Below are 42,116 nucleotides of genomic sequence, written 5' to 3'. Positions count from 1 at the left end.
CCACCACGACGGCCAGCGTGTCGGCCGCCGACCCGCCGCTCACCGCGTCGGCGGCGTCGGAGAACAGGTGACCGAACAAGCTGGCAACGGTGGTGCCCGTGGGGTTGGCGGTGTCCTCCGCGATGGTCGGCAGGGTGGTCGCCGTGCCCGTCGTCACGGGAGCGTCGTTGACCGCGCTGACCGTGGTGGTCAGGGCGGCGGTACCGGCGCTGTAGCGGCTGTCGCCGCCCACGCTCGTCAGGGCGACCCGGCCACCGCTGGTCACGGCCCCTTGCGAATCGTCGACCAGCCGGACGGTCAGGGCCGGCGTTGGGCCGTTCCAGTTGGCGGCGGGAACGAAGCGCAACGCCGTGTTGGCGGACAGCAGCAGGGCGTTGCCGTCCGAGGCCGCCCCCACGGCCGCCCAGGCCGTGCCGGTCCAGTATTGCCAGACACCTTGCGTGGTCGCCGCGTTGCCGACGATGGCGATCCCGGCGAAGCCGTTGGCGGCGGAGCCGCCGCTCACGGCGTCCGTCGCGTCGGAGAACAGATGGCCGAACAGGTTGGTGACCGTGGCGCCCGCCGGATTGGCGGTGTCCTCCGGGATCGCCGGCAGGACGGTGGTCGTTCCGGTGGCGACCGGCGCGTTATTGACCGGGGTGACGGTTCCGGTCAGGGCGATGGTCCCGGCGCTGTAGGCGGTGCTGCCGCCGACGCCGGCCGTCAGGTCCACGCGGGCTCCGGCGACCAGCGGCGCGCCGCCATCCTCGACCAGCCGGACGGTCAGGGCCGGGGTGATGCCGTTCCAGTTGGCGGCGGGAACGAAGCGCAACGCCGTGTTGGCGCTCAGCAGCAGGCCATTGGCGTCGCTCGCCGTGCCGATGTCGGCCCAGGCGGTGCCGGTCCAGTACTGCCACGCGCCTTGCGCCGCGGTGGCGGCGTTGCCGACCACCACCACGCCGGCAAAGCCATTGCCGGCGGCGCCGAAAAGCGCGTCGGTCGGGTCGGAGAACAGCCCGCCGAACAGCGAGGCCACGCTGGCGCCCGCCGGGTCGGCGCTGTCTTCCGCGATGGCGGCCAGGACCGCCTGCGTGCCGGTCGCCACCGGGGCGCCGTTCACCGGGGTCACCTCCAGCGTCAACGGAGCGACGTCCCCCGACAGCGGGGTTGTGCCGCCGACTCCGGTCAGCGTGAACAACCGGTGCTCGGCACCGCTGAAGCCCTCGGCCCACTCGCTGTTCACCGCCCGCAGCCCGCGCGACGGCGCGACGCCGTTCCAGTTGGCGGCCGGCAGGAAGCGCAGCAGGGCGCTGCCCGGAAGCACGAGGGCCGCCCCATCGCCGACCACGCCCACCGCCAGCCACGCACCGCCGTCCACGCTGTATTGCCAGACGCCGAACGGGGTTTCCGGATTCGCCACCACGGCGATGCCGATCACGCGGCCGCCGGCCTCGCCGGGCCGGAACATCGCCTCGATCAGGTGGAAGACGGCGAAACCGGCCGGGGCCGCGGTGCCCTCGGCGATCGCCAGGGCCTTCGCGAAGGCCGCCGCGTCGAAGCTGGCCGCGAGGGTGGGGGCTGCCACCGCCGGCACCGTCGCGGGCAGGGTGGTTGCGGCCGCCTCGACGGCGCGGGCCACCTGCTGCTGGATTTGCGCGGCGACGGCGAAGGGGTCGCTGGTCAGCGCCTTGGTGACCGGTGGGACAGCGGGCGTGAGGCTGGTGGAAGGCGCGGGGGCCGTGGCGCTCGGCACGGCGGTGTCGGCGCTCTTGGCGGTCCCTGCCGCGGCGAAGCTGATCGGCTTGAGCGCGGGGTCGCCTGCCATGCTGGATTTGGCCGGGGCCGGAGACGCCTCGCCCTCCGCCGGGGAGGCGGCGGCCGCTTCCCCCCTTTCGTCCTTCTTGGCCCCGTCCTCCTTGGCGTCTTCTTCTTTGGCGCCCTCCTTCTCGCCGCCCTCCTCCTTGCCGCCCTCCTTGCCCTCGGCTGGGGCTTCGGCGACCTGTTCGGCGGCCTTCTCCCCGCCGCTCTTCTCACCGTCTCCTTTGGCGCCGTCCTTGGCCGACTCCCCCGCGGGCGGCGGGTTGGCGAGATCGGCCAGCGCCTTGTTCTCGGCGGAAACGGGAACCTCGCTGCCCTGGGCGTTCTGCTGCACCGTCTCCGCCGTCTGGCGGGCGGCGGCGAGCGCCTGTCCGGGCGCCCGCCCGTCCGCCAGCGCCTGACCGAGGGCGGCGTTGAAGGCGGCCCCGGACCCGCCGAGCGCCTGCACCGCCTGCTGCACGTTCTGCCCGCTGGCGAGCGCCGCGATCAGGCCGTCGCTCTTGACGCCCTTCGTCGTTTCCGCCGACAGGGCCATGGCGGTGGACACGGTCTGCTGCGCCGACCCCAGCGCGCCGGCCATCTCCTGCCCGCCGGACAGGGCCCGCCCCAGAGCGTCGCCGAAGCCGCCGGCCGCCGCGCCGTCGAGCCCGGCGGCGGCGGCGAAGGTCTTGACGGTGGCCGCCACATTCTGGCCGGATGACAGCGAGGCGACCAGCGCGTCCGCCGGCTTCGCCGGCACGGCGGCGGCTTCCTGGCGGGCGGCCATGTCCGTCTGCGCCCGTGCCGAGGCGCCGAGCGCCGCGTCGGGCTGCGCGCCCTGCGCCAGCGCGTCGTTCAGGACGCTGGCAAAGGCTGGGTTGTCGCCAGCACTGTCCGTCTTTCCGGCGGCCAGGGCGCCGAGCAGGCGCGCGCCGTCGGTCTGCTCGACCGCGACAGCATTGGTCTGGACTGCGCCGGCGGCGCTCAACGCCTGCGCCTCGGCAATGGCGCCGGCGGCGTCGGCGCCGCTGGACAGGGCCTGTTCCAGCGCTTCGGCAAAATGACCGGCCTGACCGGGGCCGAGCGCCGTCACCGCGTCCTGCACCCCCACGCCGGAGGCGAGCGCAGCGGCGAGCTTGTCGGACGGCGAGACGGGAACGGCGTCCACTGCCGCCGGGGCGGTGGGGGGAGCGGTCAGGGCCTGCGACAGGGCGGCGATCGGGTCGGTGGCGCCCGCCGGGCGGGCCGCCGGGTCCATCACCCCGCTGAACAACGCCGCCGACAGGTCGGCGGCCGTCCTGGAATCGCCGGCACTGACCGGCCCGATTCCTTGTCCCTGGGCCAGGGCGACGGCCAGGCGCTGCTCCCCGGTCAGCGCTGCGGTTTCCTGGGAGGCTTCCGCCATGCGCGCCGCTGTGCCGGCGGCGATCCGGCTCGCCTGCGCAATGGCGTCGTCGGGCGTGGCGCTGGCGCCGACCCCCGCTGCGACGTCGCGCATCCAGCCGTCCGCCACGCTGCCCGCAGCGCCTTCCGGCAGACCCTGTCCGGTCAGCGCCGCCGCCAGCTTCTCCTGCACGGCCTTCAACGCGCCGGGATCGCCGCCCAGCAGCACCGCCGCCGCTTCGGACGCCAGGGCATCGGGGATGGTCAGGAGCGGGGCGGTGGCGTCCAGGGTGTCCGGCATAGTGGCCCTCTCGCCATCGCGGCGGTCGCGTATCGGGAAGGCCAATAACAAAGTGATTTATTAAAGAAATTCTGAACGCTGCCGGTTTTTCGGCTGATTGGAAGTTGATTCGACTGGAATTGGTGGTCACGCAACAACGGAATTTCCGCAGAATGGAGATGGTTACTGCATGAATTTTGGCTTATGCCGAGACAAATTGTCAATTATCGACGCATTTGAGGCTCTGGTTGCAAAAGGAGCGGGGTCGGGGTTCTGAAAAGTGGTGTTCGGGAACGGCGCCGTCCCCACGGATGGGTCAGGAGGCCGTCCGGATGATGCCGATGCGTCCGCCCGCCTGGAAATCCGCCGCGGCCCTGGGCTGGCTCGCGGTCCTGCTCATCGTGATGCGGCATCCGGAATTGGGACCACGGCGATCGCTTCGTTTCTGAAGCCCTCATCCATCGGATCATCCCGCCTCTTCGGTCCTCGCCTGCAAAATTCCCCCAGAGAAATCACGGACATGAAGATGCGAACGATCACCGGGACGGTGACGTTGCCCCCTTGCGCAATCCGTCGCCCGATGCTTAGAATGAAAATCATTCGCATTCACGCGATCAGCGCAGATGTTCGGCTTTTTGTGAAACGGACAGGGTGCCGGTCGCCACCGCTACGCCACATATACACCTTTTGGTAGAGGAAGTTTATCAATGTCTCAATCTTGCGGCAAGGACGCTCCGCGCCTGACCGTCCGCCGCCGCGGCGCCGCGCACGATGTCCTTGCGCCGGGCCTGCGCCCGGTGGCCATGGCCGTTTGCTTTGCCAGCGCCGTCCTCGCGGGCGGCCTCTCCTTCGCCCCGGCCGCGCAGGCCCAGACGGCGGCGGCGCGCACCGTCGACGCCAATGTGCCGCCGGGGCCGCTGGACGCCGCGCTGCGCAGCTTCGCCGCCCAGGCCGGGGTGAGCGTCGCCGTGGACCCGGCGCAGATCCGGGGCAAGACCACGCCAGGGCTGCGCGGAACGACGACGGTCGAGGACGGCTTCCGCCGCCTGCTGGACGGCAGCGGTTATCAGCTCGCGGGCACGTCCTCGGGATATAGCCTCGTCGCGCAAGGGTCCACGCCGGTCGTGAACGCCCCGGCCGGGGCGACGGTTCTGCCCTCCGTCCAGGTGTCGGCCAGCGCCGGCGCGCTGCCGGGCGAACCGCCGCCGCCCTACGCCGGCGGTCAGGTGGCGCGCGGCGGCTCGCTGGGCCTGCTGGGCACCCGGAACACGCTGGACACACCCTTCAGCACGACCAACTACACCGCCGAACTGATCGAGAACCAGCAGGCGCGCACCGCGGCCGACACGCTGATCAACGATTCGTCGGTGCGCACGACCACCGGCGGCAACGGCTTCGACGACACCTTCCAGATCCGCGGCTTCGCCGTTCCATCGGGCGACGTCGGCTTCAACGGCATGTACGGGCTGGTGTCCTCCAACCGCGTGCCCTCGCAGATCATCGAGCGGATCGAACTGCTGAAGGGGCCGGGCGCGCTGATGAACGGCATCGCCCCCGGCGGCAGCATCGGCGGCGGTATCAACATCCTCAGCAAGCGCGCCGGCGACCAGCCGCTGACCCGCGTGACCGGGCTCTACCAGAGCGACGCCAATTTCGGCGTCCATGTCGACACCGGGCGCCGCTTCGGCGAGAACAACGCCTGGGGCGTGCGCTTCAACGGCCTGCTGCGCGGCGGCGAGGCCTCGATCGAGGACGGCGACGTGAAGACCGGCCTCGGCTCGCTGGCGGTGGATTACCGGGGCGAGCGGCTGCGCTGGTCGCTCGACGGCATCATCCAGCGCGACGACACCGACAATTTCCGCCCGCAGATCAGCATCCTTCCCACGACGACGGCGATCCCGTCGCCGCCCGACGCGCGCAGCAACTGGTACCCGAACACCAAGCTGGTCCAGAAGGACAAGACCATCGCCTCGAACATCGAGTTCGACGTGACGGACTGGCTGACCGCCTACGCCGGCATCGGCTACCGCGACGGCACCAACGATCAGGTGTTCCCGCAGTCCAACCCCGCCGTGAACGCGCTCGGCAATTTCACGGTCCGCAACTCCTACTACGACTCCTACAGCGAGACGGTCAGCGGCACGGCCGGCGCGCGCCTGCGCTTCGAGACGGGTCCCGTCCGCCACCAGGTCAACATCGGCTACACCGGCTTCCAGCGGGAGGAGGGCAACGCCTACATCCAGGCCGCCGGCTCGGCCCCGTCGAACATCTACAACCCGGCGCCGCTGCCCGTCATCACCGCGCCGCGCACCGACCCGCGCAAGTCGGCGGAGACGACGCTGAGCAGCATCGCCATCGCCGACACGCTCTCCTTCGTCAACGACCGCGTCCTGCTGACGCTGGGCGTGCGCGACCAGACGGTGAAGGTGAAGGGCTTCAGCACGACGACCGGCGCGCAGACCAGCAGCTACGACGCCAGCGCCACGACGCCGCTCGCCGGTCTGGTCGTCAAGCCGCTGGAGAATGTCGCGGTCTACGGCAACTACGCCGAGGGCCTGTCGCGCGGCACCATCGTCGGCGCCGGCTACGCCAACACCGGCGCGGTGCTCGAACCCTACAAGTCGAAGCAGCTCGAGGGCGGCGTCAAGGTCGATTGGGGCACCATCACGACCACCGCCGCGGTGTTCCAGATCACCCGCCCCAGCTCGATCCGCACCGCGTCCAACGAGCTGGCCTATGACGGCGAGCAGCGCAACCGCGGCCTGGAGCTGTCCGCCTACGGCGAGATCCTGCCCGGCCTGCGCGCCATGGCCAGCGCGACCTTCCTGAAGCCGGAGCTGACCAAGACCGCCGTCGCCTCGGAGGAGGGCAACGACGCCGCCGGCGTGCCGGACAAGAGCTTCTCCGCCAGCCTGGACTGGGACACCCCGTGGGTCGAGGGTCTCGCCCTCAACGGGCGCGTGATCCACACCTCCGGCTCCTACCTGACCAACGCCAACACGCTGCGTTTCGACGGCTGGACCCGCTTCGACATCGGCGCCCGCTACACCACCGACGTGTCGGGCAAGCCCGTCGTGCTGCGCGCCAGCGTCGAGAACCTCTTCGACAAGGAGTACTGGCTGACCACCGGCACCTACGTGACCGTCGGGTCGCCGCGGACCGTGCTGCTGTCCGCCACCGTCGATTTCTAAATCCGCCAAGCCATTCCTTTGGATGACGTCATGAACAAACTGTCGCTCGCTCTCATCGCCGCGCTGGGCTTCGCCATGCCCGCTCAGGCCCACCAGATCTGGATCGAGCAGCCCGAGCAGGGCAACGCCACGATCCGCTTCGGGGAGTTCGGCGAGAACCTGCGCGAGGTCTCGCCCGGCCTGCTCGACAAGTTCGGCAAGCCGGCCGGCACCCTTCTCTCCGCCAAGGGCGAGCGGAAGGCCGAGGCCGCCAAGACCGCGGACGGCTTCGCGCTGCCCTTCAAGGCCGCCAGCGGCGAGAGCATCGTCGCCGAGGACACGCTCTACCCGCTCTACACCTGGAAGCAGGGCGACAAGGAGACCACCAACTGGTTCCACCCCGCCGCGCGCCTGATCACCGGCTTCGCCGAGCAGGCGCCGAAGCTGGCGCTGGATCTGGTGCCCACCGGCAAGCCCGGCCAGTTCAAGCTGGTCTTCCAGGGCCAGCCCAAGGCCAAGACCAAGGTGATGCTGGTCACCCAGTCCGGCTGGGCCAAGGAGGCGCACAGCGACGAGCAGGGTCTGGTCACCTTCGACCTGCCGTGGAAGGGCACCTACGTGGCCGAGGTCAGCCTGAACGAGCGCACCCCCGGCGAGCGCCAGGGCGCCAACGGTGTCGAGAAGTATGACGGCGTCAGCTACGTCACCACGGTGACCTACGTCCACCCCGAGGGTCTGGCGCCGGTCCCCGCCGGCCCGGCGGCGACGCCCAACAAATGACCTCCGTGGCCGGACGGGTCCGATCTGTCGGCCCGCTCGTCTCGCGCATAGCCGCCGCCCTGTTCGGCGGCTATGCGCTGGCGGCACTCGCCAGCGTGGCGGTGCTGGCGCTTCCCATGAGCCCGCCGCAGGCGGTGCTCACCGGCGAGATGGCGAGTTTCCTCGTCTACGCCGCCGCCGTGATCTGGGTCTTCGCGGTCCGCAGCGCGCTGCGCGCCTGGGCGGGCCTTCTTGTCGTGGCCGCGCCGCTGTTGCTGGCGGCGTGGTCGGTCTGGTGATGGGGAACCGAGCGTGACGACGGACCAGCAAGCGCGCCCCGACGGCCGCGGCCTCCGCCAGAGCATGTCCGACCTGCACACGTGGGTCGGGCTGCTTCTCGGCTGGGTGCTCTACGCGATGTTCCTCACCGGGACGGTGTCCTATTTCAAGGACGAGCTGTCGCAATGGATGCGTCCCGAACTGCCGGCGCAGAGCGGGGTTCCGGATCAGGCCGTGGTGGCCCAGCGGGTGGCCGACGAACTCGTCGCCCTGGTGCCGGGCAGCCCGCAATGGAGCCTGCGCCTGACGGACGCCCGCAACAACAGCGTCTACGCCTTCTGGCGCACCGCCGGAGCGGCTCCCGGCCAGCGCGCCTTCGGCGAGGGCAATTTCGACCCGGCGACCGGCCGGACGGTGTCGTCGCGCGCGACGCTGGGCGGCGACTTCTTCTACCGCTTCCATTTCCAGTTCCATTACATGCCGGTGGTGTGGGGGCGCTGGATCGCCGGCATCGCGGCCATGTTCATGCTGGTGGCCATTGTCAGCGGGGTCATCACCCACAAGAAGATCTTCGTCGATTTCTTCACCTTCCGTTGGGGCAAGGGGCAGCGCTCCTGGCTCGACGCGCACAACGCGCTGTCGGTGTTCGGTCTGCCGTTCCACGCCATGATCACCTACACCGGGCTGGTGACGCTGATGGCGCTCTACATGCCCTGGGGCCAGCAGGCGGGGATCAAGACCGCGGCGGAGCGCCAGCAGCTCAACGCCGAACTCAGCGCCTTCATCCAGCCGGGCAAGCCCAGCGGCGAGGCGGCACCCCTCGCCTCGATCGAGGACATGGTGCGGCAAGCCCAGGAGCGCTGGGGCCGCGACGGCGTCGGCCGGGTCACCGCCACGCATCCGGGCGACGCGGCGGCGCGGGTGGCGGTGGCGCGCGGCGACGGCGGGCGCGTGTCGATGAGCCCGCAATATCTGGAGTTCGAAGGGACCACCGGCAAACTGCTGGCCGTCCATGAAGGGGTGGGGCCGGCGGCGGAGACCCGCGGCGTGCTCTACGCCCTGCATCTGGGGCGCTTCAGCGATACGGTGACGCGCTGGCTCTATTTCCTCGTCAGCCTCGCCGGCACCGCCATGGTAGGCACCGGTCTGGTGATGTGGACGGTGAAGCGCCGGCAGAAGCTGCCCGATCCGGCCCGGCCGCACGTCGGCTTCCACGTCGTGGAGCGGCTGAACATCGCCAGCATCGCCGGCCTGTCGGTCGCCATGGCGGCCTTCCTGTGGGCGAACCGCCTGCTGCCGGAGACCCTGGCGGACCGCGCCAACTGGGAGATCCACAGCTTCTTCATCGTCTGGGCGCTGACGCTGCTGCATGGCGTGCTGCGCCCGGCGAAAAAGGCCTGGGTCGAGCAGTTGTGGCTGGCCGCGGCGCTGCTGGCGCTGCTGCCCGTGCTCAACGCCGCGACCACGCAGCGGCCTTTCTGGCGCAGCCTGGCCGAAAGCGATTGGGTGTTCGTCGGCATGGACCTGATGTGCTGGGCACTGGCGGCGCTCCACGCCGTCCTGGCGGTCCGCACGCTCCGCCACCAGCCCAAGACGCGGGCCGCCCGCAAACCCGTCAACAACCCCGCCGGCGGCGCCGTGTTGCGCGAGGGATGAGCATGATCCACCTGTCGTCCTTCATCCTGTGCCTGACGGGGTTCGCCGCGCTGGCCGTCGCGATGGACCGCCCGCAGCATGACCTGTTCGGACGGGCGCTGCCAGCGCCCGCGACGGTCGCCCTGCGCGTCGGTGGGGCGGCTTCCCTTCTGGGGGCTTTGGGCCTGCTTGTGGCGTGGCAGGGTTGGGGACTCGGCCTCGTCATGTTCAGCGGCCACACCAGCTTGGGCGCCGGTGTCGTCCATGGCGCTCTCATCGTTCGACAACGGCGGGCTGCCCGCTCAAATTGAGGGTACGCCTTATTTTTGACCCATTTTGTCGCGACCGGCGAGTTTGCTCTTCCCGTTCGGGCGTGATGAGAGGATGATTCTCCATCGTATTCATCAGGTTCATCGTGCTTTTCGACGATTGCGAATCGTTTGGGAGGAGTACGCATGCCCCGCATCCTCAATCACGCACCGTGGCTGGTCCTCGCCGTGCTGGGCGCCTTCGCGCTCGGCACCGTGGCCCTGGCGCGCGGCGAGACCATCAACGCCCTCTGGCTGGTCGTGGCCGCCGTCTGTACTTATCTGGTGTCCTACCGCTACTACAGCCTGTTCATCGCCACCCGCGTCATGCGGCTGGACCCGGCGCGCCCGACTCCGGCGATGCGCCACAACGACGGGTTGGATTACGTCCCGACCAACCAGTACGTCCTGTTCGGCCACCATTTCGCGGCCATCGCCGGCGCCGGCCCGCTGGTCGGCCCGGTGCTGGCGGCCCAGATGGGCTACCTGCCGGGCATGCTGTGGATTCTCGCCGGCGTGGTGATCGCCGGGGCGGTCCAGGACTTCATGATCCTGTTCGTCTCGATGCGCCGCGACGGTCGCTCGCTGGGTGAGCTGATCAAGGCCGAGCTGGGGGACATCCCCGGCGTCATCGCGCTGTTCGGCACCTTCATGATCATGGTCATCATCCTGGCGGTGCTGGCCCTGGTCGTGGTCAAGGCGCTGACCAACAGCCCGTGGGGCTTCTTCACGGTCGCCGCGACCGTGCCGATCGCCCTGTTCATGGGCGTCTACATGCGCTTCCTGCGCCCCGGCCGGATCGGCGAGATCTCGGTGGTCGGCTTCTTCCTGCTGATCGCCGCCATCCTGCTCGGCGGGCAGGTCGCGCAGAGCGAGACGTGGGCGCCGGTCTTCACGCTGACCGGCATCCAGATCACCTGGATCCTGATCGGCTACGGCTTCGTGGCGTCGGTGCTGCCGGTGTGGCTGCTGCTGGCGCCGCGCGACTATCTGTCAACCTTCCTCAAGGTCGGCACCATCGTGATGCTGGCGCTGTGCATCCTGCTGGTGGCGCCGCCGATGAAGATGCCCAGCGTCACCCGCTTCATCGACGGCACCGGCCCGGTGTGGTCGGGCAGCCTGTTCCCGTTCCTGTTCATCACCATCGCCTGCGGCGCGGTGTCGGGCTTCCATGCCCTGATCTCCTCCGGCACCACGCCGAAGATGGTCGAGAACGAGGTCCACACCCGTTTCATCGGCTACGGCGGCATGCTGACCGAGTCCTTCGTCGCCGTCATGGCGCTGGTCGCCGCCTCCTGCATCGAGCCGGGCATCTACTTCGCCATGAACAGCCCGCCCGCGCTGCTCGGCACCACGGCGGAGTCGGCGGCCCAGGTCATCAACAACTGGGGCTTCGTCATCACGCCGGAGATGATCACCCAGACGGCGCAGGACGTCGGCGAGGTGAGCATCCTGTCGCGGGCCGGCGGCGCGCCGACCCTGGCGGTCGGCATGGCGCAGATCTTCTCCGAGCTGTTCGGCGGCAAGGGCATGATGGCCTTCTGGTACCATTTCGCCATCCTGTTCGAGGCGCTGTTCATCCTGACCGCCGTCGACGCCGGCACCCGCGCCGGGCGGTTCATGCTGCAGGACCTGCTGGGCGTCTTCTTCAAGCCGCTGCAGCGCACCGCGTCCTGGGCCGGCAACCTGATCGCCACCGGCCTGTGCGTCGCCGCCTGGGGCTACATCCTCTACCAGGGGGTGGTCGATCCGCTGGGCGGCATCAACACCTTCTGGCCGCTGTTCGGCATCTCCAACCAGATGCTGGCGGGGATCGCCCTGATCCTGGCGACGGTGGTGCTGTTCCGCATGAAGCGGGAGCGCTACGCCTGGGTGACCATGGTGCCGGCGGCGTGGCTGCTGATCTGCACCCTGACCGCGGGCGTGCAGAAGGTCTTCCACACAAACCCGGCGATCGGCTTCCTCGCCCACGCCGAGCGTTTCAGCACCGCCGCCAACGAGGGCCGGCTGCTCGCCCCGGCGACCTCGATGGAGCAGATGCGGCAGGTGATCTTCAACGATTACCTGGACGCGGCGCTGGCCTCGCTGTTCGTGCTGGTCGTGCTGGCGGTGCTGGTCTTCGGCATCCAGTCCTGCCTGAAGGCGCTGCGCAGCGACCGTCCGACCACCCGGGAAATCCCGACCGGCGGCGCCACCGCGCGGGCCGGGGATTGAGTAGTGACGCACCGTTCCCTCACTCCTTCGGGAGTGAGGGAACGGTCTATTGGAAAAGGACGACCGATGAGCGGCTTGAAAAGCAATCTCAGCCGGTTCCGCGGTTACTTCGAGCAGACGGCCAAGCTCATGATCGGGGTGCCGGATTACGACACCTATCTGGAGCACATGCGGACCCGGCACCCCGACCAGCCGGCGATGACCTACACCGAGTTTCTCGACAACCGTCTGCAGGCCCGTTACGGGGCCGGCAAGGCCGGCTGTTGCTGATGGGGGCGTTGTCCCCTCTCCCCCCTGGGGAGAGGGTTATTAATGCTAAACCTCCGCGGGTTCGAAACGCAGGATGTCCGGGGTCCGCATGTCGGCGGGGATCGGGGCGTCCTTGGCAGCACCACGCATGGCGGCGGGCGGGCGCGGCAGGCCGCTGCGGTCGCTGTAGTCGCGGGGCGGCGTCCAGGCCGTCGCCTCCTCGCGGTGCAGCATCGCCGTGCACAGCACGTCGAGCGCCGTCACCGCCGCCACCGCGCCCAGCGCCGTGGCGACGTTTTCCCGGCGCGGGTTGCCGTCGTGATGCGCCGATGCCAGCGTGGCGAGGTCCAGCGCGTCCCCGGCGACCCGTCCCCACATCCAGGGACGGGCATCGCCCATCGCCAGCAGGCCGACGCCGGTCGCCACCTCGCGCGCGCCATAGGTCCGGATCAGCCCGGCCTGCTCCTCCATCCCCATCCAGCGGGCGATTCGGCGCCCGGCCACCAGTTCGGCCACGCCCAGCCCGATGCTGAACCAGCCCAGGCCGCGCGCCATCCGGTCGGCGGACGAATTCCTGCGGTAATACGCCATGGTGCGCCTCCCTGTTACGGCTTGAGCACGACCTTGATGCAGCCGTCCCGCTTGTCGCGGAAGGTCTGGTACATATCCGGCCCGTCGGCCAGCCCCACGCTGTGGGTGATGACGAAGGACGGGTCGATCTGACCCTCCTGGATGCGGCGCAGCAGGTCGTCGGTCCAGCGGTTGACGTGAGTCTGGCCCATGCGCCAGGTCAGGCCCTTGTTCATCGACATGCCGAAGGGGACCTTGTCGATCAGCCCGCCGTAGACGCCGGGGATCGACAGCGTGCCGGCGGGGCGGCAGACATACATCATCTCGCGCAGCACATGGGCGCGGTCGGATTCCAGGGCCAGCGCCTGCTTGGCGCGATCGTACATGGAATCGAGCGTGGCGGTGGCGTGCGCCTCCATGCCGACGGCGTCGATGCACTTTTCCGGACCCTTGCCGCCGGTCAGCTCGTTCAGCCGTTCGACGACGCTTTCCTCCTCGAAATTGATGGTGATGGCGCCGCCGGCCTTGGCCATGGACAGGCGCTCGGGCACGCGGTCGATGGCGATGACCTGCTTGGCGCCCAGCAGGATGGCGCTGCGGATCGTCATCTGCCCGACCGGGCCGCAGCCCCAGATCGCCACCGTGTCGGTCGGCTGGATGTCGCACTGCGCCGCCGCCTGCCAGCCGGTGGGGAAGATGTCGCCGAGGAACAGCACCTGCTCGTCGGTCAGCCCGTCCGGGATCTTCACATGGGTGCGGTCGGCGAAGGGGACGCGCACATACTCCGCCTGCCCGCCCGCATAGCCGCCGGTCAGGTGGGTGTAGCCGAACAGCCCGGCGGTGGTGTGGCCGAACAGCTTGTCGGCCATCGCCTTGTTGCGGTTGGAGCGCTCGCAGACCGAATAGTTGCCGCGGCGGCACTGGTCGCACTCGCCGCACCAGATGGTGAAGGGAACGACGACGCGGTCGCCGACCTTCAAGGCGCTCTTGGCCTCGGCCCCGACGTCGACGACTTCGCCCATGAACTCGTGGCCCAGGATGTCGCCCTTCTCCATGCCGGGCATGAAGTGGTCGTAGAGGTGCAGATCCGAACCGCAGATGGCGCAGGACGTGACCTTGACGATGGCGTCGCGGGGCTGCTCGATCTCCGGGTCGGGAACGGTGTCGTAACGGACGTCGGCGGTGCCGTGCCAGACCAGGGCTTTCATGGGGATGCTCCGCAGTAAGAAATGGGGCATTGGGAATGGGGCGGCGGGCCGGCACGTTCCGGCGATGCCGCCGGCAGGCCCGAACCGTGCCTGTCGCCGCCGTTTTCCGAAGAGGTGGGGTATCCCGAGTCCAACTGGATTCGACGCCCGAAGGTTCCGCCGTCGGGGGGGCACCATCCCGGACGCTGCCCCGGCAGCGCCGCGCTGCGGTGCCGCAATTTCGTGCATAAGGTTTAATCAAATCGGAGCGCTGCCCGTTCCTTGAGCAATGCTGGATCGGCCGCCCAGCGTTTCCGCGCTGTTCCGGTTGGCACGCCGCTTGCTCAACAGTCTTGTATACAAGATTGGTGCGGCAGCCTGATGACCCAGCTTCCCGACAGCATCGAAGACAGCGTGATCTCGGCCATCCTGGGCGGCCGGCTGCGGCCCGGCACCCGGCTGGGCGAGGCGAAGCTGGCCGAGGTCTACGGTGTGTCCCGCACCCGCGTGCGCGAGGCGATGATGCGGCTGGAGACGCGCGGCATCGTCCATGTCAGCGCCCGGCGCGGCTGGTTCGTCGTCGAGCCTTCGGCGACGGAGGCGCGGGCCGCCTTCCAGGCGCGGCGGGTGATCGAGACCGGGATGCTGCGCGATCTGCACACGCTTCCGGGGGACGCCGTCGCCCACCTGCGCGCCCATGTCGAGGAGGAGCGCGAGGCGCTGCACACCGGCCATGTCGGGTCGCGCACCTGCCTGCTCGGCGACTTCCACATCCACCTCGCCCACGCCTTCGGCAACCCCTTCCTGACCGATATCCTGCGCGACCTGACCGCGCGCACGACGCTGGTCTCGATGCTCTACCAGTCCGACCAGGACGCCGCGGCGTCCAGTGACGACCACGCCGGCATCGTGACGCTGCTGGCCGACGGCGACTACGCCGGGGCGGCGCGGCTGATGGACGAGCACATCCGGCGCGTCGAGGACGGCCTCGACCTCGCCGCCGCCCCCGATCCCCTGGCCGGCCTGCGCGAGATCCTCTCGCCCGGCGCCCCCGCCTGACCCCTTTCACACAACCCATTCCATCCAGAACCGGCCCATCCAGCCAAAAAGGAGTTAGAGACATGAAGCGCAGGACCCTGCTCGCCCTGGCCGTCGCCGCCGTCGCCGGCCTGTCCATCGCCCAGGCCCCCGCGGCGCGGGCCGACGCCCTTCAGGACATCACCAAGCGCGGCACGCTGCGCGTCGCCGTTCCGCAGGACTTCCCGCCCTTCGGCTCGGTCGGCCCGGACATGACCCCGCTCGGCTACGACATCGACGTGGCGAAGCTGATCGGCGCCAAGATGGGCGTGAAGGTGGAGCTGGTGCCGGTGACCAGCGCCAACCGCATCCCCTTCCTGCAGACCAACAAGGTCGATCTGGTCATCTCCAGCCTCGGCAAGAACGCCGAGCGCGAGAAGGTCATCGACTTCACCGACGCCTACGCGCCCTTCTTCAACGGCGTCTTCGCCCCGGCCGGCGTGACCGCCGCGAAGCCGGAGGATCTGGCCGGCAAGACCGTCGGCGTGACCCGCGGCGCCATCGAGGATCTGGAGCTGACCAAGATCGCCCCGGCCGATGCGGTCATCAAGCGCTACGAGGACAACAACGGCACCATCTCCGCCTTCCTGTCCGGTCAGGTCGAGGTGGTGGCGACCGGCAACGTCGTGGCGGCGGCAATCCTCGCCCGCAACCCGCCGAAGCGGCCGGAGCTGAAGTTCCTCATCAAGAACTCCCCCTGCTTCATCGGCCTGAGCAAGGAGCAGCCGGCCCTGCTGGAGAAGCTGAACGGCATCCTGGCGGCGGCCAAGGCCGACGGCTCGCTGAACGCCATCGCGCAGAAGTGGCTGTCCGCCGACCTGCCGAAGGACCTCTGACGACTATGGGGCCGGGGCGCCGCGGGTGGCTTCGGCCCCCACGGCGGCCCGGCGCACGGGGGGCTGACCGGAGGGCCGCATGACCTACCGCTTCGATTATTCATGGATCGCCGAATACTGGCCCTTCATCCTGAAGGGGCTGGTGACGACGGTCGAACTGACCCTGATCGGCACGCTGTTCGGGGTGGCGCTGGGCATCGCCTGCGCCTGGACGCGGTCGCTTGGGCCGCGCTGGCTGCGCCCGCCGGTCGTCGCCTACGTCGAGCTGATCCGCAACACGCCCTTCCTGATCCAGCTCTTCTTCATCTTCTTCGGCCTGCCGTCGCTCGGCGTGCAGATGACCGAGTTCCAGGCGGCGGTCCTGGCGATGGTCATCAACCTCGGCGCCTACAGCGGCGAGATCATCCGCGCCGGCATCGAGGCGACCCCGCGCGGCCAGTTCGAGGCCGGGGCCAGCCTCGCCATGACGCGGTTCGAGACCTTCCGCCACGTCGTCCTGATCCCGGCGCTGCAACGGATCTGGCCGGCGCTGTCGTCGCAGATCGTCATCGTCATGCTCGGCTCGTCGGTGGTGTCGCAGATCGCGGCGGAGGACATCACCTTCGCCGCCAACTTCATCCAGTCGCGGACCTTCCGCGCCTTCGAGAGCTATTTCCTGACCACCGGCCTCTATCTGCTGCTGGCGCTGGCGCTGCGGCAGGCGCTGCGCGGCGTCGGGCGGATGCTGTTCCCGCGGAGGGCCGCGCGATGATGACCTTCACCCTGTGGGACATCCTGCGCAACCTGCTGCTGGCGGCGCGCTGGACGGTGGTCCTCTCGCTCGTCTCCTTCGTCGGCGGCGGGCTTTTGGGGATGGCGCTGCTCTACCTGCGCATCGGCAAGGCGCGGGCCGGGCAAATCGTCGTCCAGGGCTATGTCGAGCTGTTCCAGGGCACGCCGCTGCTGATGCAGCTCTTCCTCGCCTTCTTCGGGCTGGGGTTGTTCGGCATCGACGTTCCGGCCTGGCTGGCCGCCGGGCTGGCGCTGGTCCTGTGGACGGCGGCCTTCCTGGTGGAGATCTGGCGCGGCTGCGTGGAATCGGTCGCCCGCGGCCAGTGGGAGGCATCGGCCAGCCTCGGCATGGGCTACGTCCAGCAGATGCGCTACGTGATCCTGCCCCAGGCGGTGCGGGTCGCCGTCCCGCCCACCGTCGGCTTCTCCGTGCAGGTGGTGAAGGGCACGGCGCTGACCTCGATCATCGGCTTCGTGGAGCTGTCCAAGGCCGGCACGGTCGTCACCAACGCGACCTTCGAACCCTTCACCGTCTACGGGCTGGTCGCCCTGATCTACTTCGCGCTGTGCTGGCCCCTGTCCAAGAGCAGCCAGATTCTGGAAAGGAAGCTCAATGTCGCTCATCGCAATCACTGAGGTGAAGAAGCGCTTCGGCGACGTCGAAGTCCTGAAGGGGATCAACCTGGACGTCGAGCGCGGCGAGGTCGTCGCCATCATCGGCAAGAGCGGTTCGGGCAAGAGCACGCTTCTGCGCTGCGTCAACGGGCTGGAGATGATCGACGACGGCTCGATCATGGTGGCCGGCGCCCAGCTCATCAACGACGACCTCCACCTGAAGGCGCTGCGGCTGAAGGTCGGCATGATCTTCCAGCAGTTCAACCTGTTCCCGCACCTGTCGGCGGGCCGCAACGTCATGCTGTCGCAGATGGTCGTCAAGAAGACGCCGGCGGGCGAGGCCGAGGCGATGGCCCGCCGCATGCTGGAGCGGGTCGGGCTGGGCCACAAGTTCGACGCCTACCCCGACCAGCTCTCCGGCGGGCAGCAGCAGCGCGTGGCCATCGCGCGGGCGCTGTCGATGCAGCCGATGGCCCTGCTGTGCGACGAGATCACCTCGGCCCTCGACCCGGAGCTGGTGAACGAGGTGCTGGCCGTGGTGAAGGAACTGGCCGCCGACGGCATGACGCTGATGATGGTGACCCACGAGATGCGCTTCGCCCGCGAGGTCTGCGACCGGGTCGTCTTCATGCACCAGGGCCGCGTGCACGAGATCGGCCCGCCCGAGGAGGTCTTCGGCAACCCCCGCACCCCGGAACTCCGGCAGTTCCTGGGGGCGCAACTGGTCGCCTGACAGCAAAAGGGCGCCGGTGGCATGACCACCGGCGCCCTTTCCTGGGAGCGGATGATGCGGACTCAGCGCGCCGCGGTCTTCTCGCCGACCACCCGCGGGGTGTCGATCATGTCGGCGACGAACTCCGCCAGACAGCGGTAGCTGAGGTCCTTCAGGTGCAGGCCGTCGGTGCTCAGCACCTGATCGGCGGCGAAGTGCCGGCTCTCCAGCCACCACGCCATGATGCGGTAGCGGTCGAGCACCGGCACGTCGAGTTCGCGGCCCAGCGCGACCACGGTGGACGCGTAGGCGGGGTAGGACTCGACCTTGGCCTCGCCGGGGAAGGACTGCGGGTTCATCAGGATGACATCGGCGCCGGTCTTGCGGATGCGGGCGATGCCGTCGCGCAGGGTGGCGGCGAAGGCGTCGAGCGGCACCTTCTGGAAGCTGTCGTTGGTCCCGACCTGCCAGACCACGAGGTCCGGCTTGGCGGCCAGCACGTCCTTGTCGAAGCGGACGAGGTTCGCCCCCGCCGTCTCGCCGCCGATGCCCTTGTTCAGGACCTGGATGGCCGAGGCGGCGTGACGCTGCTCCAGGATGGCGTCGAGCTGGGCGGGGTAGGTGGCGGTGATGGTGGTGGCCCCGACGCCCTCCGTGCTGGACGACCCCATCGCGACGACCGTCAGCGGCTGCCCGGCGGCCAGCGCGGCCCGGCTGTGGGCCAGTCCGGCGGCGGTCGGATCGGCACCGGGCGGGACCGGGCACAGCGCCGACGCGGCGGCGGCACCGCTCCACAACACCCAAGCGGCCAACACTCCGCCAAGCACCCGTCCCGTCATGAGCCACGCTCCCCTGGTTCGCCTCGTCGAGGCACGCTGTCCGAGGGGCATGGTCCGGCGATCATGGTTAATGCATCGCTAAGCGAGGCGGCGGCTAACCCCTTCGCGCTCCTCGTCAAAAGGGATGCCGCGACGGGGCGAACCGGGGCCGGGAGCGGCCCCCGCTCGACAACGTAACCGCGAAACCAAGCCGTCGCCGTGCTGTTCAACAGGGTGGATGTGGTTGCTTGAGGTGACTTAGGCCCTCTCCCCTCTGGGGAGTGGGGATGTCGATAGCCCCCGCTCCATCCCGTCGCTTCGCGTGGTTGAAGGCATGCATCTGGCTGATCTGTTCGTTGCGCTGCGTCACCAACTGGATCGGGACACGAAGGAGACCGAACGCTCCGCACAGCGCCAGGAGTCCGCACCCGACGACGCGGGTGGTGTGTTGCGCCGGCTGATGGCGCTGTTGGAGGCTGACGACGGTGCCGATGCGCTCAAGTCTTGGGTGGACACCGCCGACGAGGGAACGCCGCTGGACCGGTGTGTGCTGGCGGCCCAGGCCATCGACCAGTGGTTCACGCCTCTGGCCTCGCGTCTCCTGTCGCGACGCGCGCTGTCCGATGGTCATCTGCGGGCGCGGCAATGGTACAAGCGGCACGGGCGCCTCAACGGCGACGCCGCCGACGGCCAGCTCATCCTGCGGCCCGGCCTGTTCGACCGCTCGGTGAACATGCGGGAGGTCACGCCCCTGCGCGAGTCCTTCGACGTGGCCGACCTGTTCCAAACGCTGCTTCTGCTGCCGCCGACCCTCGCGGCGGAGTGCCCCCACGGCGAGGAGGGCGAGCGGCCCGTTTCGTTGACTTTCCGTCGCATCGCCGAGGTCGCCGACCAGTGCCCCAGCGATCCCGAATGGACACCGGTCGTTGGCGTCGTCCCGCTCGCGCTGGCCGAGGACGACCTCGCCCTGCGGACCTTTGCCAAGGATGGCGCGGACTGGTACGCCGCCGTTCCCGGCGACCTCGGCGCCCGTGCTGCGGCGGCCATCGACGCTCTGGCCGCCGAAGGGGTGACCATCGTCGTGTTTCCCGAAGTGACCGCCGATCCCACGACGCTCGGCGCCATCCAAGCGGCGGTGCAGCGGCAGGCCGTGGACGGGCCGATCCGCTACGTTCTCGTCGGCGTCCGTCAGGACGGGGAGGGCGATGCCAAGCCGCGCAGCATGGCGGTCCTGCTCGACCGGACGGGAGCCGAGATTTTCCGCCAGACCAAGCTGCATTGCTGGGACCTCGACGCCGACCAGTGCCGCTCCTACGACGTGCGCGGGCCGGATGGGCGGCGGCTCGACGCGGCGAAGGAGTTCATCGCGCCGGGGGACGGCGTCACCATCGTCGAACTGCCCAACATGGGCCGGCTGGCGGTGATGATCTGCGAGGATCTCGGGCGCGAGCAGCCGGCGGCGTGGCTGTGCCGGGCCAAGCTGCTGGACTGGATCGTCACCCCGGTGATGGACGCCGGCCTGACGGAGGAGCGGTGGCAGGCCCAGGCCGGCGACGAGTCCTCGCGCGCCGGGTCGTGCCGGGTGGTGGTGGCGAACAGCATGGCCGTCTCGCACCGCTTCAACCGCGTCTGCGACGCCGATGGGGAGGAGGACAAGCGCATCACCGACTGCGGGGTGGCGCTGTTCTTCCAGCCGCGCGTCGACCCGGCGCATAGTTCGCGCATCCGGCGGCTGTCGCTTCCCATCGACGCGCCGGAGCCCGGCTGCGTCGCGGCGCGCTGGGAGCCACAACGTTGGCCGGAGCTGAACACGGAGGGCTGTCCATGAGTGAGGAGGCGTATCGGGCTCTGGCCGACGATATCCGGGACGCCGTCGCGGCCGGCCGCTGGGACGAGGCCGACGCGGACCTGGATACGCTGGCGGAGGAGGCGGCGCTGTGCCTCGTGCAGGATCGCGCCACCGATCTTGCCGCCCTGGCGCGGGAGGTTGCCCGCTGCCACACGGCGCTGGCCCTGCGCGAGGACCGCAGCCCGGAAGCGATGCATCGGCTGGGGCAACTCCGCGCCATCGCCGCGCTGGTCGCCGCCGGCCGGGCAAACCGGCCCGCCCGCCGCGAGGACGCGCTCACCCGGGACGGGACGCCGACCGCGGCGGTGCTGCGCGCTTTGGAGGACGGGGCGAAATCGGGGCCGGCGCTGGTCGAAGCGACGGGCCTGTCGCACGATGCGGTGGCCCGCGCCCTGCCGGAACTGCGCGCCGCCGGGCTGGTCCGCTCCTGGCCGGCCGGGCGGCTGGTGATGAACGAACGGACCGGCGAGGCGGGGTAGGGCGGTTTACTCCTTGGGCACCTCGCGCTCCAGCTCCTCCAGCCAGATGCGGGCGTTGCCGTCGGACGGGGCGCGCCAGTCGCCGCGCGGCGACAGGGAGCCGCCCGCCGTCACCTTCGGCCCGTTGGGCATGGCCGAGCGCTTGAACTGGCTGAAGCCGAAGAAGCGCTGGATGAAGACACGCAGCCAGGAATGGATTTCGGCCAGCGTGTAGGCGCTGCGCTTCTCCACCGGATAGCCCGCCGGCCAGTCGCCGCGCGCCGGGTCCGACCAGGCGTGCAGGGCGAGGAAGGCGATCTTTGACGGGCGCAGCCCGTAGCGCAGCGTGTGGAACAGGTGGAAATCCTGAAGCTCGTAGGGGCCGACGACGGCCTCCGAACTCTGCAGGGCGCGGTCGCTGCCGGCGGGGACCAGCTCCGGCGAAATCTCGGTCGCCAGGATGTCGCCCAACGTGTCCAGCACCTCGTCCGGAAACTGGCGGGAGCCGATGACCCAGCGGATGAGATGCTGGATCAACGACTTCGGGACGCCCGAATTGACGTTGTAATGGGCCATCTGGTCGCCGACGCCGTAGGTGCACCAGCCCAGCGCCAGCTCCGACAGGTCGCCGGTGCCCAGAACGATGCCGCCCCGCTGGTTGGCGAGGCGGAACAGGTAGTCGGTGCGCAGCCCCGCCTGGACGTTCTCGAAAGTCACGTCGTACACCGCCTCGCCGCGGGCGAAGGGGTGGTCCATGTCCTTGAGCATCTGGTTGGCGGCGGGGCGGATGTCGAGTTCGTGGTGCGACACGCCGAGCGCGCTCATCAGGCGGAGCGCGTTGCCCTTGGTCTTGTCGCTGGTGCCGAAGCCCGGCATCGTGAAGGCGAGGATGTCGGTGCGCGGCCGGTCGAGCAGGTCCATGGCGCGGGCGGCGACGATCAGGGCGTGGGTGGAATCCAGCCCGCCCGACACGCCGATCACGATGCGCGGCATGCCCGTGGCCCGCAGCCGTTGGACCAGCCCGGCGACCTGGATGTTGTAGGCCTCGTAGCAGTCGAGCTCCAGCCGCTCCCGCGCCGCCGGGACGAAGGGGAAGCGGGGGACGTTGCGGCGCAGCCCGACGTCCCCGCCGGGCGGATCGACGCGGAAGGCGACCCGCCGGAAGGCCGTTCCGTGCAGGCGGCGGTTGTCGTCGAAGGTGCCCATGCGCAGCCGTTCCTGGCGCAGCACGTCGAGGTCGACGTCGGCGACGGCCATCTGCGCGCCCTTGGGAAAGCGCTCGGTCTCGACCAGCGTCTCGCCGTTCTCGAAGATCGACGCCTGCCCGTCCCAGGCCAGATCGGTGGTGGATTCCCCGGCCCCGGCGGAGGAGTAGAGATAGGCGGCGATGCAGCGCGCCGATTGCGACTGGCAGAGCAGGCGGCGGGTTTCCGCCTTGCCGATGGTGATGTTGCTGGCCGACAGGTTCGCCAGCACCGTCGCCCCGGCCAGCGCCGCCCCGGAGCTGGGCGGGACGGCGACCCAAAGATCCTCGCAGACCTCGGCATGGACCACCAGCCCGTCGAGGTCCTCCGCCTGGAACAGCAGGTCGGGGCCGAAGGGGGCGTTGAGGGCGCCGTCTTGGGCGCCGTCTTGGGCACCGTTTTGGGCGCCGATGCGGATCGTGCCGCCCTCGGTGCCGGCTCCGGAGGCGAAATGGCGGCGCTCGTAGAATTCCCGGTAGTTGGGAAGATGGACCTTCGGCACCACGCCCAGCAACCGGCCGCGATGCACGGCGACCGCCGTGTTGTAGACGCGGCCGGCGTGGCGCAGCGGCGCGCCGACGAGGATCAGCGGCATCAGGTCGCGCGACCGCTCCACCAGATGGACGACGGCCTTCTCAACGGCGTCGAGCAGGCAGTCCTGGAGGAACAGATCGTCGATGGCGTAGCCGGACAGCGCCAGTTCGGGGAACAGCGCGACGGCGACCGCCTGTTCGTCGCACTCCCGCACGCTGTCCAGCACCGCCGCGGCGTTCGCCATGGGGTCGGCGATGGTGCAGGGAGTCGTGCAGGCGGCGACCCGGGCCATCCCATGGCGATAGAGTGATCCAAAGCTCATGGTCCGAGCCGCGCCGTCAACCGTCATCGTGTTCCTCTCCCAACCGGTCCTGCGGTAAAGCCCACAGGACGGAAACCGGCGGAGGCCGCCGGTCGTCTCGCCCGCCGCATTCTGGCGGTTGCCGGCGCGCCGCTCAACCCATTGATCAGGGCCGATTGGTTATGGCCGATGGATTGGGGGAGGGATCAGGCGGTCTTCACCTCGGCGATGAAGGCGTCGACGCTGCCCTTGAGGGCCACGGCGCGGCCGGCCACCTCGCGGGCGGATTGCAGGACCTGCGCCGATCCGGCGGCCGTCGATTCCGAGGCAACGCGCAGCGTGCCGATGGTCCCGGTCACCTCCGCCGTGCCCTGCGCCGCCTGAACGGCGTTGCGGCCGATCTCGGCGGTGGCGGCCCCCTGCTGCTCGACGGCGGCGGCGACGGCGGTCGCCATCTCGTTCAGGCGGTAGATGACCGTGGCGATCGTCTGGATGGCCGACACCGCGCCGCCGATGGTCTCCTGCATCGCGCCGACCTGACCGCGGATCTCGTCGGTCGCCTGCGCCGTCTGGTTGGCGAGCTGCTTGACCTCGCTCGCCACCACGGCGAAGCCCTTGCCGGCCTCCCCGGCGCGGGCGGCCTCGATGGTGGCGTTCAGCGCCAGCAGGTTGGTCTGGCTGGCGATGCCCTGGATGAGGTCGATCACCTCGTTGATGCGCTGGCCGGACTCGGTCAGGGCGCCGACCCGCTCCTGGGCCTGCTGGGCCTGCCGCGTCGCCTCGTCGGCGAAGCCGCGCGCCTCGTTCATCTGGCGCGACACCTCCTGCACGGTGGAGGTCATCTCCTCCGTCGCGGCGGCGACCGTCTGGACGTTGGCGGCGGTCTGCTCGGCGGCGGCGCCGACGACGGTCATGCGCTCCGACGCCTGCTCCGCCCCGGCGGACAGGGAGTTGGCGGTGGCCTCCAGCGCGGCGGCGGCGTCCTTCATGACGTGCAGGGCCTCACCGACCTCGCGGTCGAAGCGCAGGATCGTCGCGCCGACCGCCTCGGCGCGGTCGAGCTTGTGCCGGGCCTCGGCCTCCTGCTCCGCCTGGATGCGCTGGCGGTCGAGCGCGTTGTCCTTGAAGACGGCAAGCGCCCGCGCGATGTCGCCGACCTCGTCGCGGCGGTCGGCGCCGGTGATGACCACCGTCAGGTCGCCACCCGACAGGCGGCGCAGGCAGGACACCGCCTCCACGATGGGGGTGACGATGCCGTGCGCGGACAGCCAGCGCCCGATCAGCCCGCTGGCGAGGATGCCGAGCAGGGCGACCGCGGCGATCAGCCATGTGGTCCGGTCGGCCAGCGCTTCCGCCTCCTCGGAGATTCGCGCCGTCTTGGCGACGGTGAGGCCGTTGTAGTCCTGGACGGCGCGGATCAGCGCCTCCACCTGCTCCTGGCTGCCGGAGACGTTGTTCAGCACCTCGCGCCGGGCGTAGGTGATGCCCATGTCGGCGTGCTTCTTCGCCGCCGCCACCGTGTCGTCCAGGCTGCTGACATAGGCGGCGTATTGCGTCTCGATGCCGTCCAGCAGGGGGCGCTGCTGCGCGTCGGCGGCGGAGCGGGCGTGCTCCAGATGGGCGCGGACCTCCGCCTTGCGGTCGGCGACGACGGCTTCGATGGTGGCGACGCTGGCCGGGTTGGCGCCCATCTGGTACTCGGCGCGGCTCAGTTCGACCAGATAGCGGTTCAGCCGGGCGCCCTGCGTCGCCTCGCGCCCCGCCTCCTCGACCCGGTTCAGCTCCCCGCCGAGCGTGGCGAGGCCGTAGCCGCTGACCAGGGCGGTGGACACCGATACGGTGCCCAGCACCACGACGATGCCGAGAATCTTCCCGGCGATTCGCACATTTTTCAACTGCATGTCGGCCTCGGTCGCGCCCTCTTGCGGGTCAGCGCGCTAAATCGATGCGGTGGATGGGTAAGCCGGCGTCGCCGGCGGCGATGGCAGCATCGGCGGCGCGGACGGCCCAGGCGGCGATCGCCAGATCCTGGATGCCCATGCCCGTGCAATCGAAGACGGTGATCTCGTCCGCGCCGGCGCGGCGGGGCGCCTTGCCTTCCAGCACGTCGCACAGCGTGCCGCGGATGGACTCGCGGGTCAGGCCGTGCGCCAGCGCGTGCTGGCATTCGCCGAGCGCGGAAGCCTGCGCCCAGTCGTCCACCCAGACGGCGGCGCCGAGCAGGATCGCCGGGTCCAGCTCCTGCTTGCCGGCGGTGTCGGCGCCCATGGCGCAGATGTGCGTGCCGGGGCGGACCCAGCCGGCCTGGACCACCGGCGCGCGCGCCGTGGTCAGGGTGATGAGCACGTCGGCGTTGCGCGCCGCGGTTTCGGCGTCCACGACCTCGACGGGGACCGGCCCGGCGAAGGAGGCCGCCAGCTCCTCGGCCCGCGCGCGGTCGCGGTTGGCCACCAGGATACGGTCGAAGGGGCGCACCAGCAGCGCCGCCTCCAGATGGTGCGCCGCCTGTCCGCCGGTGCCGATCAGGGCGAGCACCCGCGCGTCGGGCCGGGCCAGCTCGCGGATGCCGATGGCGCAGGCGGCGGCGGTGCGCAGCCCGGTCAGGTGGTTGGAGCTGACCAGCGCCGTCGGGCAGCCGGTCTCCGGGTCGGTGAGCACGGTGGTGGATTGGTGGTTGGTCAGGCCGCGGGCGCGGTTGCCCGTCCAGTAGCCGCCGATCTTCAGCCCGAGCAGCCCGATGGCGAGGTCGCCGCCGGCCTTGATGCCGTAGACGTCCGGCCCCGGCAGCAGCCGTTCGCGGACCACGGGGAAGTTGCGCGCCTGCCCGCGGGAGACCTCGCGGAAGGCCATGTCCATGGCGTCGATGGCGTCGGCGGGGGACACCAGACGGCGGGCGGCGGTTTCATCGATGACGATCATTCTTTTGCTCCGGCCGCATCCAGCACCAGCCGCGACAGCGCGTCGTCCGGCCTTTCCATCCGTGCCATGATCGAGAAGTGATCCTCCCCGGCCAGCGTGTGATAGGAGCAGCGCGAGCCGCGGCCCCGGCACAGCGTGGCGAAGTCGCGCGACTGGGCGATCCAGGCGGGCGTCTCCGCCGAGCCGACGACGACTGTCAGGGCCGTGGCGGTCGAGGGCGGGTGGCGCATCGGGCTGACCCCGTCGACCATCTCCGGGCGCAGCCCGATGGTCTCGTTGACGGTGATGCCCAGCACCGGCTCCAGCTCGTAGATGCCGCTGATCAGGATGGCGGCCTTGACGGCGCCGTCCTCCAGCCGGTCCGCCCCGGCGTCGTCGGCCAGCGCCAGGGCGATCAGATGCGCCCCGGCGGAATGGCCCGACACGGTGAGGCGGTCGGGGTCGCCGCCCAGCGCGGCCGCGTTGCGGTGAATCCAGCGCAGCCCCTCGCGGGTGCGCCGGGCGATCTCCGGCAGGGTCGCGGCCGGGCACAGGTCGTAGTTCATGACCACGGTCGTCACCCCGCGCGGCACCAGCGCGTCGGCGACGTAGCTGTAATCGGCCTTGTCGCGCCCGCGCCAGTAGCCGCCGTGCAGGAAGACGTGCAGCGGGGCGCCGGGCGTTGCCGCCGGAAACACGTCGAGCGTGGACAACGGGCTGTCGCCGTAGGCGATGTCGTAGCGCGCGGCGTTCCGTTCCCGCGCGGCGCGGCTCAGTTCGGCGGCGCGCTCGGCGTGGCGCGCGAAGTCGGGGACGGAATGGCGGGGGTTGTACTGCCACTCGTGATCGTCAGGGGTGACCGACACGATGGGACCTCCTGGGTTCCGGAGAAGGGGGGCGCTCAGACCAGATCCATGAGCTGGGTCCACAGCTGGTGCCGCTTGGCGACGTATTCCGGCGTGTCGCGCAGCGCCTCGCCCAGGCTGGCGCGCGGGCGCGGGATGTCGATGGGCACGATCTCGCGGATGCGGCCGGGGCGGGGCGACATGACCACCACCCGGTCGGCGAGGCAGACGGCCTCGTCCACGCTGTGGGTGACGAAGAGGATCGTCTTGCCCATGCGCTCGGTCAGGCCGAGCATCTCGTTCTGCAAAATCTCGCGGGTCAGCGCGTCGAGCGCGCCGAACGGCTCGTCCAGCAGCATGATCTCCGGCTCGATCGCCAGGGCGCGGGCGATGCCGACGCGCTGCTGCATGCCGCCGGACAGCTGGTGCGGGAAGCGGTCGCCGAAGCCCTTCAGCCCGACGGTGGCGAGCACGCGCTCCGTCGTCTCGCCCTGGCGGGCGGCGGGGATGCCCTTGGCCTCCAGCGCGAAGCCGATGTTCTGGGCGGCGGTCAGCCAGGGCAGCAGGCCGTATTGCTGGAAGACGAAGCCGCGGTCGTGGCCGGGGCCGGTGACCGGCTTGCCGTCGATGCGGATCTCGCCGCTGGTCGCCGTCTCCAGCCCCTGGATGATGCGCAGCAGCGTGGTCTTGCCGCAGCCGCTGGGCCCGACGAAGGCGATGAACTCACCCTCCTCCACGTCCAGGTCGACGCCGTCGAGCGCCGTCATCGACGGCCCCCCGGACACCGGGAAGCGCTTGGTCAGGTTGCGGACGGACAGCTTGGGCATGGGACGGCACCGGGTCTTGAAGCGGGACGGCGGGCGGAATGGGGCAAAGCGGGAAAGGGGGCCGGCGGGTGCGCCGCCGGCCCCGAGGGGATTACGGCTGCTTGTAGGTGCCGATCTCCGCCAGCACCTCCTGGACGATGCTGGTGTCCAGCACCTTCTCGGCCGGGTGGACGGCCTTCTGCAGGCCGCCTTCGACGTTCAGCTCCTGCATGTACTTGGCCTGATCGGCGGTGACGGTGCCGTTCGGGTTCCAGATGCCGCCGACCTTGTAGAACTCGTAGAACTCGGCGAGCTGCTCGTCGTTGTAGTCGAAGTGCTTCTTCGCGACGTCCAGCGCGCCCTTCTCGTTGTCGAAGATCCAGCGGGTCGCCTCCAGCTCCGCCTTGACGAAGCGCTTCAGCACGTCGCGCTTCTTGGCGATGGTCGCGTCGTTGACGTCCCAGGGGGTCATCACGTAGTTCGGCAGCTTCTTGGAGACGACGAACAGCACCTTGGCGTTCTTGTCGTGCGCGGCCTTCGGGTCGTAGTTGGAGACGGTCGCGTCGATGGTGCCGGTCAGGATGCCGTTGATGCGGGCCGAGGAGCCCTTCAGCGAGACCCACTGGACCGACTTGATCTGCTCCTCGCTCATGCCGGCCTGACGCATCAGGGCGGTGATGACGACGTGCGGCAGCGAGCCGGGGGAGGAGATGCCGACCTTCTTGCCCGGCAGGTCGGTGACGTCCTTCACGCCCGACGCGGCGTTGGCGTAGAAGGCGTAGTGCAGGCCGGTGTGGACGCCGCCGATGGTCTTCAGCGTGCCGCCCTTGTCGGCCGCCGCCAGCGTCTCCGACATGCCGGCCTGGCTGACGTCCAGCTCCCCGGCGATCAGCGAGCGCACGGGGATGGAGCTGTCGGCGATGTGCACCAGCTCCACGGTCAGGCCGTTCTTCTCGTAGAAGCCCTGGTCCTGCGCGACGAACTCGACGAGGTTCAGGAACATCTTGGCCGGCATGCCGATCTTCAGCGCGTCGGCGGCGAGCGCGGCGGTGCTCATCGCCACGGAGAAAGCACCCGCCAGCAGGGCGGCCTTCAGCGAACGGGACATCATGCTCATGATCCCTCTTCCTTCCTCAATCCGGTGTGGTGTGGGGCGCGTGTGGTGCGGGGGAGGCGGGCCGGTCAGCGGCGGCGCCAGCGGCCGAAGCGCTCTTCGACCTTTTGAACGAGAATCGTCAGCGCGTTGGCGAGCAGGGCCACCACCAGGACCGGGGCGAAGGCCTTGGCCGTCTCGAACGCGTTGGTGTAGTTGATGATCAGGCCGCCGAGGCCGGAGATGGAGGTCAGGAATTCCGCCACGATCATCGCGATGATGCCGCGGCCGAGCGCGATGCGCAGGCCGCTCGCCACGTAGGGCAGGGCGTAGGGCGCGATGATCTGGCGGTAGACCATGAACCGCGAGGCCATGAAGGCCTTGCCGATGTCCAGATAGTGGCGGTCCACGTTCTTCACGCCGGTGACCGTGTTGATGATCACCGGGAAGACCGCGAACAGGATGATGATCGTGATCTTGGCGAGGAAGCCGATGCCCACCCACAGCATCAGGATGGGGATCAGCGCCACCAGCGGCATGGCGTAGAGCGCGTTGATGTAGGGATCGAGGATCACCTCCACCGTGCGGTTCGTGCCCATCGCGAAGCCGACCACGATGCCGATGACCGAGGCGATGACGAAGCCCAGGACGAAGGTCGACATGCTGTCCAGCGTCGCCGAGAGCAGCTCGCCGTTCAGCAGCAGCTCCCAGGTCGCCACGGCGATGTCGCTGGGCACCGCGACCAGCAGCTTGTTGGCGTCGCGCGCCGCGAATTCCCAGACGGCGAGCAGCAGGACCAGCGTGCCGATTTGAAGCAGCCGCTCGCGGCGCCTCTGCCGGTTGGGGTCGGACGCCGCCTCAGGCTCGCCGGCGCTTTTTGAAACGGCGCTCGCTTGTGCACTCCGCTGCACGCCTGCCTCCTGTGTGCGAGGTGATGGTATGGTGGGGTGGGTGTGGCGTTCGCCGCTGTGGGCCGCCTTGGACCGCCGTTGATACGTATGCTAATCGAAGGTGGTAATGTGGTGCAAGCAGTTCGTCATACTGTCTGACAAGAAGAGAAATTTTATGTCAAATTTGTCGATAAATATTGTTCGCGTCGCCGCTCCCCTGCGCCAGCAGGTGATCGACCTGTTGCGCGCGGCCATCGCCGAGGGGCGCTATTCCCCCGGCGACCGGCTGGTCGAGCGCGAGCTGTGCGAGACGTTGCAGGTCAGCCGCCCGATCCTGCGGGAGGCCCTGCGCCAGCTGGAGGCGGAGGGGCTGGTCCACAACGTGCCCCAGCGCGGGCTGGAGGTGGTGACCCTGACGGTGGAGGATGTCCGGCAGATTTATCAGGTGCGCGGGGCGCTGGAGAGCCTGGCGGCCGCGGAGTTCGTCACGCGGGCCAGCCCGGAGCAGTGGGCGGTCCTCGCAGACGCCATGGCGGCCTTCGAGGCGGCGGCGGCGGAAGGCGTGCCGTCGCGCATCCGCACGGCGAAGACGATGTTCTACGACACGCTGATCGCCGGCTGCGGCAACCCGACGATGGCGCAGATCCTCAAGGCGCTGCACAACCGCATCCAGCTTCTGCGCGGGGTGTCGCTGGCCGAGCCGGGGCGGCTGCCCAACACGATCCGCGAAATCCGCGAGATCTTCGAGGCGATGACCGCCCGCGACACCGCCCGCACGCGCCAGCTCTACGACGAGCACATCGCCAGCGCCGCCCGCGTGACCATGCAGGCTTTGGCCGCCGGACGATAAGGTCTGGGGTGGGGGATAAGGGTTGATCAGGCGCCGCCGATGCCCTCGGTGAAGGTCTCGCCGGTCCTGGGGTCGATGTCCTCGCCGGTTCCCGGCGTGCCGGGCGCGGCCTCGTCACGGTCGCTGGCCGGCTTTTGGCTGTCAGGATCGTAGCTGCGCGGGGGATGGATGCCGGTGTCGTCCGGCTTCTTCGGGTCGCTCATGCGCCACCTCTGCGAAAGGATTGCAACCTTCCGATCAACAGGGGCGGGGGCGTATCCTCACGCGCACCGGCAAGGCACCGACAGGGAAAGGACACGCCATGACGACCGCCAAGAACATGATCTGCCTCTGGTACGACAAGGACGCGGAGGCCGCGGCCCGATTCTACGCCACGGTCTTTCCCGACAGTTCGGTGGGCGCCGTTCATCGGGCGCCCGGCGACTACCCGTCCGGCAAGGCGGGCGACGTGCTGACGGTTCAGTTCACGGTTGCCGGCATTCCCTGCCTCGGCCTCAACGGCGGGCCGACGTTCCAGCACAACGAAGCCTTCTCGTTCCAGATCGCCACGGACGACCAGGAGGAGACCGACCGCTACTGGAACGCCATCGTCGGCAACGGCGGGCAGGAAAGCGCCTGCGGCTGGTGCAAGGACCGCTGGGGCGTCTCCTGGCAGATCACGCCGCGCGTGCTGACCGAGGCGCTGGCGGCCGGCGGCGAGGAAGCCAAGCGCGCCTTCGAAGCAATGATGGGCATGACGAAGATCGACGTCGCCGCGATCGAGGCCGCGCGGCGCGGCTGACGATCCCCGTCGGGCCGGGCTCACCGGCCCGAAACCGGCGCTTCCACGGCTTCCACCGCCTCCGCCGCGCCGCTCGCGGGAACGCGGAGCAGGCTGGCCAGGCCGCCCGCCAGGGTGAGGGCGGCGGCCAGGCCGAGGCCGAGGCGCGGCGCCGCCTCCGGGCCGGTCAGCAGCGAGAAAAGCACCGTCATGAGCACCGCGCCGGCCGTCTGCCCGACCAGACGCGCGGTGCCCTGCATCCCGCCGGCGGCGCCGCTGCGCGCCTTGGGCACGGTCAGCAGCATGTTGCGGTTGTTGGGCGTCTGGAACAGCCCGAAGCCGAAACCGCACATCACCATGAAGGCCAGCAGCGGCCGCGGGTCCTGCTCCAGCGGCCAGACCGCCGCCAGGGCTAAGCCGGCGGCGAGCAGCAGGCCGCCCAGCGCGCAGAGCCAGCCCGTGCCCACGCGGTCGGACAGCCGGCCCGCGATGGGTGCGGCGACGGCGGTCGCCAGCGGCCACGGCACCAGGAACAGCCCCGCCGTGACGATGTCCTGGCCGAGCCCGTGCTGCAGGTAGAAGGGCAGGGCCACGGCGGCGGCCATCTGGCCGGTGAAGCAGAGGACGGAGGCGACCACCGACAGGCGGAAGGAGCGCACCCGCAACAGATCGAGCGGCACCAGCGGCGCCTCGCGTTCCTTTTCGCGCCGGACCAGTCCGGCGAGGCAGAGCGCCGCGGCCAGCAGCAGCGCGCCGCCGCGCAGGGGCTGTGCCGCGACGGTTTCGGCCCCCATCACCAGGGCGGCGAAGAAGCCGGCGTTGAGGGCGACGCTGGCGGGATCGAGGCGGCGCTTGCTTCCCGCGACGGCGGGCAGCGCGCGGGCGGTCGCCAGCACGACGAGCCCGACCGGGATGTTGACCGCGAACAGGAACGGCCAGGGGGCGACGGAGAGAATGCCCGCCCCGAGCGTCGGCCCCGCCGCCGAGGCGAGCGCGATGGCCAGCGCGTTCCAGCCGATGGCGGCGCCGAGCAGCCTCTGCGGATAGACGAAGCGCAGCAGCGCGACGCCCAGCGCCATCACCGCCGCCCCGCCGAGCCCCTGGACGAAGCGCGCGGCGATCAGCCAGGACAGCGTCGGCGCCAGGGCGCAGCCGGCGGAGGCCGCTGTGAACAGCAGCACCCCCCCGGTGAACACCCGGCGGTGCCCAAGGCTCTCCCCAAGGGCGCCGACGGGCAGGAGCGCGATCACCAGCGCCAATTGGTAGGCGGTGATGATCCAGACGGTGTCGGCGGGCGGAATCCCGAGGGTGCCGGCGATGGTCGGCAGGGCGATGTTGGCGATGGCGCCGTCGAGCACGACGAGCACGATCGCGGCGATGACGGACGCGGCGGCCACGGCGCGGCGGGGCATGGGAAGCCCGTCGGGTTGCGGGGTATCGGGCGTTCGGGCGGTGGTGGAACGGGGCATCGGCGTCTCCAACAGGGGTTGGATCAATGTCGCTCTCCGCTTGGCATGGCGGAAGACGCCGCCTGTGCAGGTTATTCCTGCATGGGACGCCATGTGTTAGCCTCGGGCTCCATGGCCGATCCCGATCTCAATTTGCTCATCGCGCTCGACGCGCTGCTGTCGGAGGGCAGCGTCGTCAAGGCGGCGCGGCGGCTCGGCCTCAGCGAGTCCGCGATGAGCCGCACCCTGGCGCGGCTGCGCGAGGTCACCGGGGACCCGCTGCTCGTCCGGGCCGGGCGCGGCCTCGTCCCGACGCCGCGGGCCATCCAGTTGCGGGAACGGGTGCCGGGCCTTGCCGAGGAGGTCCGCGCGGTGCTGCGTCCGGCGGAGGCCATCGACATCGCCCGGCTGGAGCGCAGCTTCACCCTGCGCGCCAGCGAGAGCTTCATCGAAGTCTACGCCGCCCGGCTGGTCGGCCGCGTCGCCGCCGAAGCCCCCGGCGTCCTGCTGCGCTTCGCACCACGGGGCAACCGCGACGCGCAGGCGTTGCGCGACGGTCTGATCGACCTCGACATCGGGGTGCATTCGGAAACCACGCCGGAACTGAAGGTGCAGAGCCTGCTCCGCGACCGGCTGGTTGCCGCCGTGCGGGACGGCCATCCGCTGACCCGGCTGGAGACGGTGGCGCCGGAACAGTACGCTGCTTGTGGCCATGTGCTGACCTCGCGGCGCGGGCTGGTGCGGGATCGGATGGACGAGGCGCTGGCCGCCCTCGGCCTCACGCGCAAGGTGGTGGCGGTGGTGCCGAGCTTCCCGGCGGCCCTGGCGATCGTCCGCGCCTCCGACCTGACCGCCCTGGTGTCCGAGCGTCAGGTCGCCGCGGGCGTGGCCGGGGTCCGCACCCTGCCGCTTCCCATCGCCCTGGAAGAGGTCGTGGTGACGCAGATGTGGCACCCCCGGCAGGACGCCGACCCGGCGCACCGCTGGCTGCGCGGGGTGGTGCTTGGCGCCTGCCGGGAGCCGGTGGGGGCGGCGTGAACTGCCAAAGTGCGAGTTGAGCGGGGTGGCAGGAGCGATGGTGGAGGGGGCCGGTTGTCTGCAAAGCGCCGATAGCGACCCTTCCCGAGCAACATCAGGCCTGCCATGCATGCGTCAGTGGGGTAATTTTGTTTTCCGCTACGGAATGGTGCCGGTTGGCGCATACGCCATAGGCGTGGATTATCGCGCAACGACTTTCCCTCGGCTGCCCTATCGCCGTGGAATTGAAAATCATTGCATGTCATAGAAACGATATTTTTATATTTGATAGAGGGGTGGCAAGAAGTTTATAGTTTTCTTCTCGCTCCTCAATCATTTTTCTTTCAATAAGAAAGTTAATGCCTTCAATCGCTGCTTTGTGATCTTTCATGTATTCGTATAATTTCTTTTTTGACATGACTCTGTGGAATCCTTTTACCTCAAATATCTTTAACACTTCTCCTGCGCTATCTGGAATGAGCGTTAAATGCCTTGGCGATAAAAGAGCCAAGGTCAGTACCGAGAGAAGTGTCACAAACGCAGGGTTCTGCCTTAAGGAATCGGGAACTCCAGGATAGCTCATCCATAAAGACAACGCCTCAATGAACGAGCTTTTCTTTGGAAAAAAAACCATGTGTTTTGCAAGTGAGCCGCCAGGTGGGGGCTCGTGCTTGATTCTTTTTTCGAGAATATCTATCAGTGTTTCCGCCTCAGAACCTTCCCACTCGATTGAGTAATTAATCATGATGAAGCTCCTTTGTTTCTACTCAAACATATCCATGAGAGTTCGCTGGAACAAACCGTGAATCAGCTGTCCAACGCCATCTTCAGACTGACAGCCGTCAATAAATGACGGATCTTGATCGATGGGCACCATACCATGCTCGCGACAACAATAAGGGCGAGGGGGATGACGTGGTTCATCGACAAAGTTGACCCGTTTGAAGTCTGGATTCGTCCACCTATATTGGATGAGAAATTTTTTGACAGCGTCTGGCATCAGGCGGAGGAAAATATATTCCTTATGGGTAACCTCGGGAGCAGAGAGAAAAGTTTTAACTTTTACATAATCATGAAGATATGTAAAGAAATACCCAAATAAACTATTAATGGATTTCTGGTCAAAAATTACCCTGATGATCATTTCTTCTGTATAATAATATGGGAATCTTCTAATGTAGTCAGCGGCAACCGCATCAGCTATTTTTTTGTTTTCCGCGTCTGCAAAATCATCCTTCATGGAAGTGGCGAGTCGTGTGTAGATACATTCAAGAACGCAAGAAGTTATTCTGGAGAATTCTAAAATTACCTTGATAATATTTTCTCTATCAGGCGAAGCGTGAGCTCCGATATTCATCGGCTCAAAGGCAGAATGAACATTCTGATGGTGCCGTTCCTCAATCTCTTCTTGCTCGATTTCATCATCAGGGTCTTCGAATTCTTCGCTATATTCCTTTCTCACATAAGAAGTCGTATCGCGTGCCGAGTCGGTAGGTTTAATGCCTGATTTTCTTATTGCTTCGAGCAGAGATTCGACAAATAAATCATGTAAATTTTTCTTATTTCCATGATCCAACAAATCCATAAGAATATGACTGCGAGTGGAGAAGGGGCGCTGTTTCCGATTTATAAAAGATGACCGCTTTGAAGCAAGCTCATGTTCAGCATTTTCCTGCAATTTTCTGTATATATTTTCAAAATCTCCTGCGAAATTTACTAAAAAATTAAATATATCGACTGGGTGAGGGTAGAGGTCCTTAAATACCGAATCCGGATCGCTGCTTATATTGCCGTATCGCAAAGCAGCCCCCGCGAGAATAATAAATACTATCGGTTCACGCCCTCCCTTTTCATTAAATAATGACCAAGCTTTTGTGTATATCGGGGATGCCGGTGTGGGAAGCACATCCAAAAGACCAACGCTGAACCGTGACGCAATGAAAGCCTGACCTTCAATAAGATGCAGAATTCCCAACCCATTGTCGCGTTCTGAGATGGCTTCCAGCACAACCCGGCAGTCGCGAGAAATCAGTCCGGCAATCCGCTCATTCAAATCTGCATCAATATCTCGCAATACGGAGAGAAAATTTTCCCCTAGACGCCACTTTCCGCCCGATGATGCAATCATAAAGAAAATATATATCTCCCAACTTTCAATGGACTGAATTGAGTCCACGAGCGTAAACACGGAGCGGTAAGCATGCTTCTGGACTCCGTGAAAAGCTTCGTGCCGCCATAATTCGAAATTAGTCAGCAAATTTTTCAATTCAGGAAGCTTGGCAATCAACTCTGAAGTACGGAAGATTTCATCTCCGTACTTTTCTTCAAAGGTCTTCAGTTTATCAACTGATTTGGCAAGTTTTTGAGAGAATTCTTCGGATATCCCAGGAATAGAAATGGTCGAATCGCTTAATGATATGAAGCCTGTAAGCTCACCTTCGAGAGCACCATTCAAAAAGCCAGCTGATAATTTCTCGATATAAGCACTATGAAGTTCAATCGCCCTTTCAATTTTGTTCATAAAAATTCTCCCCTAAGTAGCATGTCTATCTATCAATGCTTTTATATAAAAATCTAACAAGAAATGCAACAGAATCTGCGTGCATAAATTCAAAAGCCATTCAATCATAAGATGCTGTCGCTGGTTGTCTGCTCCATAAAGCGTGCTTGGGGTACGGTATGGAAGTCCCTTTGTGGGGACATCGTGTGGATGGTAAGCAGACTGAGTTGAGCGTCCGGTTTTGGGTTGTAATCGGACCCAACGCGCGCCCATCGCCCTCACCTTTCACCCAGGTGTCAGGGCGCCAAGTAAGAATGCGACTTGTTCGCAATTGCATTCTGCCCTATAGGTCTGGCCTCTCGGGGGCGGAATCCGGGGGTCTGTTCAATCCGGTGGCTGGGAGGCCGATCCATGCCGTTCCATCCCAGAATGCAAAGCAGCACGGAGGGGATCACCATTCTCGGCGACCTTCAGTGGCGCGCCTGGAACGGGATGATCGCCGACATCTGGAACGTCGCCTGCGACCAGAACGGCCAGGGCGAGTATGTGTCTGAAGCCCCGCGGCTGGTGGTGGTCCTCGACCAGGTGGGGGAGGGCGGGCTGCACGTCACCGCCTCGCCCGGGCGCGGCGAGGGTGGCCGGCTCAGCCGGCGCGAACCGCTGAGCTATGTGCCCGCCGGCCTGCGGGTGTGGTCGCGCACGGTGAACGTCCGCCGGCTCACCCATCTCGACCTCCATTTCGACATGTCCGTGCTGGGGGGCCGCTTCGTGGACGGGCTCGACGTCCGGGGCATGGAGCGGCCGCGGCTGAATTTCGCGGATGACCGGCTGTTCGCGCTGGCCCGCCTGATCGCGGCGGAATGCCGGACCTCGGCGAACCTGCACGACCTCTACGGCGAGAGCCTGATGGCCGCGCTCTTCGTCGGCCTCGCGCAGGCGGAGCCCGTCGCCGAACGCAAGCGGGGGCAACTGCCGCCGCGCCAGTTGAAGCGCGTCACCGACTACATTGAGGAGCATTGCGGCCGTCCCATCCGATTGCAGGAGTTGGCCGAGTTGACCGGCCTGTCCACCACCCATTTCTGCACCGCCTTCAAGGCATCGACTGGCCTGCCGCCCCACAAATGGCAGATGCGGGTCCGCGTGGAACGGGCCAAGAGCCTGCTGACCGGATCGGACATGACGCTGGCCGCCGCCGCGGTGATGGCGGGGTTCTCCGATCAGGCGCACCTGACGCGCGTCTTCCGCCAGATCGTTGGCACCACGCCCGCCGCGTGGCTGCGCAACCACACCGGCTGAGCCCGCATCGCCCGCAACGCCCCGGGACCGACGAATGCCGGAAGATCGTCCAACCCGTCCAAAGACCGTTCAATCGCGCCCTGCATGCGCATGCTAATCATTCGCAACAACGAAGGCGTTTCGCGGATGCCGCATACAGTCCGAGGCCGATTGCGATGAGTGATATTTCCAACAAGCGACTGACCCGCTTCCTCTTGAGCAGCACGGCGCTCGCCGCCCTGCTGGTGCCGGCGCTCGCCCAGGCGCAGGGAACGACCGCTCCGGCGGTCCTGGCGCCGGTGACCGTGGAGGGCGACCGGTCCGCCGACACCGCGACCAGCCCGGTCCGCGGCTATGTGCCCGGCCGCTCGGCCACGGGGTCCAAGACCGACATCCCGCTGGAGGCGGTCCCGCAATCCGTCTCGGTGATCGGGCGCGAGGAGATGGACGACCGCGGCGCGCAGAAGGTGGACGAGGCGCTGCGCTACACCCCCGGCGTCTTCAGCCAGCCCTTCGGCCCGGACAGCGACACCAACTGGATCTTCATCCGCGGCTTCCAGGCGACGCAGACCGGCATCTACCAGGATGGGCTTCAGCTCTACAGCTACGGCTTCGGCGGCCAGTTCGTGGACAGCTACACGCTGGAGCGGATCGAGGTGCTGCGCGGCGCCTCCTCCGTCCTCTACGGCGGCAGCAATCCCGGCGGTCTGGTGAATTACGTCACCAAGCGGCCCGGCGACACGCCGGTGCGCTCGGTCGAGGCGGGAATCAACCAGCACGGCACTGCCCATTTGGGCGTGGACGTCGGCGGCGCCATCGACCCGACGCTGAGCTACCGGCTGACCGGCCGCATCGCCGGCGGCGACGGCTACACCGATTTCGCGGACGGCTTCCGCGGCACCATCTCGCCGAGCGTCAAGTGGTCGCCGAACGACCGCAGCACGTTGACGGTGCTGAGCAACTACACCGACATCGACGAGACGCACAACGGCGGGGCCTTTCTGCCCTATGTCGGCACGGTGAAGCCGGCCTCCTTCGGGCGCATCGACCGCAAGGCCAACTTCACCGAGCCGGACATCGACACCTTCCGGCGCCGTCAGGCCTCCATCGGCTACGAGTTCGAGCACCGCTTCGACAACGACCTGACCTTCCGCCAGAACGCCCGCTACGGCTACAGCCGGGTCCATGAGGTCACGGTCTACCCCTATGGCTACAACGCCTTCTCGGCGGTGCCGACCGATCCGGACAACCTTCTGTCGCGCATCAATTTCGAACACACGACCAAGGTCAACACCTTCCTGATCGACAACCAGCTCGAATCCAAGTGGCAGACCGGGCCGATCGCCCACACGGCGCTGGTCGGCGTCGACTACAAGTATTTCAAGATGGATCAGGTGCAGGCGTCCGGCTCGGCCACGCCGATCAGCGCCACCAATCCGGTCTACGGCGCCGCGCAGGGCCAGCGCTTCTCCTACATCGACCAGGAGCTGACGATGGGTCAGCTCGGCGTCTATCTCCAGGACCAGATGCGCTTCGGCCAGGGCTTCCTGGTGACGCTGAACGGGCGCTACGACATCGCCTCCACCGACGCCGACGGCACGCCCGCCTACGACGGCAAGGACGGCAAGTTCAGCGGGCGCGCCGGTCTGGCCTACGAGTTCGCCAACGGCGTGACGCCCTATGTCAGCGCCTCCACCTTCTTCAACCCGGTGCTGGGATCGTCGGCGGTGGCCGGCGTGTTCAAGCCGGAAACCGGCCAGCAGGTCGAGGTCGGCGTGAAGTACCGCCCGGCCTGGATGGACGCCATCGTCACCGCGGCCCTGTTCGACCTGACGCGCACCAACGTGGTGACCGGACCCTTCAACGCCGAGACCCAGCTGGGCGAGGTCAACTCGCGCGGCATCGAGCTTGAGGCCAAGGCCAACATCACGCCGAACCTGAAGGCGGTCGCCTCCTTCACCGCGCTCGACCTCGACATCAAGAAGGACGCCAACCCGGCGCTGATCGGCAAGACCCCCTACATCGTGCCGCAGGTCCAGGGCTCGGCCTTCCTCGACTACACCTTCCGGGAACATGCGCTGGACGGCGTGTCGGTGGGCGGCGGCGTGCGCTACGTCGGCTCGTCCTGGGCCGACAACGAGAACACGCTGAAGGTCCCCGCCGCCACCGTGTTCGACGCGCGGATCGGCTACAAGCCCGCCGCCTGGGGCATGAATCTCGCCGTCACCAACCTGTTCGACAAGGAGTATGTGGCGAGCTGCCAGACCCAGTTCTCCTGCGGCTACGCCGAGGGGCGGACGGCTCTGCTGACCGTCAACATGACGTGGTGACGTGATTCCCTCTCCCGTCCCGGGAGAGGGAATTCAACAGGAACATCCGGAAAGACCGATGACCAGCCCGGACCAGACCCAACCCCTCTACGACCTCGCGGGCGTGAGCTTCTCCGTTGCCGGACGGGCGATCCTGTCGGGACTGTCGCTCCGGCTGGAGCAGGGGCGGATCTATGGGCTGGTCGGCCCCAACGGGTCGGGCAAGAGCACGCTGATCCGCCTGCTGGCCCGCCAGCAGCCGCCGGGTGGTGGCGCCATTCGCTGCCTTGGAACGGACCTCGCGCGGATCGGCGACCGGGACTTCGCGCGCACCGTCGCCTACATGCCGCAGTTCACCCCGCCGGCCGAGGGCATGACGGTGCGGGAGCTGGTGGCGCTCGGCCGTTTTCCCTGGCACGGCGCGCTCGGCCGCTTCGGGGCGGAGGACGCCGCCAAGGTGGCAGAGGCCATCGCCGAAACCCACCTGGACGCCTTCGCCGACCGGCTGGTCGACAGCCTGTCGGGCGGCGAGCGGCAGCGCGTCTGGCTGGCGATGATGCTGGCCCAGGAGACGCGCTGCCTGCTGCTCGACGAGCCGACCTCGGCGCTGGACATCGCCAGCCAGGTGGAGCTGCTGGGGCTGGTGCGCCGGCTGAGCCGGGCGCGCGGCATCGGCGCGGTCATCGTCCTGCACGACATCAACATGGCGGCCAGCGTCTGCGACGAGATCCTGGCGATGCGCAACGGCGCGCTGATCGCCCAGGGCACGCCCGACGCCATCATGACCGGCGAGACGCTGGGGGCCATCTACCGCCTCGCCATGGGGACCGTCCCGCACCCGGTGACCGGCAAGCCGATCGGTTGCGTGCTGTGACGGGACGCGCGACGATCACCCGCCGCCACGCGCTGGGCCTTGCCGCCGGAGCGGCGCTGCTGCCCCGCCTCGGGCACGCCGCGTCCGGGCGGCGGGTCGCCGCCATCGACTGGGCGGGACTGGAGACGGCGCTGGCGCTCGGCATCGTGCCGGTCGCCGCGACTGAACTGATCCAGTTCCGCAAGGTCGTCGTCGAGCCGGAGGTTCCGGAGTCGGTGATCGACCTCGGCCTGCGCGGCACGCCCAATTACGAGGCGCTGACGCTGGCCGAGCCGGACCTCATCCTCACTTCCAACTACTACGAGGGCCAGCGGGCCAGCCTGGAGCGGGTGGCGGAAACGCTGTCGCTGCCGATCTACCAGCCGGGCGTGCCGCCTTATACGCTGGCGGCGGACGCCGCGTTGACCCTCGGCCGGGCGCTGGGACGCGAGGCGGAGGCCCGCGCCTTCGTCGCCGGGACGGAGGCGGAGATCGCCCGGCTGGGCGACTCCCTGCGCGGCGCCGTCCGCCGCCCGGTGCTGGCGATCAACTTCGGCGACGCCCGCCATGTCCGCGCCTTCGGCGACGACAGCATGTTCGGCGCGGTGCTCCAGCGGCTGGGGCTGCGCAACGCCTGGGCCTCGCAATCGAGCTACAGCGCCGCCGCGCCGCTGGGGATCGAGGCGCTGGCGCGGATGCCGGACGCCATCGCCGTCGTCGTTCCGCCGCTGCCCTCCGACGTGGTGCGGGGGCTGGACGACAGCGCCCTGTGGCAGGCCCTGCCGATGGTTCGGAACCAGCGGGTGAGCGTGATCGAGCCGGTGAACCATTTCGGCGGGCTTCCGGCCGCCCTGCGCTTCGCCCGCCTCGTCACCGCCGCCCTGCTGCGGCCGGAGACCGTCCGCCATGGCTGAGCGCGTGGCCGTCAACCGAATCCTGCTGTGGAGCGGGTTGGCGCTGGCCGCCGCCCTTCTGTCGATCCGGCAGATCGCCGGGCACGCCGCGGCCCCCTCCATGCCCCTGCCGCCGGATGCCGCGTGGCTGGACGGCGTCATCCTCTATCACAGCGTGTTGCCGCGGATCGCGGTGGCGCTGGTCGCCGGGGCGGCGCTCGGCCTGTCGGGGCTGCTGCTCCAGCGCGTGCTGCGCAACCCGCTGGCCGAGCCCTCGACGCTCGGCGTGTCGGCGGGCGCCCAGCTCGCCCTGACGCTGGGGATGCTCTATGCCCCGGCGCTGATCGATCACGCGCGGGAGGGGGTGGCGCTGGCCGGCGGGCTGGCGGCGGTCGGGCTGATCCTCGCCATGACGTGGCGGCGCGGGCTGGAGCCGGTGGCCGTCGTGCTGGCCGGGATGATGGTCGCCCTGACCGCGACGATGGGCAGCGCCGCACTGATCCTCGCCAACGGCGAATACCTCTTTTCCATCTTCATTTGGGGCGGCGGGGCGCTGGCGCAGCAGAGCTGGGTGCCGACGCTGAGCATCGCCGGCCGCCTGCTGATCCGCGTCGGCGCCGCGTTCCTGCTGATGGGGCCGCCGGCCCCCCTCGC

The 42,116-nt window shown here is 68.3% G+C and carries 37 protein-coding genes; 22 read left to right on the top strand and 15 right to left on the bottom strand.

The annotated features are described in order from the left end of the window. The coding region (locus GBZ26_RS03645) for a hypothetical protein (RefSeq protein WP_174437632.1) at positions 1 to 3,460 on the bottom strand (3,460 nt) is incomplete at its 3' end. Positions 3,461 to 4,146: 686 nt separating this feature from the next. On the opposite strand from GBZ26_RS03645, the gene GBZ26_RS03640 reads away from it, so the two are divergent. The 7 genes from GBZ26_RS03640 to GBZ26_RS03610 all read left to right on the top strand — a co-directional run bounded on the left by GBZ26_RS03640 (position 4,147) and on the right by GBZ26_RS03610 (position 12,074). Continuing rightward, on the top strand, positions 4,147 to 6,630 hold the full coding sequence (locus GBZ26_RS03640; RefSeq protein ID WP_246653813.1) for a TonB-dependent receptor: 2,484 nt from the start codon (positions 4,147 to 4,149) through the stop codon (positions 6,628 to 6,630). Positions 6,631 to 6,660: 30 nt separating this feature from the next. Further along, positions 6,661 to 7,389, top strand: coding sequence for a cobalt ABC transporter substrate-binding protein (locus GBZ26_RS03635; RefSeq protein ID WP_174437631.1), 729 nt, complete (start codon positions 6,661 to 6,663; stop codon positions 7,387 to 7,389). After that, the gene (locus GBZ26_RS03630) at positions 7,386 to 7,667 is read left to right on the top strand and encodes a DUF3649 domain-containing protein (RefSeq protein WP_174437630.1); all 282 of its coding nucleotides are present in this window, start codon (positions 7,386 to 7,388) and stop codon (positions 7,665 to 7,667) included. The genes GBZ26_RS03635 and GBZ26_RS03630 overlap by 4 nt, the downstream gene beginning before the upstream one ends. Before the next feature lie 13 nt (positions 7,668 to 7,680). Beyond that, positions 7,681 to 9,303, top strand: coding sequence for a PepSY-associated TM helix domain-containing protein (locus GBZ26_RS03625; protein WP_345772037.1), 1,623 nt, complete (start codon positions 7,681 to 7,683; stop codon positions 9,301 to 9,303). Between the two features lie 2 nt (positions 9,304 to 9,305). Then, a complete protein-coding gene (locus tag GBZ26_RS03620) occupies positions 9,306 to 9,593 on the top strand; it encodes a DUF3325 domain-containing protein (protein WP_174437629.1) in 288 nt (95 codons plus the stop codon). 144 nt (positions 9,594 to 9,737) lie between these two features. Further along, positions 9,738 to 11,804: a carbon starvation CstA family protein gene (locus tag GBZ26_RS03615; protein WP_174437628.1), complete on the top strand. Its 2,067-nt coding sequence runs from the start codon at positions 9,738 to 9,740 to the stop codon at positions 11,802 to 11,804. A 66-nt stretch (positions 11,805 to 11,870) separates the two neighbouring features. Further along, positions 11,871 to 12,074, top strand: a complete 204-nt coding sequence (locus GBZ26_RS03610; protein WP_014197888.1) for a YbdD/YjiX family protein — start codon at positions 11,871 to 11,873, stop codon at positions 12,072 to 12,074. Positions 12,075 to 12,119: 45 nt separating this feature from the next. Here the strand turns inward: GBZ26_RS03610 and GBZ26_RS03605 are convergent, their stop codons facing one another. Both GBZ26_RS03605 and GBZ26_RS03600 read right to left on the bottom strand, forming a co-directional pair. After that, positions 12,120 to 12,644 carry a cyclase dehydrase gene (locus tag GBZ26_RS03605; protein ID WP_174437627.1) on the bottom strand — a complete coding sequence of 175 codons (525 nt, stop codon included), beginning with the start codon at positions 12,642 to 12,644 and terminating at the stop codon, positions 12,120 to 12,122. A 14-nt stretch (positions 12,645 to 12,658) separates the two neighbouring features. Then, on the bottom strand, positions 12,659 to 13,831 hold the full coding sequence (locus GBZ26_RS03600) for a zinc-dependent alcohol dehydrogenase (RefSeq protein ID WP_174437626.1): 1,173 nt from the start codon (positions 13,829 to 13,831) through the stop codon (positions 12,659 to 12,661). Positions 13,832 to 14,191: 360 nt separating this feature from the next. Here GBZ26_RS03600 and GBZ26_RS03595 point away from each other — a divergent pair, with 360 nt between their 5' ends. The 5 genes from GBZ26_RS03595 to GBZ26_RS03575 all read left to right on the top strand — a co-directional run bounded on the left by GBZ26_RS03595 (position 14,192) and on the right by GBZ26_RS03575 (position 17,842). Continuing rightward, positions 14,192 to 14,869: a GntR family transcriptional regulator gene (locus GBZ26_RS03595; RefSeq protein ID WP_174437625.1), complete on the top strand. Its 678-nt coding sequence runs from the start codon at positions 14,192 to 14,194 to the stop codon at positions 14,867 to 14,869. A gap of 62 nt (positions 14,870 to 14,931) precedes the next feature. Further along, positions 14,932 to 15,723, top strand: a complete 792-nt coding sequence (locus GBZ26_RS03590) for a transporter substrate-binding domain-containing protein (protein WP_174437624.1) — start codon at positions 14,932 to 14,934, stop codon at positions 15,721 to 15,723. A 79-nt stretch (positions 15,724 to 15,802) separates the two neighbouring features. After that, positions 15,803 to 16,474, top strand: coding sequence for an amino acid ABC transporter permease (locus GBZ26_RS03585; protein ID WP_174437623.1), 672 nt, complete (start codon positions 15,803 to 15,805; stop codon positions 16,472 to 16,474). Continuing rightward, positions 16,471 to 17,130: an amino acid ABC transporter permease gene (locus GBZ26_RS03580; RefSeq protein ID WP_174437622.1), complete on the top strand. Its 660-nt coding sequence runs from the start codon at positions 16,471 to 16,473 to the stop codon at positions 17,128 to 17,130. The genes GBZ26_RS03585 and GBZ26_RS03580 overlap by 4 nt, the downstream gene beginning before the upstream one ends. Then, complete coding sequence (locus tag GBZ26_RS03575; protein WP_119508319.1) at positions 17,108 to 17,842, top strand: amino acid ABC transporter ATP-binding protein; 735 nt, start codon at positions 17,108 to 17,110, stop codon at positions 17,840 to 17,842. The genes GBZ26_RS03580 and GBZ26_RS03575 overlap by 23 nt, the downstream gene beginning before the upstream one ends. Positions 17,843 to 17,904: 62 nt before the next feature. On the opposite strand, the gene GBZ26_RS03570 is transcribed toward GBZ26_RS03575, so the two are convergent. Next, entirely contained in the window at positions 17,905 to 18,660 is a 756-nt protein-coding gene (locus GBZ26_RS03570) for an SGNH/GDSL hydrolase family protein (RefSeq protein WP_174437621.1), read from the bottom strand. Positions 18,661 to 18,973: 313 nt separating this feature from the next. On the opposite strand from GBZ26_RS03570, the gene GBZ26_RS03565 reads away from it, so the two are divergent. Together GBZ26_RS03565 and GBZ26_RS03560 are read left to right on the top strand one after the other, a co-directional pair. After that, positions 18,974 to 20,467: a carbon-nitrogen hydrolase family protein gene (locus tag GBZ26_RS03565; RefSeq protein WP_174437620.1), complete on the top strand. Its 1,494-nt coding sequence runs from the start codon at positions 18,974 to 18,976 to the stop codon at positions 20,465 to 20,467. Further along, positions 20,464 to 20,967, top strand: coding sequence for a hypothetical protein (locus GBZ26_RS03560; protein ID WP_174437619.1), 504 nt, complete (start codon positions 20,464 to 20,466; stop codon positions 20,965 to 20,967). The genes GBZ26_RS03565 and GBZ26_RS03560 overlap by 4 nt, the downstream gene beginning before the upstream one ends. Positions 20,968 to 20,973: 6 nt before the next feature. On the opposite strand, the gene GBZ26_RS03555 is transcribed toward GBZ26_RS03560, so the two are convergent. The 7 genes from GBZ26_RS03555 to GBZ26_RS30085 form a co-directional block, all read right to left on the bottom strand. Beyond that, a complete protein-coding gene (locus GBZ26_RS03555) occupies positions 20,974 to 23,046 on the bottom strand; it encodes an NAD(+) synthase (protein WP_174437618.1) in 2,073 nt (690 codons plus the stop codon). 185 nt (positions 23,047 to 23,231) lie between these two features. Then, entirely contained in the window at positions 23,232 to 24,926 is a 1,695-nt protein-coding gene (locus tag GBZ26_RS03550) for a methyl-accepting chemotaxis protein (protein ID WP_174437617.1), read from the bottom strand. Positions 24,927 to 24,954: 28 nt separating this feature from the next. After that, positions 24,955 to 25,944, bottom strand: coding sequence for an ornithine cyclodeaminase family protein (locus GBZ26_RS03545; protein ID WP_174437616.1), 990 nt, complete (start codon positions 25,942 to 25,944; stop codon positions 24,955 to 24,957). Next, on the bottom strand, positions 25,941 to 26,789 hold the full coding sequence (locus GBZ26_RS03540; protein ID WP_174437615.1) for an alpha/beta hydrolase fold domain-containing protein: 849 nt from the start codon (positions 26,787 to 26,789) through the stop codon (positions 25,941 to 25,943). Before GBZ26_RS03540 ends, GBZ26_RS03545 begins: the two co-directional genes overlap by 4 nt. Positions 26,790 to 26,824: 35 nt before the next feature. Next, positions 26,825 to 27,595 carry an ABC transporter ATP-binding protein gene (locus GBZ26_RS03535; protein ID WP_145678882.1) on the bottom strand — a complete coding sequence of 257 codons (771 nt, stop codon included), beginning with the start codon at positions 27,593 to 27,595 and terminating at the stop codon, positions 26,825 to 26,827. 91 nt (positions 27,596 to 27,686) lie between these two features. Further along, positions 27,687 to 28,691 carry an ABC transporter substrate-binding protein gene (locus GBZ26_RS03530; RefSeq protein ID WP_174437614.1) on the bottom strand — a complete coding sequence of 335 codons (1,005 nt, stop codon included), beginning with the start codon at positions 28,689 to 28,691 and terminating at the stop codon, positions 27,687 to 27,689. 65 nt (positions 28,692 to 28,756) lie between these two features. After that, entirely contained in the window at positions 28,757 to 29,578 is an 822-nt protein-coding gene (locus GBZ26_RS30085) for an ABC transporter permease subunit (RefSeq protein WP_174437613.1), read from the bottom strand. A 154-nt stretch (positions 29,579 to 29,732) separates the two neighbouring features. Here GBZ26_RS30085 and GBZ26_RS03520 point away from each other — a divergent pair, with 154 nt between their 5' ends. Continuing rightward, positions 29,733 to 30,407, top strand: a complete 675-nt coding sequence (locus GBZ26_RS03520) for a GntR family transcriptional regulator (RefSeq protein WP_211104567.1) — start codon at positions 29,733 to 29,735, stop codon at positions 30,405 to 30,407. Positions 30,408 to 30,433: 26 nt separating this feature from the next. Here the strand turns inward: GBZ26_RS03520 and GBZ26_RS03515 are convergent, their stop codons facing one another. After that, complete coding sequence (locus GBZ26_RS03515; protein ID WP_174437612.1) at positions 30,434 to 30,610, bottom strand: hypothetical protein; 177 nt, start codon at positions 30,608 to 30,610, stop codon at positions 30,434 to 30,436. Positions 30,611 to 30,708: 98 nt separating this feature from the next. Here GBZ26_RS03515 and GBZ26_RS03510 point away from each other — a divergent pair, with 98 nt between their 5' ends. Beyond that, positions 30,709 to 31,188: a VOC family protein gene (locus GBZ26_RS03510; RefSeq protein WP_174437611.1), complete on the top strand. Its 480-nt coding sequence runs from the start codon at positions 30,709 to 30,711 to the stop codon at positions 31,186 to 31,188. 20 nt (positions 31,189 to 31,208) lie between these two features. Here GBZ26_RS03510 and GBZ26_RS03505 read toward each other — a convergent pair whose 3' ends face one another. Further along, positions 31,209 to 32,636 (bottom strand): MFS transporter, encoded by a 1,428-nt coding sequence (locus GBZ26_RS03505; RefSeq protein WP_174437610.1) that lies wholly within the window; start codon positions 32,634 to 32,636, stop codon positions 31,209 to 31,211. Between the two features lie 111 nt (positions 32,637 to 32,747). On the opposite strand from GBZ26_RS03505, the gene GBZ26_RS03500 reads away from it, so the two are divergent. Continuing rightward, positions 32,748 to 33,653: a LysR family transcriptional regulator gene (locus tag GBZ26_RS03500; RefSeq protein WP_174437609.1), complete on the top strand. Its 906-nt coding sequence runs from the start codon at positions 32,748 to 32,750 to the stop codon at positions 33,651 to 33,653. Positions 33,654 to 33,894: 241 nt separating this feature from the next. Here GBZ26_RS03500 and GBZ26_RS03495 read toward each other — a convergent pair whose 3' ends face one another. Then, complete coding sequence (locus GBZ26_RS03495) at positions 33,895 to 34,377, bottom strand: hypothetical protein (protein ID WP_174437608.1); 483 nt, start codon at positions 34,375 to 34,377, stop codon at positions 33,895 to 33,897. Between the two features lie 18 nt (positions 34,378 to 34,395). After that, positions 34,396 to 36,153, bottom strand: a complete 1,758-nt coding sequence (locus tag GBZ26_RS03490) for a hypothetical protein (protein ID WP_174437607.1) — start codon at positions 36,151 to 36,153, stop codon at positions 34,396 to 34,398. Positions 36,154 to 36,561: 408 nt separating this feature from the next. Here GBZ26_RS03490 and GBZ26_RS03485 point away from each other — a divergent pair, with 408 nt between their 5' ends. The 5 genes from GBZ26_RS03485 to GBZ26_RS03465 all read left to right on the top strand — a co-directional run. Next, positions 36,562 to 37,428: a helix-turn-helix domain-containing protein gene (locus GBZ26_RS03485; protein ID WP_247884754.1), complete on the top strand. Its 867-nt coding sequence runs from the start codon at positions 36,562 to 36,564 to the stop codon at positions 37,426 to 37,428. Positions 37,429 to 37,583: 155 nt separating this feature from the next. Beyond that, on the top strand, positions 37,584 to 39,737 hold the full coding sequence (locus GBZ26_RS03480; RefSeq protein ID WP_174437605.1) for a TonB-dependent siderophore receptor: 2,154 nt from the start codon (positions 37,584 to 37,586) through the stop codon (positions 39,735 to 39,737). Between the two features lie 58 nt (positions 39,738 to 39,795). Beyond that, positions 39,796 to 40,590 carry an ABC transporter ATP-binding protein gene (locus tag GBZ26_RS03475; protein ID WP_174437604.1) on the top strand — a complete coding sequence of 265 codons (795 nt, stop codon included), beginning with the start codon at positions 39,796 to 39,798 and terminating at the stop codon, positions 40,588 to 40,590. Next, positions 40,587 to 41,483, top strand: coding sequence for an ABC transporter substrate-binding protein (locus tag GBZ26_RS03470; protein ID WP_174437603.1), 897 nt, complete (start codon positions 40,587 to 40,589; stop codon positions 41,481 to 41,483). Before GBZ26_RS03475 ends, GBZ26_RS03470 begins: the two co-directional genes overlap by 4 nt. Next, a partial coding sequence (locus tag GBZ26_RS03465) for an iron chelate uptake ABC transporter family permease subunit (protein ID WP_211104565.1) occupies positions 41,476 to 42,116 on the top strand: 641 nt, incomplete at its 3' end. The genes GBZ26_RS03470 and GBZ26_RS03465, both read left to right, overlap by 8 nt.

Source organism: Azospirillum formosense (assembly GCF_013340925.1).
GTDB classification, from domain to species: domain Bacteria; phylum Pseudomonadota; class Alphaproteobacteria; order Azospirillales; family Azospirillaceae; genus Azospirillum; species Azospirillum formosense.
Note: the sequence above shows the minus strand (reverse complement) of the source record. Positions and strands in the feature narration are given on the sequence as shown.

Excerpts from the sequence above, each read along its gene's own strand:
- GBZ26_RS03640 (WP_246653813.1), top strand. The coding sequence starts at position 4,147 with ATGTCTCAATCTTGCGGCAAGGACGCTCCGCGCCTGACCGTCCGCCGC.
- GBZ26_RS03635 (WP_174437631.1), top strand. The coding sequence starts at position 6,661 with ATGAACAAACTGTCGCTCGCTCTCATCGCCGCGCTGGGCTTCGCCATG.
- GBZ26_RS03630 (WP_174437630.1), top strand. The coding sequence starts at position 7,386 with ATGACCTCCGTGGCCGGACGGGTCCGATCTGTCGGCCCGCTCGTCTCG.
- GBZ26_RS03620 (WP_174437629.1), top strand. The coding sequence starts at position 9,306 with ATGATCCACCTGTCGTCCTTCATCCTGTGCCTGACGGGGTTCGCCGCG.
- GBZ26_RS03615 (WP_174437628.1), top strand. The coding sequence starts at position 9,738 with ATGCCCCGCATCCTCAATCACGCACCGTGGCTGGTCCTCGCCGTGCTG.
- GBZ26_RS03610 (WP_014197888.1), top strand. The coding sequence starts at position 11,871 with ATGAGCGGCTTGAAAAGCAATCTCAGCCGGTTCCGCGGTTACTTCGAG.
- GBZ26_RS03605 (WP_174437627.1), bottom strand. The coding sequence starts at position 12,644 with ATGGCGTATTACCGCAGGAATTCGTCCGCCGACCGGATGGCGCGCGGC.
- GBZ26_RS03600 (WP_174437626.1), bottom strand. The coding sequence starts at position 13,831 with ATGAAAGCCCTGGTCTGGCACGGCACCGCCGACGTCCGTTACGACACC.
- GBZ26_RS03595 (WP_174437625.1), top strand. The coding sequence starts at position 14,192 with ATGACCCAGCTTCCCGACAGCATCGAAGACAGCGTGATCTCGGCCATC.
- GBZ26_RS03590 (WP_174437624.1), top strand. The coding sequence starts at position 14,932 with ATGAAGCGCAGGACCCTGCTCGCCCTGGCCGTCGCCGCCGTCGCCGGC.
- GBZ26_RS03585 (WP_174437623.1), top strand. The coding sequence starts at position 15,803 with ATGACCTACCGCTTCGATTATTCATGGATCGCCGAATACTGGCCCTTC.
- GBZ26_RS03580 (WP_174437622.1), top strand. The coding sequence starts at position 16,471 with ATGATGACCTTCACCCTGTGGGACATCCTGCGCAACCTGCTGCTGGCG.
- GBZ26_RS03575 (WP_119508319.1), top strand. The coding sequence starts at position 17,108 with ATGTCGCTCATCGCAATCACTGAGGTGAAGAAGCGCTTCGGCGACGTC.
- GBZ26_RS03570 (WP_174437621.1), bottom strand. The coding sequence starts at position 18,660 with ATGACGGGACGGGTGCTTGGCGGAGTGTTGGCCGCTTGGGTGTTGTGG.
- GBZ26_RS03565 (WP_174437620.1), top strand. The coding sequence starts at position 18,974 with ATGCATCTGGCTGATCTGTTCGTTGCGCTGCGTCACCAACTGGATCGG.
- GBZ26_RS03560 (WP_174437619.1), top strand. The coding sequence starts at position 20,464 with ATGAGTGAGGAGGCGTATCGGGCTCTGGCCGACGATATCCGGGACGCC.
- GBZ26_RS03555 (WP_174437618.1), bottom strand. The coding sequence starts at position 23,046 with ATGAGCTTTGGATCACTCTATCGCCATGGGATGGCCCGGGTCGCCGCC.
- GBZ26_RS03550 (WP_174437617.1), bottom strand. The coding sequence starts at position 24,926 with ATGCAGTTGAAAAATGTGCGAATCGCCGGGAAGATTCTCGGCATCGTC.
- GBZ26_RS03545 (WP_174437616.1), bottom strand. The coding sequence starts at position 25,944 with ATGATCGTCATCGATGAAACCGCCGCCCGCCGTCTGGTGTCCCCCGCC.
- GBZ26_RS03535 (WP_145678882.1), bottom strand. The coding sequence starts at position 27,595 with ATGCCCAAGCTGTCCGTCCGCAACCTGACCAAGCGCTTCCCGGTGTCC.
- GBZ26_RS03530 (WP_174437614.1), bottom strand. The coding sequence starts at position 28,691 with ATGAGCATGATGTCCCGTTCGCTGAAGGCCGCCCTGCTGGCGGGTGCT.
- GBZ26_RS03520 (WP_211104567.1), top strand. The coding sequence starts at position 29,733 with ATGTCAAATTTGTCGATAAATATTGTTCGCGTCGCCGCTCCCCTGCGC.
- GBZ26_RS03515 (WP_174437612.1), bottom strand. The coding sequence starts at position 30,610 with ATGAGCGACCCGAAGAAGCCGGACGACACCGGCATCCATCCCCCGCGC.
- GBZ26_RS03510 (WP_174437611.1), top strand. The coding sequence starts at position 30,709 with ATGACGACCGCCAAGAACATGATCTGCCTCTGGTACGACAAGGACGCG.
- GBZ26_RS03505 (WP_174437610.1), bottom strand. The coding sequence starts at position 32,636 with ATGCCCCGTTCCACCACCGCCCGAACGCCCGATACCCCGCAACCCGAC.
- GBZ26_RS03500 (WP_174437609.1), top strand. The coding sequence starts at position 32,748 with ATGGCCGATCCCGATCTCAATTTGCTCATCGCGCTCGACGCGCTGCTG.
- GBZ26_RS03495 (WP_174437608.1), bottom strand. The coding sequence starts at position 34,377 with ATGATTAATTACTCAATCGAGTGGGAAGGTTCTGAGGCGGAAACACTG.
- GBZ26_RS03490 (WP_174437607.1), bottom strand. The coding sequence starts at position 36,153 with ATGAACAAAATTGAAAGGGCGATTGAACTTCATAGTGCTTATATCGAG.
- GBZ26_RS03485 (WP_247884754.1), top strand. The coding sequence starts at position 36,562 with ATGCAAAGCAGCACGGAGGGGATCACCATTCTCGGCGACCTTCAGTGG.
- GBZ26_RS03480 (WP_174437605.1), top strand. The coding sequence starts at position 37,584 with ATGAGTGATATTTCCAACAAGCGACTGACCCGCTTCCTCTTGAGCAGC.
- GBZ26_RS03475 (WP_174437604.1), top strand. The coding sequence starts at position 39,796 with ATGACCAGCCCGGACCAGACCCAACCCCTCTACGACCTCGCGGGCGTG.